Below are 57,671 nucleotides of genomic sequence, written 5' to 3'. Positions count from 1 at the left end.
CGACGATCTCAAGGTCATCGAGGCGAAGAAGTTTCTGCTTGCCCATATCGGAGCAGATTCCGCACATGCCGACGTCCATGACGCGTTGGCGGCCAATAGGGTCGTCTACGCAGGTGAGCAAGCTATCGCCGACGAGAACTGGCAGTCTGTCGAGCAGGTCGAAGGTACCTCGGCGGCCGTGAAGCAGGGATGGGCAACTTCGGAGACGGCGGTGACCCATGACTGAGACGATGACCGTCGTCGGCCTGGGGCCGGTCCCGAGCGATGTTGTCGCACCCGTGCTCGGACCGGGAGTGCGATTCGTTCCGACCCCCGACGATGCCGAACTCCGGCGAGCTGCAGGAGCCATCGTCCGGGCCGCAGTCAGGGTGGGGCCAGCCGAACTCGATGACATGCCCGAACTCAGAGTCATCGCCCGCACCGGGGTCGGGGTCGACGACATCGATATCGCTGCCGCCAGTCACAGGGGCATCCCGGTAGCCGTGACGCCGGGTGTGAACTCCACCGCCGTCGCTGAGGGAGCGCTCGCCCACATCCTCCATCTGGTGAAGTCGCTCGGGCAGCTGACCGACCTTGTGCGCTCCGACCAATGGTCGGCCCGCACGGAGGTGCCCGTCGGTGATCTCGATGGGGCGAGCCTGGGTCTTGTCGGCTTCGGGAATATCGGGAAGCGCGTGAAGGCACTCGCCGAGGCTTTCGGAATGACCGTGAGCATCTACGATCCGATCGCCGAGGTTCCTTCCGCCAATCGTGTGGACACGTTCGAGGAGATCGTTCGGGGCTCCGATGTCATCTCCCTGCATGTGCCATTGACCGAGAGCACTCGGCACATGGTCAATGCCCGAATGATCGAACAGATGAAGCCGGGCACGATTCTCGTCAACACCAGCCGCGGCGGACTCGTGGACGAAGACGCGGCGCTGGAGGGTCTCGAATCGGGGAGACTCGCCGGAGTCGGCTTGGACTCGTTCGACCCGGAGCCGCCCCGACCGCATCCCCTCTACCAGCATCCCCGAACGGTGCTCACCCCACATGTCATGGGGTTGACGACAAAATCGAGTCGCGCGACCTTCGTCGCTGCGGCACAGGCAGTGAGGAACGTGCTCGAGGGTGGACGTCCAACTGCAGTGGTCAACGCCGCCGACCTCAGCTTCGGCGGTCCCCTCACACAGAACGGAGTCCGATGATGGCCGATGTCAGGATTGCAGCTGCCCCGATCTCCTGGGGAGTCTGCGAGGTCCCCGGGTGGGGCTATCAACTCGCGCCCGACAGGGTGCTCACGGAGATGCAGGAGCTCGGATTCGACGCCACTGAGTTCGGGCCGGAGGGCTTCCTGCCAGTCGATCCCGAGACCAGAGCAGAGCTCCTGAATCGTCATTCCATGCGTTCGGTCGGAGGCTTCGTCCCGGCAGTCATCCACGACCCGGAGGTTGATCCTCTCCCGCAGATCGAAGCGGAACTGCGTTCGTTCGTCGCTGCCGGAGCGGATACCCTCGTCCTCGCGGCGGCCACCGGAATCGACGGCTACGATCACGTCAGGCCGCCCCTTGATGACGACGGGTGGCAGACCCTGTGCGCAAACATCGACAGAATCGTCTCGCGAGCGGCCGCAGATGGCGTCAGGGTTGCACTTCATCCTCACGTAGGGACGATGGTGGAGACTGCGGACGATGTCGATCACGTCCTCAACGGCAGCGCCGTCGACATCTGCTTCGACACCGGACACATGTTCATTGGGGGCATCGACCCGCTGGCCTTCGTCAAGGACCATCCCGAACGGATCTCCCACGTTCACCTCAAGGACGTCTCGCTCTCCCACGCCCGACAGGTGCGCGCCGGGGACTCGACATACTACGACGCGGTCGTCGGTGGAATGTACAGGCCGCTGGGCCAAGGAGATATCGACATTCGTGCGATCGTGACCACTCTGGTCAAAGCCGGCTTCGACGGGTGGTTCACTCTCGAACAGGACACCGTCGTCGTTGCCGACCCAGAAGCGGGCGACGGGCCGATGACGCAGGCGCGGGAGAGCCTTGACTATCTTCGATCGATCGTGAGGGAAGTCCGATGAGCATGCGCATCGGGGTCGTCGGACTCGGTCGGATCGGACAGCTCCACGCGCGCAACGTCGTCCTGGAAGCCCCCGACGCTGAGCTGGTGCTCATCGGCCGCAGCGTGGACCGGCTCGACGCAACGCGGAAGTCGCTCACCGTCTCGCTCTCGGCTGAAAGCGAGGTCGAAGCGGAACCGAAGATCTCCATGCGGACGCTGTCAGACGCGTGGGCCGATGGTCTTGACGGAGTGATCATCTCGACCTCGACCGGTACGCATCCGGACCTGACTCGGTATGCCGTCGAGCATGGCGTACCCTGCCTCGTCGAGAAGCCTCTGAGTCTCGACCTGGCTGAGATCCCCCAGCTGTCTGAACAGCTCGAGTCGCACGGAGTGCCGATCATGGTCGCGTTCCACCGGCGATACGACGAGGGTCATCAGAGGCTGCGGCAGCGCATCCGCAGCGGCTCCATGGGCCCGATCCGCCTGATTCACGCCGTAAACCATGACCACCGACACGTTGATCCCGACTACATCCCGCATTCAGGGGGCATATGGCGTGACCTCCTCATCCATGACTTCGACACCATTCCCTGGCTTCTCGACGACCGGCCTGTGTCCGTCTACGCCACCGGGGGCGTCCTCGATGCCGAGGTCTACTCAGATTGCGACGATTTCGACACCGCATCGGCGGTGATCACGTTCGCCTCAGGAAGCCAGGCGCTTGTCAGCGGCGGGCGCAATGTGGCGTCAGGACAGGACGTCGCCACATCGGTCTACGGCAGCGACGCGGCGTTCTCCGCTGGTGTCGATGACCATACACCGGTTGAACCTCTCGAATCCGGCACAGCACCCGCGGTGACCACGTACGAAGACTTCATGGATCGCTTCGCGGCGACATTCCGTGGTGAGATCAGGCACTTCCTCGCCATGGTGCGAGGGGAAACGGACTCGCTCACTCCGCCATCGGCGGGAATCGTCGCCGCTCGACTGGCCATGGCGGCAGAGGAGTCCGCGCGCACGGGACGACCGACCCGAATCGAGTGGTGACGAATCCACTGTGCCTCCCTCTCCGTCCATGCAACCCTTTTCCACCACAAGGAGAACCCACCAATGTCCAGCGAACAGCTTCGCTTCGGCCTGATCGGAACCGGACGCATCGGCAAGGTCCACGCCGCCAGCATCGCAGCACTGCCGGAAACCGTCCTGACCTGGGTCGTCGACCCCCACCTCGCAGGTGCCGAGCGGATCGCCGCCGAGCACGGGGCCTCCGCCTCGGCGGAGCCCCGCCGGGCGTTCGATTCAGGCGAAATCGACGCCGTGATCGTCGCCTCCCCCACTTCGACTCATGCCGGCCTCATCGCCGAGGCCATCAAGGCGAAGATCCCCATCCTGTGTGAGAAGCCCATCGATCTCGACATCGAGCGAGTCGACGAGTTGGCTCCGATGGTCGAGGAATCCGACGTCCCCTTCGCCGTGGGCTTCAACCGGCGATTCGATCGCAGCTTCGCCGCCGCAAGGGAGCGCCTTCTGGCCGGTGACGTCGGCGACCTCGAACAGCTCATGATCATCAGTCGTGACCCGGCCCCACCGACGATCGAGAACCTTCGGACGACCGGAGGAATGTTTCGCGATCAGACCATCCACGACTTCGACATGGCGCGGTTCTTCGCGCCCGACATCGTCGAGGTGTTCGCCACCGGGTCTCAGATGTTCGACGAAGGAGCAGCCGAGCTCAGCGACTTCGACACCGCTACGGTGCTCATGCGCACGGCTGGGGGCGCCCAGATCACGATTGCGAACTCGCGGCACAGCGCGATCGGCTACGACCAGCGCATCGAGGTCTTCGGCGGCCGGGGAATGCTCGAAGTCGGCAACGCCGGAACGAGCCTCCTCAGGTACTCGAACTCCTCGGCGGTACAGGCGGGAGCCCCGTTCCAACACTTCTTCCTCGAACGCTATGCCGAGGCCTACGTCGACGAGCTTCGCGAGTTCTGCAAGCTGGTTCGTGGAGAAGCCTCGAGATGTTCGACGTTCGCCGACGGCCGGGAGGCGCTCGTCCTCGCCAATGCCGCAGAACTTTCAGCGAGGGAAGGACGTGCAGTCAAGATCGACCGCGGCGCCTGAGCGCCGACCCGGGTCAGCGCTCAGGCGCAACCCGCAGTGCAAAGAAGCACCCAGCATAGGAGACCACCATGGTTGCCAACTCAGTAATATCGAACGACTCGGCGCTGCCGACAATGCCCAAGACCGGTCCTCACCGGAAGCGGATCGGTCTGATTTCGATCATCGCGTGTTTCGGAGGATTGCTCTTCGGTTATGACACCGGTGTCATCAACGGTGCTCTCCGCCCGATGTCCCAGGAACTGGGTCTGACAGCGGTCAGCGAGGGAGTGGTGACGAGCTCCCTCGTCTTCGCTGCCGCTGTCGGCGCGGTGTCGTGCGGAAAGATCTGTGACATGATCGGGCGCCGGCGGACTATCCTCATGCTGTCGGGTCTGTTCTTCTTCGGAACACTTGTCGTTGTCTTCGCGCCGAACCTGGAGGTGCTCGTCGCCGGGCGAATCATGCTCGGTCTGGCAGTCGGCGGTGCGTCGATCGTGGTTCCCGTCTACCTCTCCGAACTTGCACCCTACGAGATCCGTGGCTCGATCAGCGGACGCAACGAAGTCGCGATTGTCTCCGGCCAGCTGGCAGCCTTCGTCGTCAACGCCATCATCGGCAATGTTTGGGGACACATCGACGGCATCTGGCGCGTGATGTTCGCCGTCTGCGCGCTGCCGGCGATCTGCCTGTTCATCGGAATGCTGCGGATGCCGGAGTCGCCGCGATGGCTTGTCGAACACGACCGACACGAAGAGGCGTTGGCTGTGCTGCGAACCGTGCGTACCGAAGAGCGTGCCGTCGCGGAACTCGGTGCTGTGGAGCAGGTTGCCGAAGCCACCACCGGTGACCAACGAGTCGGTTACCGGAAATTCGTCTTCAACAAGTGGCTGATCAGGATCGTTCTCGTCGGCATCGGTGTCGCCGTGTGCCAGCAGCTGACCGGCATCAACTCGATCATGTACTACGGACAGATCGTCCTCATCGAGTCCGGTTTCGCGGCGAATGCGGCCCTCATCGCGAACATCGCCCCCGGAGTCGTGGCAGTGATCGGAGGATTCGTCGCGCTGTACATGATGGACCGAGTCGACCGCCGCACGACCTTCCTCATCGGACTCACGCTCACGACGACCTTCCATCTGCTCATCGGACTGTGCTCGATGTACATGTCTGAAGACAACCCCCTCCGTGCTTGGGTGATCCTCGCCCTCATCGTCGGCTTCGTCGCTTCGATGCAGACTTTCCTGAACGTTGCGGTCTGGGTATGGCTGGCCGAGGTGTTCCCTCTGCCCATGAGAGGCGTCGGCATCGGCATCTCGCAGCTCTTCGGGTGGGGGATGAACGGGGTTATCGCTCTGGTCTTTCCCTCTATGGTCGCTGCGATCGGCATTTCAGGAGTGTTCTTCGTGTTCGCCGGGGTCGGTGTCATTGCCCTGATCTTCGTCGCCACCCAGGTTCCCGAAACACGGGGCATCTCATTGGAGACGATGGAAGAGGGGATCGAGTCGGGAATGGCCTATGACTTCCGGGGTTGGAAGAAGCTGAGAGACGAGTCATGACCGAACCTGCGTTGATCGCCTCGTGTTGGACCAGCGCCGGAGACACTGCACCGCTGCGCGCATCCGAACTGAGCCCATACGATGCCCAGACGCGTGTCCGTGAGGTGTCGGCATCTGGATGGGCGGGCCTGGGCTTCGTTCTCGACGATCTGCGCCGTGTGCGGGCTTCCATCGGCTACGACCGTTTGGCTGACGACATCAGATCGTCGGAGCTGACGCACGTCGAAGTCGAGTTGTGCTCCGGATGGTGGACCGACGATGGGGCTTGGCGGCGGGACTGGGATGATCTGCTCGACGCTGCGCAGTCTCTCGGTGCGTCGTTCATCAAAATCGCGACCGCGATAGCACCGCAGGTCGATGACCTCGAACCGTTCGTCAAGGCCCTCCGGCGTCTGGCGATCGAAGCCGAAGCGCACGGAACACGCGTGGCATTGGAGCCCTTCCCGTTCGGAATGATCGCAACGGTCCCGCAGGGTGCTCAGCTCATCGATCAAGTCGCGCACCCGGCCGCTGGTCTCATCATCGATTTCTGGCATGTGTTCCGTGCGGGAACGTCGTTTGCCGAGTTGTCTGAGAGTGTGAACGCTGACGTTGTGTTCGGTGTCGAACTCTGCGACGCAGACGCCGAGGTGGTCGGCACACTCTTCGAAGACACCCGGGACAACCGCAGACTCATCGGGGAGGGGGTGCAGGACGTGGCCGGCTTTGTCGAGACGATGCGTGCCATCGGCTTCGCTGGCCCGTGGGGAGTGGAGATCCTCTCAGCGGAGCATCGACAGCGACCCTTGCGCGAAGGGCTGGAACTGGCACGGACCACGACACTGTCAGCTTTCCGATGACCCGGACACCGGCCGACCTCGCTGAGTGGCCGGGGATGCTCGCCGCCGATGTCGCGCGCACAGACCCGTGACGTCAGGGGCGACCGGGACTAGGCTGGTGGCCGTGAGCGGAACTCGCGTCATGAGTGGGCTCCGAGCCGACTGTGGAGGAGATCGACGATGATCGACACACGTATGAGGGACTGGCTGCTCGACTCCGATCCGGCGCTGCGCTGGCAGGTCGAGCGCGACCTCCTCGGGGCCGACGAGGACACCTGGCAGGCCACCCGGGCCACGGTCGCCACCGAGGGGTTCGGGCGCGACCTGCTCGCGCGGCAGGACCCCGACGGCCAGTGGGCCGGGGGTCCGTTCTTCCCCGCCGACTTCAGCTGGGAGGGTGAGCAGCCGTGGACGGCGACGACGTGGGCGCTCAAGGACCTGCGCGAATGGGGCATCGACGCCGAGGTGCTCGCCGGGACCGCGGAGAAGCTCGCGCCCGTGCGGTGGGAGTTCAAGGACCTGCCCTACTGGGGTGGGGAGGTCGACGTGTGCATCAATGCGTGGACCCTGTCGAACGGCCTGTGGCTCGGCGCCGACGTCGACGGGATCGCCCAGTGGTTCCTCGACCACCAGCTCGACGACGGCGGCTGGAACTGCGAATGGGTCGAAGGCTCGACCCGGTCGTCCTTCCACTCGACCCTCAACGCCCTCGGCGCTCTTCTCGACTATCAGCAGCGCACCGGCGACGGCGCTCGGGTCGCGCTGGCGCGTGCCGCGGGGGAGGAGTATCTGCTGACGCGGGGGCTCTATCGGCGCCTGAGCACCGGCGAGCCATTCTCGATGAACGCGTTCAGTTTCGCGCACCCCAGGCGCTGGCACTACAGCATCCTCGCCGCCGCGGACTACTTCCGCGACGCCGCGCTCACCGACGGGAGGCGGCCGGATCCGCGTCTGGCCGACGCGATCGAACGCATCCGGGATCAGCGCCAGGCCGACGGCGCATGGCTGATGGGACACCGGCTGGCCGGCGACGTCTGGTTCCACGTCGACGTCCCCGCGGGCGAACCGTCGAAGTGGGTGACCCTCCAGGCCCTGCGCGTCCTCGACTGGTGGGACGCCGCGAACCCTCCGGGATCCGCTGACACTGCGGACGCCGCGACTCCCTCCTGAGTCGGGCAGCGATCCCCTGCCGAACCCACGCCGCCTCCACCTCTCATGAGAATATTCGAAAAAATCTTGAGGCTTCGAAAGTTCTCGTGTAGAACTGATGTCACGCGACAACGCAGTCGACTCAGGAGGGCATCATGCCGGAGAGCACCACCAATGAGCACATCGTCGTCATCGGCGGCACCCGCGGCCTCGGACTCGAGATCGCCCGCGCCGCCGTGGCCCGCGGGGACCGGGTCACGGTGACCGGCCGGGACCCGCAGCGCAACGCGGAACGCGCGGCCGAACTCGGGGAGAACGCGAGCCACGGTGTCTGCGACCTCACCGACTGGGCGTCGCTCCAGGCCTTCTTCGACTCCGTCGACGGGCCGATCGACCACCTCGTCCTCGTCGCCCTCGACCGCGACAACAACGACATCAGGGACTTCCGCCCCGACGACAGCGCCCACACCTCGCTGATGAAGAACGTCGGCTATGCGACGAGCGTCCACTACGCGCTGCCGAAGCTCGCCGCCGACGGATCCGTCCTCATGTTCAGCGGCCTGTCGATGTGGCGGCCGTTCCCGGGTTCGACGACGATCTCCATGGCCAACGCCGGCGTCGTCGGCCTCGCCACCTCCCTGGCCGTGCAGATCGCACCGGTGCGCGTCAACGTCATCACCCCCGGGGTCGTCGGCGGCACGGACGCCGTCGACAACGCGGACCCCGTGCGCGCCGAAGCCTATGAGGCCGCGCGCCAGCGCACCCCCGGCAAGCGCCTGCCCACCCCGGACAACATCGTCGACGCGTCCTTCGCGCTCATGGACAACCGCGGCATCAACGCCGCCAACCTCGTCGTCGACTCCGCGATGCACACGATCTGAGCGGCAGGAGACGACCACTATGCGAATCGAGACCACCGACGTCCTCGTCGTCGGCGCCGGCCCTGCCGGACTCAGCGCCGCTGCGTGCCTGGCCAGGGACGGCATCGACGCCATCACCGTGAGCAAGTTCCCGAGCACCGCGCACACCCCGCGGGCCCACATCACCAATCAGCGGGCGATGGAGATCTTCCGCGACCTCGGCATCGAGGACGAGGTGCTCGCCGCCTCCCTCCCCGGCGACGGCATGGGCACGAACGTCTTCGCCACGAGCGTCGCCGGCCGCGAGCTCGCCCGGATGGACGCATGGGGGAGCGGACCGGCACGTCGCGCCGACTATGCCAACGCCAGCCCGAGCTCGATGTGCAACATCGGCCAGCACGACCTCGAGCCGATCCTGCGCCGGCGTGCCGAGGACCTCGGCGGCGACCTGCGGTTCTCCACCGAACTCGTCGCGATCAGCCAGACCGCCGACCACGTCGAGGCCGAGATGCTCGATCGTGCGACCGGTGAGCACTACCTCGTGCGGGCACAGTACGTCGTCGCCGCCGACGGCGGTCGCAGCCTCATCGCCGAGGAGCTCGGCTTCCCCTTCGACGGGGAGACCGGTCTCGGCTCGGCGATCAACATCTGGATCGAAGCCGACCTCGAGAAGTATCGCGCACACCGCCCCGGAGCGCTCTTCTTCACGATCCAGCCCGGCCGCGACTTCTGGCTCGGGGCCGGCACCTTCGTCACCGTGCGGCCGTGGACCGAATGGGTGCTCATCGTCGTCTACGACCCCGAAACGGAGACGATCGACACGAGCGAGGACGGACTGCAGGAGCGCATCGGCAAGGTCATCGGCGATCCCAGCGTCGACGTGCGGATCAAAGGGGTGAGCGAATGGCAGATGAACCACCTCGTCGCATCGACCTACCGCCAAGGGCGCGTCTTCCTCGCCGGGGACGCCGCCCACCGGCACCCGCCGGCCAACGGCCTCGGAAGCAACACCTCGGTGCAGGACGGGTACAACATCGCCTGGAAGCTCGCGCACGTCGTCACCGGCCTCGCCGGACCGGACCTGCTCGACACGTATGACGCCGAACGCCGGCCCGTCGGGCGCCAGGTCGTCGACCGGGCCCTGGCCAGTGTGCAGGCCTTCGGGCAGGTGCCCTCGGCCTTCGGCTGCCGGATCGGGCAGACCGATGCCGAAGGGCAGGCCGCGCTCGACGAGTTCTTCAGCGACACCCCGGCCGGGGCGGCGAGCCGCAGTCACCTCGACGATGTGCTCGCGCAGAACGAGTACCACTTCAACGCCCACGGTGTGGAGCTCGGTCAGCGCTACGTGTCGACGGCGGCCGTCACCGATGGTGAGCCGATGCCCGCCTACACCCGCGATGCCGAGCTCTACTACCAGCCGACGACGTGGCCGGGTGCCTACCTGCCGCACGTGTGGGTCGTGGCGGACGGGCGGAAGGTCTCGACCCTCGACCTCACCGGCGGCGGGGAGTTCACCCTGCTCACCGGGATCGGCGGCAAGGCATGGGAGGACGCCGCCGAGGCGGTGTCCGCCGAGCTCGGCATCCCGCTGCGCACCCGGTCGATCGGTCGCGGTGAGGACATCGACGACGCCTACGGCGCCTGGGCGAAGGCGCGCGAGGTCGGCGACGGCGGCGCCGTGCTCGTCCGGCCCGACCGCTACATCGGGTGGCGGGCTCCGGACATGGTCGCCGATCCCGAGGCCGCCCTGCGGGAGGCCGCCGCCGCGATCCTCTCCCGCTGACCGCACCACCTGTCCACCAGCAGCTCAACCGTTAGGAGACACCATGAACACAGGACTGCTGCTCTTGCGCGGCGTCGTCGGCGGACTCATCCTCGGGCACGCCTCGCAGAAGGCCTTCGGGCTCTTCGGCGGGGGCGGACCCGAGGGCACCGCCCCGATGTTCGAGAAGTGGGGCTTCGTCCCCGGCAAGTCGATGGTCAAGCTCGCCGCGACCACGGAGTCCGTCGGCTCCGGGATGCTCCTCCTCGGGGCCGGCACGCCGCTCGGTGCGGCGATGGTCAGCGGCACCCTCGCCGTGGCCGCCTCGGTGAATGCGAAGAACGGCCTGTGGGCGATGAAGGGCCGATACGAGCTGCCGCTGCTCTACGCCGCCGGTGCCGGGGTCCTCGGATTCACCGGCCCCGGCGAGTACTCCGTCGACGGTGCGCTCGGGCTGACGAAGAAGTACGGCGTCGCCAGCGGACTCGCCTCCCTCGCCCTCGCCGCGGTGCCGGCGACCGCGTTCATCGTGTGGTCGCAGCGCAATCGCGCCGAGGCGGAGGCCGCGGAGGCCGCAGAGGCACGGGCCGCTGACGGCGAATCCGTCGTCGTCACCGAGACGGAGACCGTCCCCGCGAACTGACGAGCGGGCGCGTCGCGGATCCGGCGACGCGCCCGTTCCTGTGCCCGAAAAGTTTGCGCCTGACACCGTGCACCGAACCAGCAGTGCCTCTCACCCCTGGGTGCGGGGGAGGGGCGATGACAGTCCCTCGGAGAGGATCTCCGCCGTCGTCGCATAGTGCGCGCGCAGCGCCTCGGTCGCGGCGTCGACGTCGCCGGCCAGCGCCGCCTCGAGGATCGCGCGGTGCTCGTCGATGCCGTCGCGCTTCGGCTCCCGCTGCACCGCCCAGCGGCGGTAGAGGGCGGTGGCGTCGCGCAGCGACTCGGTCATCGCGAGCAGTCGGGGGCGCCGGCATCCGGCCAGCAGGGCCGCGTGGAAGGCCGTGTGCGCCTGCTCCCACTCATCGGACATCGTCCGCGGCGCGTCGGGAGCCGTCATCGGTGTGCGCTCGAGGCGGTGATGGGCGGCGACGAGATCGGATTCCCAGTCGACTCCGCCGTGCTCGATCGCCCCGCGCAGAGCGAGGACTTCGAGGTCGATGCGGGTGTCGGTGAGATCGCAGAGATCCTCGGCGGTCAGCGGCATGACGCGGAAGCCGACCATGGGCTCGGCGACGACGAGTCGCTGCTCCGTCAGCCGCGTCAGACACTCCCTGATCGCGCTCACGCTCGCACCGTAGCGCTGCCCGAGATCGGCGAACTTGAGCTTCTGTCCGGGCGCGAAGACGCCGCCGAGGATGTCGGCGCGGATCTGTCCGTGCACCTTGTCGGTGCTCGCCCGTTGACGTGACATGGAGCCACTCTAGCCTATATTCGCAAATGCCGGTGTTGTTCGAACAAACTCCGTGCGCGACCCACTCCCAGCTTAGAAGCTCACGTCGTCCTTGTTGAGTCCCGGGAACAGCACCTCGTACTTCACCATCGCATCCTTGTGGTCGATGAGCTCGACCGTGCCGAAGTACGTCATGTCCTTGACGACGACATCGCAGGGCTCGAAGCCGCTCCACGCCGTGACCTCCATGTCCGTGTCGCATGTGGCCTTCTCGACCTCGAGGTCGAACTTGTTCCTGAAGAGATCGACGAGATCGGCTTCGAGCGAGGCGGCGGGGATCGTGCCGTTGCCGTCGGCGTCGATGTCCATCCCCTCGTCGCTCGCCCATGACTGGGCGCGGGCGGAGTCGGCGAAGGGATCCTCCGACGGTGCCGCCTCCGTCGACGCCTCCTCGGATGACCCCGCCTCGGACGAACTCGGCGCGGTCGACCCCGCCCCAGTCGACTCCGCCGAGGACGGTGCGCCATCGGCGGGCGCGTCCTGATCCCCGCCGGCTCCGCAGCCGGTCAGGCCGAGGCTGAGCGCGAGCATGGACGCGGCGACGACGGCGCGCATCCCGGGGGCGGTGAGCATGGGGGACATCGGGACTCCTCGGGTGGGATGACGGGGTGGGACTGATGCCATTCTCTCCGCGGAACCCCGCGCCCGCGGGCCCGACGATGTGCGCATTCTGCGACATCGGTGTCCGACCCGACGCAACAACCGCACGGCACTGTGCGCCGACGGCACTGTGCGCCGACGACGCCGTGTGACGTCGGCGTTGACCGCGCGAGTCCCCGCTTGGCACGATGAGGCGATGCCCACCCCTGCGCTCGGTCTCATCTCCCACGGCACCTCGTCCCCCGAAGGGCAGGCCGTCATCACCGCGCTCGCCGAGGCGGTCGCCGCCGACGTGCGGCAGCGCGGGATCACTGACACCGTCATCCTCGGGCACGTCGACGTGCAGGCCCCGGATGTCGCCGAGGTGCTCCGCCGTCTGCCCGCCGACCGACCGAGCGTGCTCGTCCCCCTTCTCCTCTCCCCGGGGTATCACGTCCACGTCGACCTCGCCGAGGCGGTCACCGCCGCCGGCGGCCCCGCCCCGGACAGTGCCGGCTCCGCCCCCGAGGCGGTGCGCGACATCCGCGTCGCCGGCACCCTCGGGCCCGACGCGCGGCTCGCGGAACTCCTCGCACAGCGCTTGGGGGCCCTGACCGCCGACGACGAAGTCGTCCTCGTCGCGGCCGGCTCGAGCGACGAGCGCGCCAACGACGCGAGTCGCGCGGTCGGACACCTCCTCGCCGACCGCCTCGGCCGGCCCGTGCAGACGGCGTTCCTCGCCGGTGAACGCGACAATCTCCGCGACATTGTTGAGCAGAAGCGCCACCTCGGTGAGCGCCTCGTCGTCGCCAACCTCCTCCTCGCCCCCGGCTACTTCGACGACCTCGCCGCGCGCCTCGTCGACGGCGTCGGCGGACGCCTCGCCGCCCCCCTGCTGCACGGCACGTCACCAGCGTCGCCGCTGCTCGTCGACATCGTGCGCGAGCGCATGATGGCAGTCCTCTGAGGCTGCGTCAAGCCCGCCCTGCGGAAACGTCTTCCGCTGTCGCGGATCGTCATATGTCGAAACATGACAGGCTTTGGCCATCCTAATTTGTTGAGCAATTCTGTTAGCCTGTAGCGTGACTGACCAAGCAATCGCACCAGCATGGGGAGTTGGCTATGTCCACAGATGTGGAGCAGCGCGGCGCGAAGCCCGCAGGCAAGGCCGCAGCGCGACCGAAGAAGTCCAACGGACAGTGGAAGATCGACGGTCACGAACCGCTCAACAAGAACGAAGTCGACAAGGCCGAGGACAACGGCCTCAACGTCCGCGCGCGGATCGAGGAGATCTACGCCAAGGGCGGGTTCGCCTCGATCGACCCCGATGACCTGCACGGTCGCTTCCGCTGGTGGGGTCTCTACACCCAGCGCAAACCCGGCATCGACGGCGGTCGCACCGCCACCCTCGAACCCCACGAGCTCGAGGACGAGTACTTCATGCTCCGGGTCCGCATCGACGGCGGCAAGCTCACGACCGAGCAGCTGCGGACGATCGCCGACATCTCGAACGACTTCGCCCGCGGGTCGGCCGACCTCACCGACCGGCAGAACATCCAGCTCCACTGGGTGGCCATCGAGGACGTCCCGGAGATCTGGCGCCGCCTCGAAGCGGTCGGTCTGCAGACGACCGAGGCCTGCGGGGACGTCCCGCGCGTCATCCTCGGCTCGCCGGTGGCCGGCATCGCCGCCGACGAGCTCATCGACCCGACCCCGGCGATCGAGGAGATCTCCCGCCGCTACATCGGGGATCCGAGCCTCGCGAACCTGCCGCGCAAGTACAAGACCGCGATCACCGGTCACCCCAGCCAGGACGTCGTCCACGAGATCAACGACTGCTCGTTCGTCGCCGTCGAACATCCCGAGCACGGCATCGGCTACGACCTCTGGGTCGGCGGTGCCCTGTCGACCGTGCCCCGCTTCGCCGAGCGCCTCGGCGCCTGGGTCGCCCCCGACCAGGTCGTCGAGACCTGGCTGGGCGTCACGGAGATCTTCCGCGACTACGGGTACCGCCGGCTGCGGAACAAGGCGCGCCTGAAGTTCCTCATGGCCGAATGGGGTCCGGAGAAGTTCCGCGAGGTCCTCGAGACCGAGTACCTCGGCTACGCACTCGCCGACGGTCCCGCCCCGGACAAGCCGCTGACGGCCGGTGACCACGTCGGCGTGCACCGGCAGGCCGACGGGAAGTACTACATCGGGGTGAGCCTCATCGCCGGTCGGGCGTCGGGCACCCTGCTCGGTCAGATCGTCGACCTCGCGGAGAAGTACGGCTCGACCCGGCTGCGGACGACCCCGCACCAGAAGATCCTCCTCCTCGACATCGCCGAGGACGACATCGACGACGTCGTCGCCGGTCTTGACGCCCTCGGGCTCTCGAGCCGGAAGGACCTCTTCCGCCGCTCGACGATGGCCTGCACCGGCATCGAGTTCTGCAAGCTCGCGATCGTCGAGACGAAGCAGACCGCCGCCGATGCCGTCGCGCAGCTCGAGGCCCGTCTTGCGGGCATCGACCTGCCCCACCCGATCAGCCTCCACCTCAACGGCTGCCCGAACTCGTGCGCCCGGATCCAGACTGCCGACATCGGCCTCAAGGGTCAGCTCGTCACCACCGAGGACGGCACCCAGCAGCCCGGCTTCCAGGTCCACGTCGGCGGGGGACTGGCCTCGCAGGACCGCGACGAGGCCGGCCTCGGCCGCACCGTGCGCGGCCTCAAGGTCACCGCGGAGAACTTGAGCGACTACGTCGAGAAGCTCGTGCGCCGCTTCCTCGACGGCCGCGGCGAATCCGAGACCTTCTCCGAATGGGCGCACCGCGTCGACGATGAGGAGCTGGTATGAGCACGCGCACCCTCGATGATCTCCGTGCCCTCGCCGAGGCGGGGAACCGGGAGCTCGCCGGTGACCCGGACAACGGGGTGGCCGAAGCCGCCCCCGCCGACGTCATCCGCTGGGTCTCGCGGAACGTCGACACCCGGGCCGCGGCCGTCGCGTGCTCGATGGCCGATGCCGCGCTGCCGCACTTCGTCGCCCAGTACATGCCCGGCGTCGATGTCCTCTTCCTCGACACCGGCTACCACTTCGCCCAGACCTATGAGACCCGCGACGAGGTGGCCCGGACGATGGATGTGCGCATCGTCGACGTCCTCCCCGAGCAGACCGTGGCCGAGCAGGACGCCGAATTCGGGGCCGAGCTCTTCGCCCGCGACCCGGGCCTGTGCTGCGCCCGCCGCAAGGTCGCGCCCCTGAAGAAGTCCCTGTCCGGCTACGAACTCTGGTTCACCGGGGTGCGCCGTGACGAGGCGCCGACGCGGGCGAACACCCCGCTCATCACGTTCGACGAGAAGAACGGCCTCATCAAGGTCAACCCCGTCGCCGCGTGGTCCTTCGACGACCTCCTCGACTACGCCGGCGCCTTCGGCGTGCCGGTCAATCCACTCATGTCCCAGGGCTACCCGTCGATCGGGTGCGAGCCTTGCACGCGTCCCGTCGCCCCGGGGGAGGACCCCCGGGCCGGACGCTGGGCAGGTTTCTCCAAGACAGAATGCGGGCTGCACGTATGAGCATCGACCACCAGGCACCGACGACCCTCGACGTCCTCGAATCCGAGGCCATCCACATCATCCGTGAGGTCGCCGCGGAGTTCGAGAAGCCGGTCCTCCTCTTCTCCGGCGGCAAGGACTCCGTGACCGTCCTCCACCTCGCCCAGAAGGCGTTCTGGCCGGCGAAGATCCCCTTCGGCCTCCTCCACGTCGACACCGGGCACAACTTCCCGGAGATCCTCGACTACCGCGACCGCACGGCCGAGCGCTTCGGCCTCGAACTCACCGTCGCGAAGGTCCAGGACTACATCGACGACGGACGGCTGCGGGAACGCCCCGACGGCACCCGCAACACCCTGCAGACCCAGCCGCTCATCGACGCGATCGCCGCCGGCGGCTACGACGCGGTGTTCGGCGGGGCCCGCCGGGACGAGGACAAGGCCCGGGCGAAGGAGCGCATCATCTCCCTGCGCGACGCGTTCGGCCAGTGGGACCCGAGCAACCAGCGCCCCGAGCTGTGGAACCTCTACAACGGCCGTCACGTGCCCGGCGAACACGTCCGCGTGTTCCCGATCTCGAACTTCACCGAACTCGACGTGTGGAACTACATCGCCCGCGAGGGCATCGACCTTCCGCCCCTCTACTACGCCGCCGACCGCGAGGTCTTCCACCGTGACGGCATGTGGTGGGCGACGGGAGAGTTCTCCGCCCCGCGCGCGGACGAACCCGTCGTGACCAAGTCCGTGCGCTACCGCACGGTCGGGGACATGAGCTGCACGGGCGCCGTCGAATCCGACGCCGCCGACATCGCCGCTGTCGTCGCCGAGGTGGCCGTGACCACCGTGACCGAACGCGGCGCCACACGCGCCGACGACAGGATCTCTGCCGCCGCCATGGAGGACCGGAAGAAGGACGGATACTTCTGATGACGACCATCGCCCCCACCACCACGAAGACCCTGCTGCGCTTCGCGACCGCCGGGTCCGTCGACGACGGGAAGTCGACGCTCGTCGGCCGCCTCCTCCACGACGCGAAGGCGATCCTCGCCGACCAGCTCGCGCAGGTCACGGCCACGAGCGCCGAACGCGGCTTCGTCGGCGGCGAATTCGACTTCGCCCTGCTGACCGACGGGCTGCGCGCCGAACGCGAACAGGGCATCACGATCGACGTCGCCTACCGGTACTTCGCGACCGACCGCCGCTCGTTCATCCTCGCCGACTGCCCGGGACACGTCCAGTACACCCGCAACATGGTCACGGGCGCGACGACCGCTGATGCCGTCGTCGTCCTCATCGACGCCCGCAACGGCGCGACCGAGCAGACCCGGCGCCACCTCACCGTCGTCCACCGGCTCGGCATCCGCCACGTCATCGTCGCGATCAACAAGATCGACCTCCTCGGCTACGATGCGGACGCCTTCGCCGAGGTGGCCCGTGAGGTCGAGGAGATCACCGACCAGATCGGCCTCGACACCGCGCACCTCATCCCGGTCTCTGCGCTCGCCGGGGACAACGTCGCGACCACCTCGGCGAACACCCCCTGGTACTCCGGTCCCTCCCTGCTCGAGCTGCTCGAGACCCTGCCGAGCATCGAGGAGGACACCGCCGACCTCGAGCCCTTCCGGCTCGACGTCCAGTCGGTGCTGCGCCCCCAGGGCGGACTGGCCCCGGGACTCGACGCCGAAGCCTACCGCGACTACCGGGCCGTGACCGGGCAGATCACCTCGGGGCGGATCAGCGTCGGCGATGAGATCGACGTCCACCCCGCCGGGATGCGCACCCGCGTCGTCGGCATCGACACCGCCGACGGTTCCCGCGAGACCGCCGGGGCACCCCTGTCGGTGGCGCTGCGACTCGCCGACGACATCGACACCGCCCGCGGCAGCGTGCTCGCCGCCGCCGGGTCCCTGCCGCCGGCGCGCACGACCCTGCGCGCCGAGGTCTTCCCCTTCACCGCGGCGGGCCTGCGCACCGGTGACCGCGTGCTCGTCAAAGCGGGCACGTCGACGGTCAAGGGGATCGTGACGATCGACTCCCGACGCAACCTCACGACGAACGACTCCGAACCCGCCGAGGTGCTCGCCGGCAACGACATCGGCACAGCCACGGTGCGCCTGAGCACCGCGCTGCCGCTGCCGGACTTCCGCGAGCAGGGCCGGGCCGGGGGCTTCCTCGTCATCGACCCGCAGACCGGGGCGACCGTCGCCGCCGGCATCCACACCCCCGCGGAGCAGACCCCGACGGAGGCAGGAGCATGAGGACGACCGACTTCGCTCCCGGCAGCGTCCTCCTCATCGGCGCCGGACCGGGCACGCTCGACCTCCTCACCGTCCGCGGGCTGCGCGCCCTCGAGGCCGCCGACGTCATCGTCGCCGACCGCCTCGGCGCGCGCACCGTCATCGACGAGCTCACCGCGGAGAGGGGAGCACCCCTGGAGGCCGAGATCATCGACGTCGGCAAGAACCCGGGACACCACCCGGTGCCGCAGGAGCGGATCAACGAGATCCTCGTCGAGCAGGCCCGCGCCGGGCGTCGCGTCGTCCGTCTCAAGGGCGGCGACCCGTTCGTCTTCGGCCGCGGCGGCGAAGAGCTCGCCCACCTGCACGCGGCGGGCATCGACGCCCGTGTCGTGCCCGGGGTGACGAGCGCGAACTCCGTGCCCGCCGTCGCCGGCATCCCGCTCACCCACCGCCACCTCGCGACCGCGTACACGGTCATCACCGGCCACGATCAGCTCACCGGCCTCGGCGGGGGACGCGACCACACCGTCGTCGTCCTCATGGGCATCGGCACCCTCGCGCACTCGGCGATGGTGCTCGCCGGCGGGGAGCGCGGCGGCGACTGCCCGGTCGCCATCATCGAAGACGGCTACGGTGCCGGGCAGCGCGTCACCGTCGGCACCCTGGAGACCATCGCCTTCCAAGCCGCCCGGCGCGGAGTCCGCAACCCCGCGGTCGTCGTCGTCGGCGACGTCGTGCGCCTGAGCCCGTACGCCGCCGGGGCCTTCACCGAGGTCAACCCGGCCGACTTCCTCTCCGCCCTGACCATGACAAGGACCCCATGACGTACATCATCGCGCAGCCCTGCGTCGACGTGAAGGACAAGGCCTGCATCGAGGAGTGCCCCGTCGACTGCATCTACGAGGGCGAACGCAGCCTCTACATCCAACCCGACGAATGCGTCGACTGCGGCGCCTGCGAACCCGTGTGCCCCGTCGAGGCGATCTACTACGAAGACGACGTCCCCGAGGAATGGGAGTCCTACTACACGGCGAACGTCGAATTCTTCGCCGACATCGGCTCACCCGGAGGTGCGGCCGGCTTCGGACCGAGCAGCTTCGACCATCCCCTCATCGCGGCGCTCCCGCCGCAGGACACCGACGACTGAAACGACAACGAAAGACCTGAGGTGAACCATGACTCGTCCGTTCCGTGTGGCCATTGTGGGTGCCGGTCCTGCCGGAATCTATGCGGCTGATCTGCTGACGAAGGCTGAGCGTGATTTCGACGTCAGCATTGATCTCTTCGAGCGTCTGCCGACGCCGTTCGGTCTGGTCCGCTATGGGGTGGCGCCGGATCATCCGCGGATCAAGGGCATCATCAATGCCCTGATCAAGGTGCTGGATCGGGGCGACATCCGGTTGTTCTCCAACGTCGACTACGGCACCGACATCACTCTCGATGAGCTCACGGATCGCTACGATGCGGTGATCTTCTCCACCGGCTGCATCACGGATGCGGCGTTGACGATCCCCGGTGTGGATCTTGAGGGGTCGTTCGGTGCGGCGGATTTCGTCAACTGGTATGACTCGCATCCGGATGTGGCCCAGGACTGGCCGCTCGACGCGGAACGGGTCGCGGTGATCGGCAATGGCAACGTCGCACTCGATGTCGCGCGCGTGCTCGCCAAGCAGGCCGATGACATGCATGTCACGGAGATCCCCGATCATGTGTACGAGGGTCTGAAGTCCTCGAAGGTCACCGACGTCCATGTCTTCGGGCGCAGGGGCCCGGCGCAGGCGAAGTTCACGCCGCTCGAGCTGCGTGAGCTCGGGCATGTGCCGGATGTCGACATCATCGTCTATCCGGAGGACTTCGAGTTCGATGACGGCTCGCTGGAGGCGATCGAATCGTCCAACCAGGTCAAGCAGGTCGCGAAGACTCTGACGGACTTCACGCTGCGTGAACCGGCGGGAGCTGCTCGCCGTCTGCATCTGCACTTCCTCCATGCCCCGGTCGAGATCCTCGGCGAGGGTCGGGTGACTGGTCTGCGGACGGAGCGACAGGAACTCGATGGGACGGGCAATGTTCGCGGCACCGGGGTGGTGACGGACTGGGAGTTCGATGCCGTCTACCGTGCTGTCGGATATGCGGGTACGGCGTTGCCGCAGCTGCCGTTCGACCCGCGCAAGGGCGTCATCCCCAACCATGAGGGGCGCGTCGTCGACACCTTGGATCAGGCGGAGGCGGCGGGCGCTGATGTGGTGCCCGGCGTGTACGCGACGGGGTGGATCAAGCGCGGCCCGGTGGGTCTGATCGGGCACACGAAGGGTGACGCCCTGGAGACGATCGGCCAAATCCTCGGGGACCGGAATGCCGGAGTGTTGGCGGAGCCGGTGTTCCCCGAGGAGTCGGCGATCGTCGATCTCCTCGAATCCAAGGGTGTGGATTTCGTCGATTGGCAGGGGTACCACCGGGTCGAGGCTGCCGAGAAGGCGGCTGGGGAGGCTGAGGGTCGTGAGCGGGTGAAGATCGCCACCCGTGAGGGCATGCTCGCCGCAGCCCGCGATGAGGCCCGCGCCCAGTCCGTGAGCTGAACACACCCCGGATACCCGAGAACGCGCCAGGGCCGGTCGGAGTCACGACCCCGACCGGCCCAGGCGCGTTCTCCCGCCGTCAGCTGAAGTAGCCGTTGCGGTAGCCGTATTCGACGGCGTCGCGACGGTTGCGCACCCCGAGCTTCCGGTAGATCGCGGAGAGACGGTTCTTCACCGTGCCCTCGGCCAGGGAGAGGTCGGCGGCGATCCGTGCGAGCGGGGTCGCCTTCTCGAGCCGGAAGAGCAGATCGAGCTCCTGCGAATCGAGCAGACGATTCTCGACCTGCGCCTCGAAGAAGGTCTGCGGCAGCGCGAGCAGACGCGCACGCAGCTCCTCGCCGGTGACCGGGACGAGTTCGAACGTCGCGGCGATGAGATCCCACTGCCGGGAGGACGCGGTGGCCCGGACGAACGCCTCCCTGATGTCCGAGGGCAGCAGGGCCAGGGGCAGCACGGAGCCCGCGACGATGCAGTAGTCGAGGGCGTTGTCGACATCGGCCAGCGCCGCCGTCTCCCGGCCCCGGCGGTGCATCGACGCCGCCCGCAGCGCGAGCGCCGACCCCTTCTTCTTCGGGTCGGTGCCCGTGATGAGCACATGCGAGGTCGAGGAGTCGACGACGTCGTACTGCCCGAGCGCGAAGCCGACCCGAGCCCGGGAGAGCCCGTGCTTGCGGTCGACGAGGGGCGCCTGCGCCGCGAGCGCCTGCGCCTCCCGCAGGGCCCCGGTGGCGACGGTGAGGATCGTCATGAGGGAGTACGCGGACCCGACGATCTGCAGATCGGTGTTCGTCACCTGGTTCTCCGGCGCGAGCGAATGCTCCTTGAGATAGAGGCCCGCCGTTCCGGAGTAGACGTTGTGGAGGACCTCCCCGTAGCGGTACACCCGCGACCCCAGCTGGTCCGGGGCCAGGCGCTTGGAGATCGCGATCGCCGCAGCGGAGGCCTCGAGGTCGAGCTGGTCGAGAGCCCGGTGCAGGCGCGGGGTGTTGGCGATGAAGTCCGTCTGCAGCGTGTGGAAGTCGAACCGCGACCGCAGCTCGTCATACCGGCGCAGACAGCCCTCGCTCTTCGGGCCGAACCCGGCGGCGACATGGCCGAGCGCCGCGATCGCGAGCCCCGGCACGAGCGGGTACGGGTCGAACGGGAGGATCGTCTCGGAGATCGTCACCGCCCGGTCGACGAGGTCCTGGCCGCGCCGGACATCACCGGACCGCGCGAGATCGAGCCCGCGCTCCATGAGCAGACGGGCATCGTAGAGACGCGACAGGGGTGCGGCCTGGGACTGTCGGGCGAAGAGGTACTGGTTGCCCTCCTCGGCCGCCCGCACCCCGCCGTCGAGGTCGCCGTGCTGCCGGCGGTCGCGCATCGAGCGCAACGTCATCACGGCCACCTCGTTGGCGGTGAAGTCGCCGTTGTCGAGGCGCACCCGCTCCTGCTCGAGGGTCGGCACATCGAGGCGGTCGAAGGTGACGAGCGCAAGGACCTCGCGCGGATCCGTCGACCCGGTGCGCGTGGAGATGTTCGCGATCTCCCGGGCAGCGCTCTGGGCCTCGGCGAGGACGAGGGAGCCGCGCGCCGCCGAGGCAGGGGCGGAGAGGATCGCGCGGACGGCGGTGAGGAACTCGGGGTAGAAGACGTTGAAGCCGCGCTCGGCCCACACCTCGGCGAGCAGGGACCACGCCTCGAGGTCGGCGATGAGACCGAAGATCGCCTCGAGACGGAACGTGCCGATGTCGAGCAGCGAGCGGAACGACTCCTCGAGCTCGCAGCTGAGCGCCCGCCGGGCCGTCAGCCCGCTCGGGGCCGGCGTCTGGTCGAAGCGGCGGGCCACGGAGCGGACGAGGCCGGGCATCGCGTAGGTGCCCGGACGGTCCGTGTCGATGCGCAGCAGACCGGCGAAGACGAGCTGGGAGGTCATCTCGTCGATGCTCGGCAGACCGGTGGCATCGACCGCTTCGAGCCGGGGGATCGCCTGTCGGGCCAGCGCCACGGTCGGCTGGTCGATGACGCTGACATGGGCGAGCACCTGGAGGAGGCGCACGGCGGGAGGGACCTCGCCGAGGTGGCCGGTGAGCTCCGAATCCTCGCCGAGGGGGACGAGGAGGGTGCTGAACCGATCGGATTCGAGGGCGTCGAGGTCGACCTGGGCGCGGTCGGCGCCGACGATGACGTCGCGGGCGATGCGGATCCGACCGGCGGTGAGGTCGAAGAGGGAGGTGACCGTCGCCACGGCGAGGTCGGTGTCGGGGAATTCAGTGGCCACCCGGCACGCGAACCGCTTCTCCTCGATGATGCGGGGGCCGAGGAAGAGGTCGAAAGCGCCGGGCTCGGGGGAGGGGGTGGATGTCGAATGGGGATTCACATGGGTGCCTTCAGTTGTCTCTGCGCCGCGGCCCGGCATCCGATGCGGTGGATGTCGGGCCGCGGTGGCAGCGAACGCGCGCTGCAGCTCCTTTGGGAAGGAACGTGCCCAAAGATTACAGTCCCGGCCAGTGGAAATCAGGCCCGGTTACGGCCCCGTGACTTTCAGTGACCCGTGAATGACTTCGTTGTGCGCGCGTCGGTGGGAGGGGAGAGCGCAGGGTGTCAGTTGACGGCTTTGGCGAGGGCGTCGAAGGCGCGGATCGTGGGGAAGAGCTTCTTCGCGTCCTGCGGCAGGCCCCAGCTCGAGAGCTTGACGCCGACGAACGAGGCCCCCGGGTTGATGTAGACCATCTGCCCGTGGATGCCGAGGGCGAGGAACGCATGCGAGTCGGGGAAGGGGAACCAGAACTGGTTCCGATACATCCCGCCCGGCATGCGGTTGTCTCCGGGACTGTCGGCGAACGCCTGCCGGGTGTCCTCGCTGCCGGTCAGGGTGTCGCCGATCCATGAGGTCGGCACCACCTGTTCGCCGGTCAGCGACAGCCCCCGATTCGAGTAGAGGTACCCGAAGCGGGCGAGGTCGCGCAGGGTCGCGTTGATCCCGCCGTCGAACATCCCCACCCCGAACTGATCGGTGGCGATGAGGGCGTCGCGTTCGGCGCCGATGCGCGACCACAGGACACGGGACATGAGCGTCTGCATGCTCTGCCCGGCGACCTTCTCGCACACCCAGCCGAGGACGTCGGTCTCACACGAGCGGTACTCGAACGGGCCGCCGTGCTCGGACTTCGCCTCGAGCGTGCGCAGGTAGGCGTACATGCCCTTGGCATCGCCGGGGTCGGTCTCCGACCAGCCGATGGACCGCTCGATCTGGCGCACCTCGGAGTCGGGGTCGAGATAGTCCTCGGAGAACCTGATGCCCGAGCGCATGTCGAGGATGTCGCGCACCGTCGCCCCCGCATAGCCGGAGTCGGCGAGCTCGGGCACGTAGTCCGTGACGAGCCTGCCGGTGTCGATCTCCCCTGCCCCGACGAGGACGCCGGCGACGGTGCCGACGAGCGACTTGCTCACCGACATGAGGAGGTGCTCGGTCTCCGGCTGCATGCCGCCGAAGTACTCCTCGGTCAGCACGGTGCCGTGGTGGACGACCATCCAGCCGTCGGTGTCGGAGTCGTCGATGACGCTGCGGACGGTGCGGGCCTCGGAGAACTCCGTCTCGGGGATCTCGACCTCGCCGAGGTCCTGGAGGTCGGCGGCGAACTCGGCGACCGGGCCGTCCCCGCGGGAGATCGGCGTCGTCGGCAGCACCTCGTCGACGTGCTGGAAGGACCAGTGGACCTTGTCGGCGTCCTGCCAGTTGTCGCGGTCGACCTCGACCGCCTCGGCGGGCAGAGCTGCCTCAGCAGGTGCCACCGCCTCGGCGGATGCGGGGTCGACGAACTCCGCGGGGTCGGTCAGGGTCGGATCCGATGATGTCTCGGACACACTTCACCTCTTCGATCTGTGCTGGGGGTCGGACTGAGACTATCAGTCGCCCTTGGCCCCGGGTCCGCCGATCGTCGGCGCAGGATCCTCTGCGGCGACGGGGACACCGGCGTACATCGCACGGATCGAATCGATGAAGTGCTTGGCGCGGATGCTCAGCGACTTCTTGCCGCTGGCATCGACCTGCAGCGGGTTCTTCGTCACGAGCACGCCGAGGTCGGCGCCCTTCCAGCGGTATTCGCCGGCCCCGTAGATGCGGAGGAAGAAGACCTCGCTGCCGTTCTGGAGGGGGTGCCAGTCGAGGGCGGCACGCTTGTAGGTGAGCGTGCCGTACTGGTCGAGGTAGTACTGGCCGGTCAGCGGCGAGTGGGTGATGTACTCGGTGATCGGCGCGGTCTCCTTGATGACCATCTGGCTCCACTCGTCCGCACCGGAGAGCTCCTCCCACCGCTCGTTGATCTCATCGACGTCGAGGTCGAATTCGACGTCGAGGTACTCGAGGAGGTGGAAGAGGAACAGCGGCACGTCGGCGTACGCTCCCGCGGTGACGTTCGTGATCGCCGAGGCGCCGGAGATCCGGGGATTGAGCTCGCCGAGGTAGACGTCGTTGGTGTCGAGATCGACGAGGACGTCGACCTCGAAGAACCCGCGGTAGCCGCGCTTGCGCAGTCCCTCGCCCATCCGGCGGACGAGTTCGCGGGCCCGCCCGCGCTGGTCGGCGGTGAGGACGTCGGGGGTCATCTCGTTGCCGCACCAGCCGCCCTTGTACGGGGTGAGCTCGGGGAAGCCGGCGAGTTCGGTGAGGAACGGGCCGACGACGACGCCGCTGCTCGTGATCACGGCCTCAACGGCGACCGGGGTGTTGTTGATGCGCTTCATCACCTTGAGCTGTTCGCCGATGATGTCGTCCTTGTGCTTGTCCCATTCCTCCTCGGAGGCGATGAAGAACGTCGTCTTGCCCGAATCCCCGTAGGGGGTCTGGACGACGAGGTCGGTGCCGAGTCCCTCGGCGACCGAGGCCTTCGTCAGCTCCTCATAGGTGTCGGCCGTGGTGAGGACGTTCGGCACCGAGTAGGCGCCCGCCTCGTTGCCGAGCTTCGTCGTCTCGATCTTCGAGTCGAGCTGATTGCGCAGCTTCGCCGAGGGGAGGATGAGGTCGTAGCCGAGCTCGCGGCAGATCCGCTCGGTCTCCTCGTCGAAGAAGACCATGGCGACCTTGGGGCGCTCGCCGTGGGGGACGTTGCGCGTCATGTGGGCGCGGACCTCGGCGTTGAGCAGCAGCCAGTTGTTGATGGCCTCGCCGGATTCGAACTCGACGAACGGCTTGTAGCGGGGCGAGAACACGCGGGGGTGGGCGCCGTCCCAGCCGTCGTAGTACGTGATGTAGGAGAAGTTGCGGACCCAGCGGTCGAGGCCGAGCAGGTTGAACGGAGTGGCGCCGATGAAGTAGATCGGCGTCTGGTTCGTGCGGAAGAAGTGACGGACCTCGGAGATGTTGCGCAGCGGGCGACGCAACTGGACGTTGTCGGCTTCCTTGCCCGCATAGGCGGCGTCGGTGCCGACATGGACCTCGGCGTCGGCGGGATCACCGGCGGAGGGATCGGCGGGCACAGCCGGGGCAGGAGCGGCGGGAGCCGCCGGGGCCGCCGGGGCGGCCGGAGTGCCTGGGGCTGCCGGCGGGGCGACAGGAGCCGCGGCCGGTGCTGCGGTGGTCGCGGCAGGGGCGGCCATTGCAGCTGCGGGGGCAGCGGCTGCGGGAGCCGGGGGGACAGGTGCCGCGGCGGGGGCCGCCGCTGGCGCACCGGGGGCGGCGGCGCCGACGGGAGCTGCGCCGACGGGAGCAGCACCCGCGAGCGCCGGTTCCGGAGGCGCCGGAGGAAGTTCGAGTTCCTCGGGGGCCGGGGGCAGAGCGGGCTCAGCCGCCGCCGGGGCGCTCACCGCAGCCGCGGGCGGAACAGCGGCGTTCGCGGCCGCCGTCGCCGCTGCGACGGTCTGCTCGTCGGCGGAGCGGGGGCCGGGCACGGCGACACCGTCCTTGACGGCGCGCTTCTTCTCCGCACTCGGGGTCGCGGTCGTCGCTGCTGCCTTCGCCGTCGAGGCCTTTGCGCTCGAGCCGGCGGTCTTCGCAGCAGCGGGCTTCTTTCCCGCAGCGGCTGCGGACTTCGACGCGGTGGACTTGGACGCGGCGGGCGCCGACGCAGCGGACTTCGATGCTGGTGACGTCGACGCGGTGGGCTTCGACGCGGTGGAATTGGACGCGGCGGGCGCCGACGCAGCAGGCTTCGACGCGGTGGAGGTCGCAGCGGTCTTCGCGGAGGACGAGGACTTCGCGGCGCCCGCAGGCGACTTCGCTGCTGACGTCTTCGTGGAAGCAGTGGAAGTCTTCGTCGTCGAGGGTGTCGACGTCGACGCGGCCGAGGGGGATGACCCGGTCGCTGTCGTCGCTGCCGCGGATCCGGACTTCGGTGCGGCCGACTTGGCGGGAGCCGCCTGTGCCGAGCCCTTTTCCGCGACCGTGCGGGCCGCCGATTTCGCGGCCGTCGTCTTCGCCGCCGCACCCGCCGACATCGACGACGTCGTGGGTGCGGACGCTGCCGAGTTCGCTCCGGTCGTCGCAGCCGCAGGCTTCTTCTCCGCTGACGTCGAGGCCGACGCCTTGGTGGCAGCCGCGGGCTTCTTCGTCCCCGACGTCGAGGTCGACGCCGTGGTCGCCGACGTCGACGCGGATGTCTTGGTCGCCGAGGACTTCGCCGCCGACTTCGACGCCGCCGACTTCGACGCCGTTGCCTTCGCCGCGGGCTTCTTCGCTGCCGACGCCTTCGAGGTCGACGCCTTCGTCGCCGAGGACTTCGAGGTCGAGGACTTCGCTGCCGACTTCGAGTCAGACGCCTTCGCGGTCGACGTCGAGTTCGTCGACTTCGACGACGTCGACTTCGATGCTGTCTTCGAGGCAGCCGGCTTCGTCTTCGCCGCAGAGCCCGCAGTGCTCGTCGAGGTGGACGACCCCGCGCTCTTCGTCGCAGCGGTCCTGCGCGTCGAACCCGCCCCGCCTCCGCTCGCCTTGTCGTTCTTCGTGGTGGGGGTGGTGCTGCTCGAGGGGTGGTTCGTCATGGCAGTGCTCCTTACGGGAAACCGTCGGGCGCCATGGCGACGACCGAGGTCTCGTCGGCTCCGCTGTCGGCCCGGGAGACGTGCCTACAGCAAATGTGATGGGGACAACCTATCTCAGTTTTCAGCGTCTGTGGCTGATGGTTCAGCAAATGTGTGAATGGGAGGCGAAATCGTGACCACCGGGCGGTGCCCGGCAGTGGAAGCATCGGCGCTCGCCGATTCCCGCTGCCCGCATTCCGGAAGCTAGGCTTGAGCCGACCGATGCCTCTTTCGAAAGTGAGCTGATATGCCGGTGAACGCGGAGAAGCAGGGGGCGACCTACTCCCTGCCGCGCCCCTACGATGTCTCCCGGGAGGAGATCGCGGAGTTCGCTCGCGCGACGAACGCGGGGGCCGACTACCATTTCGACGCCGAGGCGGCTCAGGCCCTCGGATACCGCGACGTCATCGCCCCGACGACGTTCGCCGTGATCATCGCGCAGAAGTCCGAGGCGGCCTACATCACCGACCCGGACTCCGGCATCGACTTCTCGAAGGTCGTCCACGGCTCCGAGCAGTTCAGCTTCAACCGGCCCATCGTCGCCGGTGACAGCCTCAAGGCGACGACCCATGTCGACGGCGTCCGCGCCGCCGGCAGCAACGCGATGATCACCACCCGCACGGAGATCATCGACATCGCCGACCAGCCCGTGGTCACGGTGACCTCGACCATCGTCGTGAGAGGAGACGGAGAATGAGCCTCATCGATCTGTCCGAGCTGACGATCGGCGACGTCGTCGTCGAGACGGAGATCCCGCTGTCCCGGGCCTCGCTCATCGACTATGCCGCGGCCTCCGGCGACCACAACCCGATCCACTGGTCCGAGCGCTTCGCCGAGGAGGTCGGCCTCGAGGGCGTCATCGCCCACGGCATGCTCTCGATGGCCGTCGTCATCGCCCCGATCGTCGAGTGGCTCGGCGATCCCGGTGCCGTCGTCGACTACCGCACCCGCTTCTCCGCCCCGGTCCTCGTGCCCGACGCCGAGTCGGGACCGCCTTCGACCCCGACGACCTCGCTGCACCTCACGGCCACCGTCGGCGCCGTCGACGCGGCCGTGGGCACCCTGCGCATCGATGCCGCCGTCACCGCCGGTGATGCCGACGTGCTCAGCCGCACGCAGATCCGAGTCGGACGGTGAACCTCTCCGAGTTCACGACGTTCCACCTCGGCGGGCCCGCCCCGGATCTCACCGTCGCCCGGTCCCGGGACGACCTCATCGCCTTCGCCGAGGCGAACGGACTCGCACCCGGCGACCGGTCGATGCCGGACATCCTCCTCATCGGGGGCGGGTCGAACCTGCTCGTCTCCGATGCCGGATTCGCCGGGCCCGTCGGCGTCGTCGCGACGACCGGTGTGACGTTCACGGAGATCTCGGACACGGAGATGCAGGTGACCGCCGAGGCGGGGGAGAGCTGGGATGACTTCGTCGCCGCCACGCTCTCCTCCGGTCTCTCCGGACTCGAGGCCCTCTCCGGGATCCCCGGCTCCGTCGGCGCCACTCCGATCCAGAACGTCGGGGCCTACGGCACCGAGGTGGCCGAACTCATCACCTCCGTCGAGGTCTACGACCGGCTCTCCGGGCAGGTGCGGCGACTGACCGCCGCGGAACTCGAGTTCGGCTACCGCACCTCGGCGCTCAAACGCGCGGCACGAGCGGCGGGCACGCCCGCGCACATCGTCCTCTCGGTGACGTTCGCCCTGCCCCGCGGCACGGATTCCCTGCCGGTGCGCTACGCGCAGCTCGCCGGCGCCCTCGACGTCGCGATCGGAACCCGCGTGCCGGCCCTGCGGGTGCGCGAGGCCGTGCTCGACCTGCGCCGGTCGAAGGGAATGGTCCTCGACGAGGACGACCACGACACCTGGTCGGCGGGATCGTTCTTCACCAATCCGATCGTGGAGAGCCCCGAGGCACTGGCGGCGCTGCCGGCCGAGGCGCCGCGGTTCCCCGTCACCGATCCGCTCAGCGGGGCGACGATCCCCGGGCTGACGAAGACCTCGGCGGCGTGGCTCATCGAACGCGCGGGTTTCGGGAAGGGCTACGGCTTCAACGACCGGGCGAGCCTGTCGACGAAGCACACCCTGGCCCTGACGAACCGGGGAGGGGCGACGACGTCCGATGTCGTCGACCTCGCGCGCACGATCGTCGCCGGCGTCAATGAGCGGTTCGGGATCGTCCTCGAACCCGAACCGACCTTCATCGGCACCGAACTCTGACACGACGCCGCGCTTGACGCCGCGCCGGGCCCGCTGCGGCCCGCGCGCTAGTCGCTGCGGTCGGACTCGGCTTCTCCCCGCTCGGCATCGCCCCGCCCGGCCGCCCATGCATCGATGTCGGCTTCGGCCCGGGCGACCACCTCGGCGGGGGCCGCGGAGATCGCGAACGAGGACTTCGCCAGACCCGCGAGCTCGCCGTCGGTGAGACCGAGCTCAGCGGCGAACCGGTACTGGTCGGCCAGTCGGGTGTGGAAGATCAGGGGGTCGTCGGCGCCGAGGGCGATGTCCGCGCCGGCGTCGAGGAGCCGGCGCAGCGGGACGTGCTCGATGTCGGGATAGACGCCGAGGGCGACGTTCGATCCCGGGCAGACCTCGAGGCCGATGCCGGCCGCGACGATCTCGTCGAGCAGGCGCGGGTCCTCACCGGCGCGGATGCCGTGGCCCAGCCGGTTCGGCGCCAGCTCGGTGACGACGGCGCGGATGTGATCGGGCCCGAGCAGCTCCCCGCCGTGCGGGACGGAGAGCAGTCCGGCCCGCCGCGCGATGTCGAAGGCCCGGCCGAAGTCCGCCGTGGTGCCGCGGCGCTCATCGTTCGACAGGCCGAAGCCGACGACCTTGCCGGGGCCGGTGCCGGCATGGTGGGCCGCGAGCCGCGCGAGCATCCGCGCGTCGAGGGGGTGGCGGGTGCGCGAGGCCGCGACGACGATCGCCATCCCGAAGTCCTCATCGCTGGCCGCTGCCGCCTCGTCGAGGATGATCTCAAGCGCCGGGGTGATGCCGCCGACGTACGGGGCATACGAGGTCGGGTCGACCTGGAGTTCGAGCCACCGGGACCCCTCGGCACGGTCGGCGGCGGCCGCCTCGCGGACGAGCCGCCGCATGACCTCCTCCCCGCGGACGACGCCGCGGGCCATGTCGTAGAGGCGCTGGAAGCGGAACCAGCCGCGCTCATCGGGGCTCAGCCCGGTCACCCTGTCGCCGAGCAGCTGCTCGGACATCGGCATCCCCGCCTCGGCGGCGAGGTCTTCGAGGGTGTCGGCCGACATCGAACCGGTGAAGTGGAGATGGAGGTGTGCCTTCGGCAGGGACACGAGCGGGTCCGTCATCTTCTCAAGGATAGCCGTGTTCGCCTGACGGACACCTGGGTGCCGCCTCCCTAGAATGGGTCCGTGTCACCCCGCCGCAAGACCTCAGCTCTCATCGTCCTCCTTGCCGTCATCGCCGCCCTCACGCTGCCCTGGGCGATCTTCTCGGCGCGGGCCGACCTCAGCTTCGGCCCCCATGAGGCGCAGTACCGGGTGACGGCGGATGCGCGGCTGACGCTCGACTTCGGGCCCTTGGGCTCCCTGCTCGTGCCCGCGGACGAGTTCCTCCCGCTCGGTCTCGGCCTGTCCGTCGACGTCGGGGAGATCCCGGTCTCCGGGGAGACTGAGGATGCCGCCTCGGCGCTGGGCACCGATGCCGCCGGCGGGGTCGGCGGGGGAGTCGTCGACGCCCTCGGCGGGGACATCGCCTCCTATGCCTCCCTCTTCTCGGCCCCGCAGACGCAGATCGATGAGATCGTCACCGGCCTGACCCGGGACATCCTCATCCGCTGGGCGCTCGCCGTCTGCCTCACCACAGGCATCCTCGTCGGGGTGACGGCGCTGCTCGGACCCGCCCGGATCGCCGCCCTCGGTCGGGCCCTGGCCGGGCGTGAGCTCATCGCCATCGGCTCCGTCGTCGTCCTCGTCCTCGGCGGTCTCAGCGCCCTCGTCCTCACCCGTCCCGCCCCGCCGCAGCCCGATCCGGCGTTCGCGGGCACTCCGCTCGCCGGCGCCGAGGTGACCGGCCGCCTCGGCGGCATCATCGATGAGGCGTTCACCGCGGTCAAGGAGTTCTCCGACGAGAACGACGCGTTCTACGACGCGGTCATCGCCGGTCTCCACGCCGGCTGGACGAACCGCCCGCTCAGCGGCGACTGGTCGGCTGCGGGCATGGTCCCACCGGCGTCGGGCAGCGCCGATGTCTCGACGTTCGTGCTCAGCTCCGACGTCCACTGCAACTACGGGATGGCGCGCGTCGTCGGCGACGTCGCACGGCTGACCGGGGCCGACGGGATCATCGACGCCGGCGATGTGACGATGACGGGCACCTCGGCGGAGAACTACTGCTTCGACGTCCTCGACGACGAACTGCCGCAGGACGTGCCGAAGATGTTCGTCAAGGGCAACCACGACTCGCAGGAGACCGCGAAGCACGCCCGCAGCCGGGGCTGGGCGGTGCTCGACGATTCGACCGCGCAGCTGGCCGGGGTGCGCTTCCTCGGCGGCCCCGACCCGCGGCGCACCGTGTTCGGCTCGGGCCCGGAGCTCGAGACGGAGCTGACCGCCGACGAGTACGCGGCGAAGCTGCGCGACGAGGCGTGCCGGACCGACTTCGACATCATGCTCGTCCACGACCCGCGCATCGCCCAGCCCGCCCTCGAGTCCGGGTGCGCCCCCTACGCCCTGAGCGGACACTGGCACCGGCAGGTGGGTCCCGAGCAGTTCGGCAGGGGAGTGCGCTACGTGAGTTCCACCACCGGCGGGGCGCTGGCGAACGCGCTGACGCCGGGTCCGCTGAAGATGGACGCCGAAGTGAGCGTCATCCGCGTCGACACTGTGACGAAGACGCCGATCGACGTCCAGACGATCACCGTCACCCCTGGTGAGGACGTGTCGATCGGCCCGTGGGTGCGCTTCCCCGCACCGCTGCCGCTCGTTGCGAGACCCGTGGCACCCGCGCCGTGAGGCGGGTGTCGGGGTGCGTGTCGGGCTCGGTTCGACGGAACCCGGTGGGAGACGGTATGCTCGTTTCTCGTGGTTGGGCACACCCTCGGATGGGGGCGTCGCCGAATCGAAGGGGTGTGGCGCAATTGGTAGCGCAACGGTCTCCAAAACCGTAGGTTGCAGGTTCGAGTCCTGTCACCCCTGCGCAGTTGACATCTGCCGCGGCTCTCAATCGCCGGGCAGGGCGCAGTCCTCGATTGGCTGAAGCAATTGTGCGATCCCCTGAAGATTCCGACCGAGTGAGGATGTGTGAGCGACACACCGGCAAAGAAGACTGGACAGGCTCCCGAGGCCACGTCCCGTCGCAAGAAGCTCGGATTCTTCGGACGAATCATCCAGTTCCTCCGCGAGGTCGTGGCGGAGCTGAAGAAGGTCGTCACCCCGACGCGCAAGCAGCTGGTCAACTACACACTCGTCGTGCTGGGATTCATCCTCGTCATGATGGTCATCGTCACGGTCCTCGACCTCGTCTTCGGCAAGCTCGTCGGGTTCGTGTTCGGCGGAACTCCGCTCTGGCCGCTGTGGTGACTCGCCGGCAGCGGCGATAACCTGGATACGATAGAACTTCTCACAATCCCCGTGCAGGGGACCACTACACGCGAAGCGAGGAATTGATCGGTGTCGGATACCAGTTCACCTGAAGAGGTCGACGCACCTGAGACCCCGGACGTCGCCGGTGAGGCGTCGACGGAGGATGTCGCCGAGGTGACCGCCGACGACGCGACGACCGCAGAGACCGACGCGACGGCTGCCGATGAGGGCGCGTCCGCCGACGAGGCTGCTTCCGCGGACGATGCCGCCGACGACTCGGCTGCCGACGACACGGACACCGCGGATGCGGACGAGTCCGCCGAGGCTGACGAGACCACCGAGGCTGCGGCCGGCGACGACGTCGACCCCGCCGAGGAGTTCAAGTCGGAGCTGCGCATGCAGGAGGGTGACTGGTACGTCATCCACTCGTACGCCGGCTACGAGAACCGCGTCAAGCAGAACCTCGAGAACCGTGCGGTGAGCCTCAACCTCGAAGACTTCATCTTCGAGTCGCAGGTGCCGATGGAAGACGTCGTCGAGATCAAGAACGGCCAGCGCAAGCAGGTCCGCCGTGTGCGCGTGCCCGGTTACGTGCTCGTCCGCATGGAGCTCACCGATGAGTCGTGGGGCGCCGTGCGCCACACCCCGGGCGTCACCGGCTTCGTCGGCAACGCCTACGATCCGGTGCCGCTGTCGATCGACGAGGTCTTCACGATGCTCGCCCCCGTCTTCGAGGAGCGTCAGGCCGAGGCCGCCGCTGCTGAGGGCCACGCCGCCGAGCAGGCCGCGAAGTCCGCTCCGATCACCGAGGTCGAGTTCGAGGTCGGCGAGTCCGTCCTCGTCAAGGAGGGCTCCTTCGAGGGTCACCCGGCGACGATCCAGGAGATCCGCCCCGACTCGCAGAAGCTCACCGTGCTGCTCTCGATCTTCGAGCGCGACGTTCCCGTCGAGCTCGGCTTCGATCAGGTCTCGAAGCTCTGACCTGAGAAACGCACTTCAGTCGCGACGGGGCCCGGTGAGAACCGGGCCCCGTCGCGTTCTGCGTCCACCCGCCCACGGTGCTGTGTTCCCGCTCACGACCATTTGCCTGGGGGAGAGCGGACATGGAATACTGGTGTGGTTTGATTGTCGTCTCTGTATCGGCGGAGGCGGCAGCGAATGATGCGCCGCTCGGCGCATGGAAACTCTCAAGATTAAGGACCGCATATGCCTCCCAAGAAAAAGGTAGCCGGCCTCGTCAAGCTCCAGATTCAGGCAGGTGCCGCCAACCCGGCGCCTCCGATCGGTCCGGCGCTTGCCCAGCACGGCGTCAACATCATGGAATTCACCAAGGCGTACAACGCTGCGACTGAATCCCAGCGCGGGAACATCGTTCCCGTCGAGATCACCGTGTACGAAGACCGTTCGTTCACCTTCGTTCTCAAGACCCCGCCCGCCGCTGAGCTCATCAAGAAGGCTGCAGGCGTGAAGTCCGGTTCGGCGACCCCGCACACCGTCAAGGTCGCTCACCTGAGCGCCGACCAGGTGCGTGAGATCTCGACGACCAAGATGCCCGACCTCAACGCCAACGACCTCGACATGGCTGACCGCATCATCGCGGGCACCGCGCGGTCGATGGGCATCACCACCGACATCGAGGTCTGAGGCTCCCCCTCGCACGGGTGAGTCACCAGACATTCCACTGTGGCAGGGCGGATGCGCCGCCCACACCACGACTGCAAGGAGAGAAGCAGATGGCAAAGCGCTCAAAGGCCTACCAGGCCGCGGCTGAGAAGATCGCCGCTGATGTGAAGTACGAACCGGCTCAGGCGATCGACCTGGCCAAGGAGACCTCGGTGTCGAAGTACGACGCCACCGTCGAGGTCGCCCTCCGCCTCGGGGTCGACCCCCGCAAGGCGGACCAGATGGTGCGCGGCACCGTCAACCTTCCGCACGGTACCGGCAAGACCGCCCGGGTCCTGGTGTTCGCCGCCGGCGACCGTGCAGAGGCAGCCCGCGAAGCAGGTGCCGACTACGTCGGTTCCGATGACCTGCTGGAGAAGGTGGCCAACGGCTTCACCGACTTCGACGCCGCGGTTGCCACCCCCGACATGATGGGCAAGGTCGGACGTCTCGGCAAGGTGCTCGGTCCCCGTGGCCTCATGCCGAACCCGAAGACCGGCACCGTGACCATGGATGTCGCCAAGGCCGTCACGGACATCAAGGGCGGAAAGATCGAGTTCCGCGTCGACAAGCACTCGAACCTCCACTTCGTCATCGGGAAGGCCTCCTTCTCCGAGCAGGCGCTGCAGGAGAACTTCGATGCCGCGATCGAGGAGATCCTCCGCCTCAAGCCGTCCTCGTCGAAGGGCCGCTACATCACCAAGGCGACGATCACCACGTCGAACGGTCCCGGCGTTCCGGTCGACGCAGCCGCGCTGCGCGCCTGATGCCGGCCGCGGACTGATCCGCGACCGACGCCTGAGTGGGGCGGGAAGTGAGACTCTCACTTCCCGCCCTTCGTCGTTCCCGCGCTTCGTCTTTCGCGCGCCGAGGCGGTGCACCGGCTGTACTCCACAGGTCATCTCGCCCCGCCCTGACCGCAGGGCCCCTCCCGCACCTTGCTCCCGGGACGGTTCGCGATAGGATTGTCCGTATCCTGGTCAACTGACTGACACCCGCCGATGGAGGTGGCACGGATCGCGATGCACTCGACACCGCTGCTGCGCGACGACTATCAGCTGATCGTGCGTCGGGCCCATGACAACCTCGCGAGTCCGGCACTGGCACCGCAGCCGGGCCTCGGCGTGCGCTCGACCGTCCTCGAATCCTGGACCCGCAGCCTCGACCGACTCCGCGATCCGGCGGGTGTGCATCCGACGGTCGCCTACGATGAGGCACAGCTGACCGAGGTCCGCCGCCGGCACCCGTTCCACTCGATCATGCCGCTGCTGCGGTCCCATCTCATCGAACCCGCCACCGAGGCGGGACTCCTCGTCGCACTCGGCGACGAACAGGGCTGCCTCCTCTGGGTCGAGGGGGAGAAGCCGGTCCGCAATCGTGCGGAGTCCATGGGCTTCGTTCCCGGGTCCGATTGGTCCGAGGACGCCATGGGCACCTCGGCGCCGGGCCTGGCGCTCCGCTCACGTTCAGCGGTGCAGATCAGCCGGGCCGAGCACTTCGCTAGCGAAGTCCACCCGTGGAGCTGCAGCGCCGTGCCGGTCACCCATCCCGTCACCGGCGAGGTCATCGGGATCATCGACGTCACCGGGGGAGACGATGCGGTCTCCGCGATCGTCCTGCCGCTGCTCAGCTCGACGGCGCAGGCCGCCTCGGCGGGACTCTCGCAGCTCTACGCCTCCGGCGACGGGACGACCGGGCCGGCTCCCGAGGCGACGACGGATGCGTTCCTCGAGGTGAGCGGTCCGACTCCGGTGATCAGCGGGACCGGCGGGCAGCGCATCGACCTGTCGAAGCGCCACGCGGAGATCCTCCTCCTGCTCCACCGCCACCCCACCGGCCTGACGAACGCGGAGCTCGCCGATCGGCTGTGGCCCCTCGGCGGCAGCGACGTCACGGTGCGGGCGGAGATCGCACGGCTGCGCAAGACGATCAGCCGCCTCGGCGACATCGAGGTCCTGGGTCGGCCCTACCGGATCCGGGGACGACTCGACAGCGACGTCGAGCGCACTCATCGGGCGCTGGCCGCCGGCGACGCCGAGACCGCGCTGTGCGCGTACCGGGGCGCGGTGCTGCCGGAGTCGGAGGCACCGGGGGTGCGGGAGATCAGTGCCGAACTCGATGTCCTGCTGCGGGAGACGCTGCTGACCGACGGGACCTGGCAGCAGCTGTGGCGCTACGCTGCGATGCCGCACGCCCAGGCCGACACCGAGGTGCTCATGGCCGTCCTCCGACTTGCGCCGCCCGATGCGCCTGAGCGCACGGCGGCTGTCGTCAGGCTCGAATCCCTCGGGCACTGACCGGCCGGACGACGATGCAACTGTGATGCAACGTTGCCGCCGGTAGCGTGAAGTCCAATCGGAGAGACCTCTCCCGAGGACATCGCAGCAAAGGAGTTGCCATGACTGTGTACGCCCGGCCCGGCGAGGACGGATCCCTCGTCACCTTCAAGCCCCGTTACGAGAACTTCATCGGCGGGGAGTGGGTGGCCCCGACGAACGGAAACTACTTCGAGAACCCCACCCCGGTGACGGGCCAGCCCTTCACCGAGGTGCCGGCGAGCACCGCCGAGGACATCGAACTCGCCCTCGACGCCGCCCACGCCGCCGCACCGGCCTGGGGGAAGACCTCGCCGACGGAGCGGTCGAACATCCTGCTGAAGATCGCCGATCGGATGGAGGAGAACCTCGAGATGCTCGCGGTCGCGGAGACCTGGGACAACGGCAAGGCCGTGCGGGAGACGCTCAACGCCGACCTGCCGCTGGCCGTCGATCACTTCCGCTACTTCGCGGCGGCCATCCGGGCGCAGGAGGGCGGGATCTCCGAGATCGACGAGGACACCGTCGCCTACCACTACCATGAGCCGCTCGGCGTCGTCGGCCAGATCATTCCGTGGAACTTCCCCATCCTCATGGGCACGTGGAAGCTCGCCCCGGCGCTTGCGGCCGGCAACGCCGTCGTCCTCAAGCCGGCCGAGCAGACTCCCGCGTCGATCCTCGTGCTCATGGAGCTCATCGGCGATCTGCTGCCGCCCGGCGTCGTCAACGTCGTCAACGGCTTCGGGCTGGAGGCGGGCAAGCCGCTGGCGTCGAACAAGCGGATCTCGAAGATCGCGTTCACCGGTGAGACGACGACCGGTCGCCTCATCATGCAGTACGCCTCGCAGAACATCATCCCCGTCACCCTCGAACTCGGCGGCAAGAGCCCGAACATCTTCTTCGCCGACGTCATGAGCTCCGACGACGCGTACTGGAACAAGGTGCAGGAGGGCTTCACGATGTTCGCCCTCAACCAGGGCGAGGTCTGCACGTGCCCGTCGCGCGCGCTCGTCCAGGAGTCGATCGCGCCGGAGTTCCTCGAAGCCGTCGTCAAGCGGACCGAGAAGATCATCCAGGGCAACCCGCTCGACACCGACACGATGATGGGCGCGCAAGCGTCGAACGATCAGCTCGAGAAGATCGTGTCCTACCTCGACATCGGCAAGCAGGAGGGCGCCGAGGTGCTCATCGGCGGAGAGCGGGCCGAACTCGACGGCGACCTCTCCGGCGGGTACTACGTGCAGCCGACGATCTTCAAGGGCGACAACGGCATGCGGATCTTCCAGGAGGAGATCTTCGGACCGGTCGTGTCGGTGACGACGTTCAGCGACTACGACGATGCGATCAGCATCGCCAACGACACGCTCTACGGCCTCGGCGCGGGCGTGTGGAGTCGCTACGGCAACACGACCTACCGGGCCGGACGGGACATCCAGGCCGGCCGCGTGTGGGTGAACAACTACCACGCGTATCCCGCGCATGCGGCGTTCGGCGGGTACAAGGCCTCGGGCATCGGGCGTGAGAACCACAAGATGATGCTCGACCACTACCAGCAGACGAAGAACCTGCTCGTCAGCTACTCGGACGAGGCCCTCGGCTTCTTCTGAGGGCTCGCCTCGAGCACCCGAACCCGTCCCGCGCGCAGCGCACCGACCCAGCTGCGCGCGGGGCACCCAAACCCCCTCGAGTCCCGGCGCTCACCCCAGCCGGAGGCGGCACCTGAACCGGACGATCCCTGCGATCCCGATGGTCTCTGCTATCACGGTGATCTCAGCGATCGACCCGCGAGGCCACCCCCACCTCGGCGCGATCTGTTCCCACCCGCCCCGGCTCCGGCAGCACGAGCACACCTTGTCACTTCGAACAGCACGGCGAGCCCAGGGCTGCCCACCCTGCTGCCCCCAGCCCCGGACGGTCCCGGCCACCCAGACCACGGCCCTCCGGACCATCCCGACCACGTTGCCCTCGGCCTCGAACACACCCGCCCCTCTGCCCGACCATCCCTCCGGCCCCGACCACCCAGGCCACGCCCTCCCAGATCACCCCGGCCTCACGCCCCTCTCACCCGGACGACCCCGACCACCCAGGCCACGCGATTCGCTCCGTGGCCCCAGCCTCACACCCCACCCCTCGCTGACGTGCTCCACGCCAGCCCCGCCTCGGCGATGCCCCTGTGCTCCCGCGGCGCCTCAAGCCAAACCCCGGCACCACCTATCACCGCATGACCATCACAACGAAGGAGTCGATGATGTCGGAAATGAAAGCAGCAGTCGTCGAAGGATTCGGCGAGGATCTCGTCGTCGGAGACAACACGATCCCCGAGCCCGGGCCCGGCCAGGCGCTCGTCAAGCTCATCGCCTCGGGCGTGTGCCATACCGACCTCCACGCCGCACATGGCGACTGGCCGATCAAGCCGCAGCTCCCGCTCATCCCCGGCCACGAAGGGGTCGGGATCGTTGAGAAGGTCGGCGAGGGCGTCACCGAGGTCGAGGTCGGCCAGATGGTCGGCAACGCCTGGCTGTGGAGTGCGTGCGGCGTCTGCGAGTTCTGCCGGCAGGGCTGGGAGACGCTGTGCGAGTCCCAGGTCAACGGCGGGTACGGCATCGACGGGTCGTTCGGGGAGTACATGCTCGTCGACGAGAAGTTCGCCGCGGTCATCCCCGACGGCGCCGACCCCTATGAGATCGCCCCGGTCCTCTGCGCCGGCGTCACCGTCTACAAAGGACTCAAGCGCACCGAGGTCAAGCCCGGTCAGTGGGTCGTCATCTCCGGCATCGGCGGACTCGGGCACATCGCCGTGCAGTACGCCGTCGCCATGGGCATGCGCGTCGTCGCCGTCGACGTCGCCGACGACAAGCTCGCACTGGCGAAGAAGCACGGTGCGGAGATCACCGTCAACGCGTTCGCCGAGGACCCTGCCGAGGTGATCCAGGAGAAGATCGGCGGCAGCCACGGAGTGCTCGTCACCGCCGTCCATCCGGCGGCGTTCGGCCAGGCGATCGGGATGACCCGCCGAGGCGGCACGATCGTCTTCAACGGCCTGCCGCCCGGCGACTTCCCGGCCCCGATCTTCGACATCGTGCTCAAGGGCCTGACGATCCGCGGCTCGATCGTCGGTACTCGCCAGGACATGGTCGAAGCTCTCGAGTTCTATGCCGCCGGGAAGATCCACCCGACGTACACGAAGCGCCCGCTCGAGGACATCAACGCGATCTTCGACGAGATGATCCACGCGAAGATCGACGGTCGCGTCGTCATCGAGTTCTGACCCGCCGAGGCGGTTCCGCCGCGGCGACGTTCGCGTTCGGTGGGCGAACGCTCGTGCTCGGTGAGGCGGGCATTTCGTCCGCCGAGGCGTGAGTCCCGCGTGCCGGAGCGCGAGTCCGCTCGTGGAGGCGTCGGTGCCGCGGGCCGGAGCGTTGATTTCTCCCGCCGCGGTGTCCCCAATCAGCCGTGGCCCCGTTGTCAGTGACGGGGCCACGGTTCTTCTGCGCATTTCTTCCTGCAGGCGGCTGCACTTCGCGCGGCCGACTGCGCAGCGGCCCGACACCAAGCGGGTCCTCGCTCCACCGGGCCGGCAGCCCCACGCGCCGGGCAGTTTGCGCCAGTTGGGTCTGAGATGGCCAAGGCAGCCTTGGCCATCTCAGACCCAACTGGCGCAAACCACTGGTCAGTCTGATCGGTGCGCGGTGCCTGCCACTGGTTGGGCTCACTTCGGTATCCAGGGCTCAGGTATTGAACTGAGCCCTCCGGCCCAGGGTGAGCCGGTTCACGGGCAAGAGCCGGTCGACTGCCTCGAGTGGGCACACGGTGACAGAGCACCACCTCGGCGAGAGCACATCTTGACCGAGCACCACCTCGGCGAGGACCGCGGTGCCCACCCACCACCTCGGCGAGGGCCGCGGGGCCCACCCGCCACCTCGGCGACCGACGCAATCCGGAACCGCGTAATGCAGTACTGGCCCGGGCAGCACTCCGCGGAACCGGACAGCGCCGCGCGGCCCTGGCGCGCAGTGCGGGGGAGGGAGCGGAACTGTGACCAGGCTCTCCGCGGTGGCGAACGATCTCGATTGGACGGGGCGCGGTCGACCTCGGTAAGCTGGAACCACCGAAGACCGTCGGTCTCTGTGGGAAATCAAGAATCCGCCATCGGATGATTGTGCTCGCAGACGAAGACTCCGCAAGGAGTGACCCTCGCAGGTGAGCCAGAGATCCTTCTGAAGTGAGAACCCCGTTCTCAGCCTCGAAGCGTTTCGCGCCTATCTGCGTGGAGCGCTTTTTTCGTTGTCAGGACCAGACCGGCGCCTGTACGAAAGGAATACCATGGCGAGGCCAGACAAGGCAGCCGCAGTCGAGGAGCTCAAGCAGCAGTTTGAGAACTCCGACGCTGTATTGCTGACCGAGTACCGCGGTCTCACCGTCGCGCAGATGAAAGAACTGCGCGTCTCTCTTGGTGAGAACGTCAGCTACGCCGTGGTAAAGAATACGCTGACCAAGATTGCAGCCAAGGAAGCCGGCATCGCCGGTCTCGATGAGCTCCTCAACGGGCCCACCGCGATCGCGTTCGTCAACGGCGAACCGCCTGAGGCTGCCAAGGCTCTGCGTAACTTTGCCAAGGCGAATTCTCAGCTCGTCATCAAGGGTGGCTACTTCGACGGTGCCGCCCTGACCGCTGAGAATGTCAACCAGCTCGCCGACCTCGAATCCCGCGAAGTGCTGCTTGCAAAGGCAGCCGGTGCCATGAAGGCAAGCCTCCACCAGGCGGCTTACCTCTTCACCGCTCCGCTGGTCAAGGCCGCGCGCACCGTCGATGCTCTCCGCGAGAAGCAGGACTCCGCTCCTGCCGAAGACGCCTGAGCACCACCCCACAAACCCGGTCACCGCAGGTGACCACCACAGGAAGGATTGGCCACCATGGCTAAGCTCACCGCAGACGAGCTCATCGAAGCTTTCAAGGAGCTCACCCTCATCGAGCTCTCCGACTTCGTCAAGAAGTTCGAAGAGGAATTCGACGTCGAGGCTGCTGCCCCGGCCGCTGTCGCCGTTGCCGCTCCGGCAGCCGGTGGCGGAGAAGCCGCTGCTGAAGAGAAGACCGAATTCGACGTCATCCTCGAATCGGCCGGCGAGAAGAAGGTCCCCGTCATCAAGGAAGTTCGCGGGATCACCTCCCTCGGACTGAAGGAAGCCAAGGACCTCGTCGACAGCGCTCCCAAGGCTGTCCTCGAAGGCGCTTCGAAGGAAGACGCCGACAAGGCCAAGGAAGTCCTCGAGGCTGCCGGCGCCACCGTCACCATCAAGTGACTTCTCTCGCGGCAGTCTGACTGACCGCGGATCGCAGAACCCCGCAACCGGCAACGGCTGCGGGGTTCTTCGCGTCCTCTCAGCCGTCGCGCACGCCCGCCGCACCGCAGCCGCCCGGGTCGCAGCCGCGGACGCAGAGTGTCGATGTCGAGAACGCAAATCGACATTCTCCGACCGGAAGTCGCCCGGCCCGGCCCTCGCACCGAGGCGATGGTGCCGATCCGCTACAACCCGACCGGCCCATTGCGGTCGGCCAGACCATAGAGTTGAGACCATGACGACGACCGACCGCCTTGCGAGGCAGCTGCGCGACCGGATCCGCACAGCCTGGGAAGCCGGTCCGCTGTTCATCGACCCCATCGTCGTTCCCGGCCTCACCGCCCGCCAGCGCGCATCCCTCGAAGCCGCCGTCGCCACCGCCGAGGAGTCGGGCATCCCGGTCTACGTCGCCGTCACTCCTCCGGCCTGGCTCGGAGCAGAGGAGGCCTGGTCGCGCTTCACCGCCGATCTCGCGTACTCGATGTTCGAGGGTTCGAACGCGGAGCAGGCCATCGTCGTCTTCGCAGAGACCGACGGCGGCGCGCGGCTGCTGTCCTACCTCGTCGACGACAACGGTCCGGCCGTCCCGCCCGGCATCGACGAGCTGCCCCGCTCGACCACCGACGATTTCCTGCCCCTCGAGCTTGCGGTGCCGTACCACCTCGAGATCCTCGTCGCTGCGGCCACCGGCGCACCTCCGCCTCCGCCTCTCGACTTCGATCCGGCGGACGCCGGGGAAGGCGGCAGCCGCGACTACATCGAGGCCACGGGACTCGACGATGCCAGTCCCGACACTCTGGTCCTCGCCGCTTCGGGTCTCGCCGCCCTGGGGCTGACCGCGTGGGTGCTCTCGCGGCGGGAGAAGTACGCATGGAAATCGCAGCGGACCACCGGACCTGAACTCGTGCGCCGACACAATCTCGTCACGGCCGTCGAGAAGTCGCAGGCGGAACTCCCCGTCCCGAAGTCCACCGGTGATGAGGTCTGGGCCCTGCGTGATCGCGGTCTCCGCATCCAGGAGGCGATCGCCGCGATCGTCGCCGCGCATCCCGACTGGGCTGCGCACCCCGACCATTCCCATCGGCAGGCAATCTTCGCCCTCACCCGCTCGGACAAGTGGGTGCGTTCGATGCTCGGTCGCTCCACGCTGCCGGACCCAGGAGAAGCTGACGAGAGGAAGTCCTGTTACTTCTTCCCGGCCCATGCCAAACCGGTGAGCAGCTATGCGATGAGGCAGGCCGGCACCGTGCTCACGGTCAATGCGTGCGCGACCTGCATCGCCGACCTCGAGGCCGGACACGATCCCGTCTGCCTCATGGTGCCGAAGGACCCGAAGTCATCGCGGTCCCGCGCAGTGCCGTATTTCCAGCGCGACGACGCCTATGCGACCTCCGGCTTCGGCAGCTTCGTCGACCTCGAGGTCGCGGTCCTCGATTACGGGGTGCCGGGAGCTGCGAAGCGGGCGACGGCGGAGGACCGGACATGATGTCGAAGAGCGCACCCCGGAACCACTCCCGGACGAAGGGCCGGACGCCCCTCACCGTGCGGCTGGCCGCGGCGATCGTCGTCTTCGCCGCCGTGACCGTCGGCGCCGCACTCGTCAGCGCTTCCCTCTTCGACGATGCGAAGCAGGAGCGCATCGCCGTCGAGGACAGCGGGGAGATCGTCGTCGACTCCGTCTATTCCGACCGCATCGCCAGCGGTCTCGACGCCGACTACGATCGCACCCCCTACCAGCAGATCGCGTCCGGATTCGCCGAGGATCCCGTCTATGTCGACGACTACGCGGCTTGGTCAGTCGCCGATGCGAACCTCGAGGCGATCCGCTCCGAGGTCGACGGCCTCGACGATCCGATCTTCGTCGCGTTCCTCACGACCTCCGACCTCGACGCCACCGACGGTGACCTCGATCTCGCCGCCGCCAGGATCAGCCGTGAGCTGCCGACGCAGACGGGCACGGTGCTCACCTTCGACGGCATCCTCGAGGGCAGCGCGGAGAAGGGCATCGATCGGGAGGCCTACTGGAACCGGCCGGACATCTCCTCCGACGAGACCGTCTCCGGCGCCGCCCTCGCATGGGTGCGCGAGCTCAAGACCGTCACCCCCGAGGAGCCGTACACCGACACGGAGTACGTCGCCGACCCCGGGGACGAGCAGGACCCCCGTGACCTCGCCTACCACCCCGGGTCCGCGATCGCCGGAGCGACCATCGGTCTGGTCCTCGGCGCGGGAGTGGCCGCCGTCGCCGTGCCGCTCATCGTCTGGACCCGACGTCGCTGGGAAGGCGGTCCGTCGTCGGGGCCGACGAAACGCAACGGCGACCGGTCGCGAGCCAAAGAAGGGAGCAGGCGATGAGCACCCCACCCCAGCAGATCGCCGAGGCGCTCAAGTCCGATCCGTTCTGGATCGATCCGGCCCTCGCCGATACCCTCAACCCGACGCTCATCGACAAGGCGAAGGCGACCGTCGACGGACTCGACTTCCCCGTCTACGTCATCGCCGTCGATGTCCACCGCGTCGATCGCGAGCTGCTCGAGCAGATCAAGGTGTTCCACGGCGGTGAAGGAGCATACGTGATGATCAACGGCACCGACGATCTCGCCGTCGACGAGACGTTCGCCGACACGGGGGAGAAGCTCGAGGTCATGGACCAGAACCTCAACGCCTCCGACGACTGGAACGTCTCCACCCCGTCGACGACGAAGCTCAACGTCCTCCTCGGCTACTATGCCGACCCGCAGGAGCGCCCCGACACCGAGGCGGGCACCGGGCAGGACGTGCCCGGAACCGAGGTCATCGACGACAGCGGATCCGGGTCGTTCGCGCCGCTCTTCCTCGGCGCGGCGATCCTCGTCCTCGCGCTCGTCATCGCCGGTGTGTGGCTGGCGAAGTCAGCGCGAGAGCGCAAGCAGGACCGCGAGCGGGAGCATGCCTTCACACTGCCGTCCCGGCTCCTCAACCGCGTCGATTCCCTCCAGCGCAGCTCGCTGCGGGACTCCATCGGCGGCGAGACTGCTGAGCTCGCCGAGTCGCTCGGCCGCCTGCAGACCGCCGACCTCGATGCAGCTGGCGCCGACCGGGTCGAGCGGGCCCTCGACGCCTACCAGATGGCCCGCCGCATCGTCGATGACGAGGCTGCGACGCGTCTCGACCTCGCCGGTGCGATGGTCCTCATCCGGCAGGCCGGACATGAGATCGCCGAGGCGAGTCGCAGTCCGAGAAAGCGCGGGGCCCGCAGGTCGACCGTGCCGCAGAGCCTGTGCACGATCAATCCGCTCCACGGCGAAGCGCAGACGACGTCGCGCGTCGACGCCGACGGGCAGAGCGTGCGGGTTCCCGTGTGCCGGGCGTGCGGTGACGACCTGCGCGCCGGCCGCGAACTCCGCTGGATCTTCGACGGCGACACACCCTACGTCGAGGGGAACAGCGTGTGGGCGCGCACGCTCTTCGGTGCGATCGGCGGCGATCTCGTCACCGCCCTCCACCGCGAGCGCCCCGACCTCGACGGGGGCTAGCTTCCCCGAAGTTCCGGACGCGGAGTGTCGATTCGAGCGAGCAACATCGACACTCTGCGTCCGGAAATCGCTGTGGCTCCGCCGCCTCGCCGCGGCTCAGGTCTGGGGGAGCGTCGTCTCCCTGGGGATCGTGCGGTCATGGTCACCGGGCATCGCACGGGAGGGCAGGGTCACCTCGGCGTCGGGTCCGTGCTCATGCTCACGCTCCTGGGCCCCATCCCAGGCGTCCTCATCGTCGGCGCCGAAGCCTCCGGTCGCCAGATCGGCACCCTCGGCCGGCTCATCGGCTCCTGGGCTCTGATTCGGCACCGACGCGAGCCGGAAGCCGTCGAGGTCGGCGACCTGCCGCTCGACGAACGCCCGGTCGACCGGAACCCCGTGTCCGGGGACGAAGACCGTCGCCTGCGGGAACGCGAGGAGGGCGTGGAGGCTCTCGACCCAGTGGCTCAGCGACGCGTCGCTGCCGGCCTGTGGGGGAGCGCCCTCCTCGATGAGGTCGCCGGTGAAGACGACGCCGGCCTCGGGGAGGCTGACGACGACGTCGGCCGTGGAGTGTCCGCCGAGCACGGAGAGTTCGACGGGGGCATCGCCGAGGTCGAGCGTCGTGGGCGTCTCACCCGCCTCGGCGATGGGGGTGACCTCGACGAGGAGGTCGCCGGGATCCTCGGGCAGCTCCCGGGCGAACGCGGCGGTGTCGGGATTCGACCGCAGCGCGTCGAGGGCGATCCACGTGCTCGCGGCCTGGTCCGCGGCGAACGCGGGGGAGGCGAAGACCCGGTCGATGCCGGCGTCGACGAGGGCCGCCGCACCGAGGTAGTGGTCCCAGTGATCGTGGGTGATGACGAGGTCGATGGGATTGGCGACGCCGTTGGCCTCGCGGCTGATCTCGGCCGCACGCGCGGCAAGCGCACCTGCCGCAGTGGGGCCGGGGCCGGCGTCGACGATGAGACTGCGATCGGTGCCGGTGATGATCCCGCAGTTGACGGCGGCCGGGTCGAACGTGAGCACGGTGATGGTCGTCATGGGCACAGTCTAGGACCGGTCGGACGCCGCGGACGGGAGGCGGTGGAATAGGATCGCTGATGCGGGGCAGCGTCCCCGCTCACCGACCACGGACAAGGAGATCGATGGAGATCACCCGCATCCTCGCAGGAACCCTGCCCGCTGAGCGGATCGACGCGACCGTCGCCGAGGTGGTCGCCTTCGACCGGATCATCAACGCCGACTCCGGGATGGGTGAGGATTTCAATCCGCTGCCCGCCGAGGTGCGGAAGCGACTGACCCAGCCGACCGACTACACGACGAACGAGTTCTGGCTCGGCCGCCTCGGCGGGCGGATCGTCGCGAAGGGCATCGCCTACCTCGATCTCAAGGACAACCTCAACGGCGCGGAGATCCATGTCTCCGTCCACCCCGAGCACCGGCGGCGGGGACTCGGCGGCGAGCTCCTCGCCGTCATCGAGGCGGATCTGCGCGCGGACGGGCGGACCCGCCTGACGAGCTTCAACGAGGTTCCCGCGACCGTGGTCGCAGCGGATCTTCGGGGTGCGCGGGTCGCCGCGGCCTCCGGGACCGGAGCGCTTCCGTCGGACCTGGCCGATGTCGCCTTCGCCCGCGCTCATGGATACTCGCTGCGGCAGATCGAGAGGTGCGCGATCGCCCGACTCCGGCCACCGGAGCATGACGCCGCCGAACCCGACGACGGCTATGAGATCCTCACCTGGTCGGGGCCGGTGCCCGAGGAGCACCTCGACGCGCTCGCCGTCGTCCATCGCGCGATGTCGACGGACACTCCGGGGGCCGCCGACCTCGAAGAGGAGGAGTTCTGGGACGCCGAGCGCGTCCGTGCACTCGATCGGCAGCGCGCGGACGCGGGCGAGCGGATCCACACCGCACTCGCCGTGCGTCGCCCCGGCCGGCACGACGGCGGCCCCACCGGCCACGGGGAGTCCCCGGAGTACGAGGTCGCAGGCTACACCGAGGCGGCCCACTTCGACGACCGCCCCGCCGTCGCCTCGCAGGGCGGGACCCTCGTGCTGCGCGACCACCGCGGGCACGGGCTCGGGGCGAGGCTCAAGCGGGCCAACCATGGACAGCTGCTGCGGTCGAGTCCGGTCGAGCGCGTCTACACGTGGAATGCCGTGGAGAACGCCTGGATGCTCGCGATCAATGACCTCGCCGGCTTCGAGACCTTCGCGTGGACCGGAGTGTGGAAGAAGGAGCCGCCGGCGACCGCCTCGGCGGGGGAGTGAGGCCGTCACCGGCCGAGCGCGATGACGAGGACGGCCACAGTGAGCACCGCTCCGGTCGGCACCATCGTCGAGCGTTCGGCCCGGCTGCCGGAGACCACGTTGGCCACCGTGCTCAGGGCGAGCACTCCGACGAGCACCCACGTCGCAACGATGACGACAGCGGAGTCCCGGCCGGGCAGCACGCCCGTGCGGCTGAGCAGCAGGGCGGCGAAGACCGCGTAGGCGGCGAGAGTCGCGAGACTCGAGAGCCGCAACCGGGTCGGCAGCACGCGTTCTCGCCCGCCCCACAGCAGACTGCCGACGGGCAGCCCCGCCGCCCCGAGGATCTGGAGGACTGCGAGGGCGGCGAGCAGCACCAGGGCGGTGATCAGGGCGAGGGTCACGATTGCCCCAGGTCGTCGAGCCACTGCACTGCCAGGGCGTGGGAGCGCAGTCCGTAGTCGAGGGTGGCCCTTTCGAAGCGATGGTTCTCCCGCGCCGCATCCGTCACCTCGGCGACATCGAGGTCAGCGGCGAGGACTGTCAGCGCCGCCGCATCGGCGTCGAGCCGCGTGCGGATCTCCCCGAGGCATGCCGCGCGCTCGGTCTCCGGCAGCCGGCCGAGCAGGTAGACCTTCGCGAGCATGGTCTGCTCCGGATTCGACCCGGTGGGTGGTTCGCCCATCCATTCCCGCCAGCGTGTCCGCCCGGCGGCCGTGAGCGAGTAGAGCCGACGCCCGCGCGCCGAATCGGGGACGTCGTCGACCGTGACCCAACCGCTGTCGCGAGCGCGGTCGAGGGCCCGCTGGATGCCGCCGAAGCTCGCGGCGTAGAACAGCGAGATTCCGCGGGAGAACCTCCTGTGGAGGTCGTAGAGGGTGCGCGGTCCGTCGTGGAGGAGTCCGAGAAGGAGGAACACCATGACCCGAATGTACCCTTGAGGGATATCGATGTCACGGGTGGGGGAAGGAGTTCGGAAACGGACCTTGCGTGACTTGACCGAATGCTATAAGCTTGATATTTGCGTTGCTGTGCCTGTGGCGTGCCTTCATATAGCGGGGGGCAGGTCAGTTCCACTCCAGTGAACCACGTTGTCGCCCGGTGTCGAAATCGACACACCCGGGGATCGGCAGCCGGTGAGCGAGTGGGGTAGCGACGTATCAATTGGTGAAGCACTCGGAAGGATCCCATTGGCCGCCGCCAACGATAACACCAGGACCGCTAATCCCCCCAAGAGAATCTCATTCGCGAAGATCCGCGAACCGCTTGAGGTTCCCGACCTGCTCGGACTCCAGACCGACAGCTTCGACTGGCTCATCGGATCGGAAGCGTGGCAGGACCGCGTCGCCGAAGCCATCGAAATCGGAGACGACTCCGTCGCGACCACGTCCGGTCTCGAGGACATCTTCGAAGAGATCTCACCGATCGAGGACTTCGGTGGATCGATGTCGCTGTCGTTCCGTGAGCACAGGTTCGAAGCTCCCAAGTACTCGATCGACGAGTGCAAGGAACGCGACATGACCTACTCGGCGCCGCTCTACGTGACCGCTGAGTTCATGAACAACAACACCGGCGAGATCAAGAGCCAGACAGTCTTCATGGGCGACTTCCCGCTCATGACCGACAAGGGCACGTTCATCGTCAACGGCACCGAGCGCGTCGTCGTCTCGCAGCTCGTCCGCTCGCCCGGCGCCTACTTCGAGTCGAGCGTCGACAAGACCACGGACAAGGACATCTTCTCCGCGAAGATCATCCCCTCCCGCGGTGCCTGGCTCGAGTTCGAGGTCGACAAGCGCGACCAGGTCGGCGTCCGCCTCGACCGCAAGCGCAAGCAGTCGGTCACCGTCCTGCTCAAGGCCCTCGGCTGGACCGAGTCGAAGATCCTCGAGGAGTTCGGCGAGTTCGAGTCGATCCGCGAGACCCTCGCCAAGGACACCGTCTCGACGCAGGAAGAGGCCCTGCTCGACATCTACAAGAAGCTGCGTCCGGCAGAGCCGGCGACCGCCGAGGCCGCCCGCAACCTGCTCAACAACCTCTACTTCAACCCGAAGCGCTACGACCTGGCCAAGGTCGGCCGCTACAAGGTCAACCGCAAGCTCGGCGTCGACGCTCCGCTGTCGGACTCCGTGCTCTCCGTCGACGACGTCGTCGCCACCATCCGCTACCTCGTCTCGCTCCACGCCGGAGTCGAGACGACGAAGGGTGTGCGCGACGGCGAGGAGATCGAGCTGCGCGTCAAGCTCGACGACATCGACCACTTCGGCAACCGCCGCATCCGCGCGGTCGGCGAGCTCATCGAGAACCAGGTCCGCACGGGTCTGTCCCGCATGGAGCGCGTCGTGCGCGAGCGCATGACGACCCAGGACGTCGAGGCGATCACGCCGCAGACGCTCATCAACATCCGTCCCGTCGTGGCCGCGATCAAGGAGTTCTTCGGAACCTCGCAGCTCTCGCAGTTCATGGATCAGAACAACCCGCTCGCGGGTCTGACCCACAAGCGTCGCCTGTCTGCGCTGGGCCCCGGTGGTCTCTCCCGCGACCGCGCCGCCATGGAGGTCCGTGACGTCCACCCGTCGCACTACGGCCGCATGTGCCCGATCGAGACCCCCGAGGGTCCGAACATCGGTCTCATCGGTTCGCTCGCCTCGTACGCGCGGATCAACCCGTTCGGCTTCATCGAGACCCCGTACCGCAAGGTCGTCGACGGTGTCGTCACCGACGAGACCGAGTACCTCACCGCCGATGACGAGCTCGACTACAACATCGCGCAGGCGAACGCTCCGCTGACCGACGATCAGCGCTTCGCGGAAGAGGAAGTCCTCGCCCGTCCGAAGGGCGGCGGCGGCGAAGCCGAGCTCGTGCTCCGCGACCAGATCGACTTCATGGACGTCTCCGCGCGTCAGATGGTGTCGGTCGCCTCGGCGCTCATCCCGTTCCTCGAGCACGACGACGCCAACCGCGCCCTCATGGGTGCGAACATGCAGCGTCAGGCCGTGCCGCTGGTCATGTCCGAGGCCCCCGTCGTGGGCACCGGCATGGAGTACCGCGCCGCGGTCGACGCCGGTGACGTCATCGTCGCCGAGAAGTCGGGCGTCGTCACCGAGGTGTCGGCTGACTTCGTCACCGTCCTCGCCGACGACGGCACCCAGCAGACCTACCGGGCCTCGAAGTTCAAGCGCTCGAACCACGGCACGTCGTACAACCAGCGCATCATCGTCGACGAGGGAGACCGCGTCGAGGTCGGTGCGGTGCTCGCCGACGGACCCTCGACCGAGGGCGGCGAGATGGCTCTCGGCAAGAACCTCCTCGTCGCGTTCATGTCGTGGGAGGGCTACAACTTCGAGGATGCGATCATCCTCTCGCAGCGCCTGGTCCAGGACGACGTCCTCTCCTCGATCCACATCGAGGAGCACGAGGTCGACGCCCGCGACACCAAGCTCGGTGCCGAGGAGATCACCCGGGACATCCCGAACATCTCGCCCGACGCGCTGGCCGACCTCGACGATCGCGGCATCATCCGCATCGGCGCCGAGGTCACCGACGGCGACATCCTCGTCGGCAAGGTCACCCCGAAGGGTGAGACCGAGCTGACCCCGGAGGAGCGTCTGCTCCGGGCGATCTTCGGTGAGAAGTCCCGTGAGGTCCGCGACACCTCGCTGCGCGTGCCCCACGGCGAGATCGGCACCGTCATCGGTGTGCGCGTCTTCGACCGTGAGGACGACGACGAGCTCTCGCCCGGCGTCAACCAGATGGTCCGCGTCTACGTCGCCCAGCGACGCAAGATCACGATCGGCGACAAGATGGCCGGCCGCCACGGCAACAAGGGCGTCATCTCGACGATCCTGCCGGTCGAGGACATGCCGTTCCTCGCCGACGGAACCCCCGTCGACGTCATCCTCAACCCGCACGGTGTTCCGCGACGCATGAACATCGGACAGGTCTTCGAGATCCACCTCGGATGGATCTCCAAGCAGGGATGGAAGATCGAGGGCAGCCCCGAGTGGGCCGAGGAGCTTCCGCAGCTCGCCCGCGAAGCCGAGCCGGGCACCAACCTGGCCACCCCGGTCTTCGACGGTGCGCACGAGCAGGAGCTGCGCGGACTGCTCGACGCGACGACCCCGAACCGCGACGGAGATCGACTCATCGACTCCTCGGGCAAGGCCCAGCTGTTCGACGGTCGCTCCGGTGAGCCGTTCCCGTACCCGATCTCCGTCGGATACATGTACATGCTCAAGCTCCACCACCTCGTCGACGACAAGATCCACGCGCGCTCGACCGGTCCGTACTCGATGATCACCCAGCAGCCGCTCGGCGGTAAGGCGCAGTTCGGCGGTCAGCGCTTCGGTGAGATGGAAGTGTGGGCCCTCGAGGCCTACGGTGCGGCGTACACGCTGCAGGAGCTGCTGACGATCAAGTCCGATGACATCCCGGGCCGTGTCAAGGTCTACGAAGCCATCGTCAAGGGTGAGAACCTGCCCGATCCGGGAATCCCCGAGTCGTTCAAGGTCCTCATCAAGGAGATGCAGTCGCTGTGCCTCAACGTCGAAGTCCTGTCGTCCGACGGCGGCCAGGTCGAGATGCGCGACTCGGAGGACGAGGTCTACCGGGCGGCTGAAGAGCTCGGCATCGACCTGTCCTACCGCGAAGCCCAGACCGTAGAAGAAGTCTGAGCACTTCCACTTCAACCGACACAGATTTTCGATGAGCCCTGAGCTCATCACCAGGAAAGAGGATTTACGTGCCTGACGTCAATTACTTCGATGAGCTGCGGATCGGTCTCGCCACCGCCGATGACATCCGCGGTTGGTCGCACGGTGAGGTCAAGAAGCCGGAGACCATCAACTACCGCACCCTGAAGCCGGAGAAGGACGGACTCTTCTGCGAGAAGATCTTCGGCCCCACCCGTGACTGGGAGTGCGCCTGCGGCAAGTACAAGCGCGTGCGCTTCAAGGGGATCATCTGCGAGCGCTGCGGCGTCGAGGTGACCCGTGCCAAGGTGCGCCGTGAGCGCATGGGCCACATCGAGCTCGCCGCTCCCGTCACCCACATCTGGTACTTCAAGGGCGTTCCCTCGCGCTTGGGCTACCTGCTCGATCTCGCGCCGAAGGACCTCGAGAAGGTCATCTACTTCGCCGCGTACATGATCACCTCTGTCGACGAGGAGTCCCGTCACCGGGATCTGCCGAGCCTGCAGAACAAGATCGATGTCGAGAAGCAGCAGATCGGCGACCGCCGTGACGCCGACATCGACCGTCGTGCCAAGAAGCTCGAAGAGGACCTCGCGGCCCTCGAAGCCGACGGCGGAACCGCGCAGGCCAAGAAGAAGCTGCGCGACGTCGCCGACAAGGAGATGGACAAGCTGCGCAAGAACGCCGATCGCGAGATCGACCGCCTTGAGCAGGTGTGGGACCGGTTCAAGAACCTCAAGGTCAACGACCTCGAGGGCGACGAGAGCCTCTACCGCGAGATGTTCGCCCGCTTCGGCCTCTACTTCACGGGTGCCATGGGCGCCGAGGCGATCCAGAAGCGCCTGCTCGACTTCGACCTCGAGGCCGAGTCCGAGAAGCTGCGCGAGCTCATCAACACCGGCAAGGGACAGCGCAAGACCCGCGCGCTCAAGCGCCTCAAGGTCGTCAACGCGTTCCTCACCACGGATAACAACCCCGAGGGCATGGTCCTCGACGTCGTCCCGGTGATCCCGCCGGAGCTGCGTCCGATGGTCCAGCTCGACGGTGGCCGCTTCGCGACCTCGGATCTCAACGATCTCTACCGTCGCGTCATCAACCGCAACAACCGCCTCAAGCGCCTGCTCGACCTCGGTGCTCCCGAGATCATCGTCAACAACGAGAAGCGGATGCTCCAGGAAGCCGTCGACTCGCTGTTCGACAACGGTCGTCGCGGTCGTCCCGTGACCGGACCGGGCAACCGCCCGCTCAAGTCGCTGTCGGACATGCTCAAGGGCAAGCAGGGCCGGTTCCGTCAGAACCTGCTCGGCAAGCGCGTCGACTACTCGGGGCGTTCGGTCATCGTCGTCGGTCCGCAGCTCAGCCTCCACCAGGCGGGTCTGCCGAAGACGATGGCGCTCGAGCTGTTCAAGCCGTTCGTCATGAAGCGCCTGGTCGATCTCAACCACGCGCAGAACATCAAGTCGGCCAAGCGCATGGTCGAGCGTCAGCACCCGCAGGTGTGGGACGTGCTCGAAGAGGTCATCACCGAACACCCGGTGCTCCTCAACCGCGCACCGACCCTGCACCGTCTGGGCATCCAGGCTTTCGAACCGCAGCTCATCGAGGGCAAGGCCATCCAGCTGCACCCGCTCGTGTGCTCGGCGTTCAACGCCGACTTCGACGGTGACCAGATGGCCGTCCACCTGCCGCTGAGCCCCGAGGCGCAGGCCGAGGCCCGCATCCTCATGCTCTCGGCCAACAACATCCTCAAGCCCTCCGACGGCAAGCCCGTGACCATGCCCTCGCAGGACATGATCATCGGTCTCTACCACCTCACCTCGGAGCGCAGGGGACTCGCCGGTGAGGGCCGGTCGTTCTCCAGCCTCGGCGAAGCCATCATGGCCTTCGATCACGGCGAGCTCGACCTCGGTTCGGCCGTGACGATCCGTCTCGAGAACGTCGTTCCCGGGACCGATCTCGATGTTCCCGAGGGCTGGGAGCTGGGCACGCCGCTCGACGTGGAGACCACGCTGGGCCGCGCGCTGTTCAACGACTACCTGCCTGCGGACTACACCTACGTGAACTCGACGATCGACAAGAAGGCGCTGAGCCGGATCGTCAACCACCTCGCGGAGGAGTACCCGAAGGTCGAGGTCGCGCACACGCTCGACAACTTCAAGTCCGGCGGCTTCCACTGGGCGACGCGCTCGGGCATCACCGTGGCGATGTCCGATGTCGTCTCGCCTGAGGCGAAGACGGAGATCCTCGAGAACGCCGAGGCGCTCGACACGAAGGTGCAGCAGCAGTACGAACTCGGTGCGCTCACCGATGACGAGCGCCGCAACGAGCTCGTCAAGCTGTGGACCGAGACCACCGAGAAGGTCGACCAGGTCATGCGGACGAACTTCCCGGAGGAGAACTCGGTGCTCCGCCTCGTCGAGTCCGGTGCATCCGGTAACTGGATGCAGGTCCGTCAGCTCGCCGGTATGCGCGGTCTGGTGACGAACCCGAAGGGTGAGATCATCCCGCGTCCGATCACCTCGAACTACCGCGAGGGCCTGTCGGTGCTCGAGTACTTCATCGCCTCCCACGGCGCCCGCAAGGGCCTCGCGGACACGGCGCTGCGCACCGCTGACTCCGGCTACCTGACCCGTCGCCTCGTCGACGTGTCGCAGGACGTCATCATCCGCACCCAGGACACGGATTCGACCAAGGGCATCACCCTGCCCGTGGCCGAGCGTGACCACGAAGGCAACCTCGTGCCCCACGAGTACGTCGAGACGAGCCTCTACGGCCGCCTCACCGTCTCCGATGTCACGGATGCCGACGGCAACGTCATCGTTCCGGCGAAGACCGACGTCACGGCGGATGTCATCGACACCCTGGTGGCCGCCGGCGTCGAAGAGCTCAAGGTCTACTCCGTGCTCACCGCGGATTCGGACACGCAGATCTCGGCGATGCACTACGGTCGGTCGATGGCCACCGGCAAGCTCGTCGACATCGGCGAGGCGATCGGCACCGTCGCGGCTCAGTCGATCGGCGAGCCCGGCACCCAGCTGACGATGCGCACCTTCCACACCGGTGGTGTGGCGGCGTCCTCGGGTGACATCACCCAGGGTCTGCCCCGTGTCACGGAGCTCTTCGAGGCTCGTACCCCGAAGGGCTTCGCCCCGATCGCCGAGGCGACCGGTCGTGCGAAGATCGACGACAGCCGCAAGACCCGCTTCGTCGTCATCACCCCCGATGACGGCAGCGACGAGATCGAGCACGCAGTCTCCAAGCGTGCCCGCCTCCTCGTCGAAGACGGTCAGCACGTCAAGGCGGGTGAACAGCTCGTCGTCGGCGCGGTCGACCCGAAGCAGGTGCTGCGCATCCGCGGTCGCCGTGAGGCCGAGCGCTTCCTCGTCGAGCAGGTGCAGAAGGTGTACCGCTCGCAGGGCGTGGGCATCCACGACAAGCACATCGAGGTCATCGTGCGGCAGATGCTGCGTCGCGTCACCGTCATCGAGTCGGGCGACACGAACCTGCTGCCCGGCGAGCTCGTCGACCGTGGGCGCTACCAGGCGGAGAACCGTCGCGTGGTCGCCGAAGGCGGTCAGCCCGCCTCGGCGCGTGATGAGCTCATGGGCATCACGAAGGCCTCGCTGGCGACCGAGTCGTGGCTCTCGGCTGCGTCCTTCCAGGAGACGACGCGCGTCCTCACCGAGGCCGCGATGGAAGGAAAGTCGGACACGCTCATGGGTCTGAAGGAGAACGTCATCCTCGGTAAGCTCATCCCGGCCGGCACCGGTCTCCAGACGCACCGCAACATCGTTGTGGAGCCGACGGAGGAGGCGAAGGCGGAGATGTTCACCAACAGCTACGGTGACTTCTACGCGGGCATCGGATCCGATTCCGGCTCCGCCATCCCGCTCGAGGACTACGACTACGGCGCCTTCAGCTGAGTCGGCACTTGAGCTGCCGCAGTCCGGTCCGCTGATCGGCTGAGGCGACTCGGCCGCCTCCGAGTGCACGCAAGGGGCACCCACCGATTCGGTGGGTGCCCCTTCTGCATGCCCGCGACACGCTTGTGCCGATTGTGACTGTCGGCCAAAAGTCGTTCTGCATGCAACCAGTCGATGGGCAGAATGACTTTTCGCCGACACAGCGTGCGTGTCGCAAACTTCTCGCCGGCAGAACCACTTTTGCCCAGCGCAACCGCTTCCGGCGCGGACACACTTCCAGCAGGCTGACTCACTTCCAGCCGGCGCACACTCTTCCAGCAGGCAGACACACTTCTGGCCGGCGTACGCGCTTCTTGCGGGCACTCGCCCGCGACACGCTTGTGCCGATTGTGACTGTCGGCCAAAAGTCGTTCTGCGGGCAACCAGTCGATGGGCAGAACGACTTTTCGCAGGCGCAACGTGCGTGTCGCAAACTTCTCGCCGGCAGAAACACTTCTGCCCAGCGCAACCGCTTCCAGCGCGGACACGCTTCCCGCCCGCAGCTGCACCGCAGACTCTCAGCCGAAGAGGACCTGCGCCTCTTCCCACCGGTCGAGCGGCACGGTCTTGAGGCTGTCGACGGCCGAGGCCATCTCGACGGCGACGATGTCGGTGCCCTTGAGGCTCGCCATCTTGCCCCACTGCTCACCGTGGGCGAGGTCGGCCGCGGCCATGCCCAGACGCGTCGAGAGAACCCGGTCGTAGGCGGTGGGGGA

The 57,671-nt window shown here is 67.8% G+C and carries 49 protein-coding genes and 1 tRNA gene (2 of these 50 only partly in view); 40 read left to right on the top strand and 10 right to left on the bottom strand.

Annotated elements, in window-relative coordinates; translation table 11 throughout:
* The 11 genes from J9315_RS12675 to J9315_RS12625 form a co-directional block, all read left to right on the top strand.
* Positions 1–226, top strand: partial view of a Gfo/Idh/MocA family oxidoreductase gene (locus J9315_RS12675; RefSeq protein ID WP_211979314.1) — the 3' portion only. The gene continues 1,025 nt to the left of window position 1, outside the view; 226 of the gene's 1,251 nt are visible here — the last part of the coding sequence; the start codon falls outside the window, past its left edge; its stop codon occupies positions 224–226.
* A complete protein-coding gene (locus J9315_RS12670; RefSeq protein ID WP_211978002.1) occupies positions 219–1,187 on the top strand; it encodes an NAD(P)-dependent oxidoreductase in 969 nt (322 codons plus the stop codon). Before J9315_RS12675 ends, J9315_RS12670 begins: the two co-directional genes overlap by 8 nt.
* Positions 1,184–2,071 (top strand): TIM barrel protein, encoded by an 888-nt coding sequence (locus J9315_RS12665; protein WP_344251519.1) that lies wholly within the window; start codon positions 1,184–1,186, stop codon positions 2,069–2,071. The genes J9315_RS12670 and J9315_RS12665 overlap by 4 nt, the downstream gene beginning before the upstream one ends.
* Positions 2,068–3,102, top strand: coding sequence for a Gfo/Idh/MocA family oxidoreductase (locus tag J9315_RS12660; protein WP_211978001.1), 1,035 nt, complete (start codon positions 2,068–2,070; stop codon positions 3,100–3,102). The genes J9315_RS12665 and J9315_RS12660 overlap by 4 nt, the downstream gene beginning before the upstream one ends.
* Positions 3,103–3,165: 63 nt before the next feature.
* A complete protein-coding gene (iolG, locus tag J9315_RS12655) occupies positions 3,166–4,179 on the top strand; it encodes an inositol 2-dehydrogenase (RefSeq protein WP_211978000.1) in 1,014 nt (337 codons plus the stop codon).
* A gap of 68 nt (positions 4,180–4,247) precedes the next feature.
* Positions 4,248–5,714 carry a sugar porter family MFS transporter gene (locus J9315_RS12650; protein WP_211977999.1) on the top strand — a complete coding sequence of 489 codons (1,467 nt, stop codon included), beginning with the start codon at positions 4,248–4,250 and terminating at the stop codon, positions 5,712–5,714.
* Positions 5,711–6,553, top strand: coding sequence for a sugar phosphate isomerase/epimerase family protein (locus J9315_RS12645; protein ID WP_211977998.1), 843 nt, complete (start codon positions 5,711–5,713; stop codon positions 6,551–6,553). The genes J9315_RS12650 and J9315_RS12645 overlap by 4 nt, the downstream gene beginning before the upstream one ends.
* Before the next feature lie 159 nt (positions 6,554–6,712).
* On the top strand, positions 6,713–7,702 hold the full coding sequence (locus J9315_RS12640; RefSeq protein WP_211977997.1) for a squalene cyclase: 990 nt from the start codon (positions 6,713–6,715) through the stop codon (positions 7,700–7,702).
* 134 nt (positions 7,703–7,836) lie between these two features.
* Entirely contained in the window at positions 7,837–8,562 is a 726-nt protein-coding gene (locus J9315_RS12635) for an SDR family oxidoreductase (protein WP_211977996.1), read from the top strand.
* A 19-nt stretch (positions 8,563–8,581) separates the two neighbouring features.
* Positions 8,582–10,324 carry an FAD-dependent monooxygenase gene (locus J9315_RS12630; protein ID WP_211977995.1) on the top strand — a complete coding sequence of 581 codons (1,743 nt, stop codon included), beginning with the start codon at positions 8,582–8,584 and terminating at the stop codon, positions 10,322–10,324.
* A 43-nt stretch (positions 10,325–10,367) separates the two neighbouring features.
* A complete protein-coding gene (locus tag J9315_RS12625) occupies positions 10,368–10,946 on the top strand; it encodes a DoxX family protein (RefSeq protein WP_211977994.1) in 579 nt (192 codons plus the stop codon).
* A gap of 90 nt (positions 10,947–11,036) precedes the next feature.
* Here the strand turns inward: J9315_RS12625 and J9315_RS12620 are convergent, their stop codons facing one another.
* Positions 11,037–11,717, bottom strand: coding sequence for an FCD domain-containing protein (locus J9315_RS12620; RefSeq protein WP_140955532.1), 681 nt, complete (start codon positions 11,715–11,717; stop codon positions 11,037–11,039).
* Positions 11,718–11,789: 72 nt separating this feature from the next.
* On the bottom strand, positions 11,790–12,338 hold the full coding sequence (locus J9315_RS12615) for a hypothetical protein (protein ID WP_211977993.1): 549 nt from the start codon (positions 12,336–12,338) through the stop codon (positions 11,790–11,792).
* A 214-nt stretch (positions 12,339–12,552) separates the two neighbouring features.
* Between J9315_RS12615 and J9315_RS12610 the strand changes: the two genes are divergently transcribed.
* The 8 genes from J9315_RS12610 to J9315_RS12575 all read left to right on the top strand — a co-directional run bounded on the left by J9315_RS12610 (position 12,553) and on the right by J9315_RS12575 (position 20,689).
* On the top strand, positions 12,553–13,302 hold the full coding sequence (locus J9315_RS12610) for a CbiX/SirB N-terminal domain-containing protein (RefSeq protein ID WP_211977992.1): 750 nt from the start codon (positions 12,553–12,555) through the stop codon (positions 13,300–13,302).
* Positions 13,303–13,457: 155 nt separating this feature from the next.
* The gene (locus J9315_RS12605) at positions 13,458–15,173 is read left to right on the top strand and encodes a nitrite/sulfite reductase (protein ID WP_140955534.1); all 1,716 of its coding nucleotides are present in this window, start codon (positions 13,458–13,460) and stop codon (positions 15,171–15,173) included.
* Positions 15,170–15,895 carry a phosphoadenylyl-sulfate reductase gene (locus J9315_RS12600; RefSeq protein ID WP_137825464.1) on the top strand — a complete coding sequence of 242 codons (726 nt, stop codon included), beginning with the start codon at positions 15,170–15,172 and terminating at the stop codon, positions 15,893–15,895. Before J9315_RS12605 ends, J9315_RS12600 begins: the two co-directional genes overlap by 4 nt.
* Positions 15,892–16,800: a sulfate adenylyltransferase subunit CysD gene (gene cysD, locus J9315_RS12595; protein WP_181365659.1), complete on the top strand. Its 909-nt coding sequence runs from the start codon at positions 15,892–15,894 to the stop codon at positions 16,798–16,800. The genes J9315_RS12600 and cysD overlap by 4 nt, the downstream gene beginning before the upstream one ends.
* Positions 16,800–18,131, top strand: coding sequence for a GTP-binding protein (locus J9315_RS12590; protein WP_211977991.1), 1,332 nt, complete (start codon positions 16,800–16,802; stop codon positions 18,129–18,131). The genes cysD and J9315_RS12590 overlap by 1 nt, the downstream gene beginning before the upstream one ends.
* Positions 18,128–18,937, top strand: coding sequence for a uroporphyrinogen-III C-methyltransferase (gene cobA, locus J9315_RS12585; RefSeq protein WP_211977990.1), 810 nt, complete (start codon positions 18,128–18,130; stop codon positions 18,935–18,937). Before J9315_RS12590 ends, cobA begins: the two co-directional genes overlap by 4 nt.
* Positions 18,934–19,260 (top strand): ferredoxin, encoded by a 327-nt coding sequence (gene fdxA, locus J9315_RS12580; RefSeq protein WP_137825468.1) that lies wholly within the window; start codon positions 18,934–18,936, stop codon positions 19,258–19,260. The genes cobA and fdxA overlap by 4 nt, the downstream gene beginning before the upstream one ends.
* A gap of 28 nt (positions 19,261–19,288) precedes the next feature.
* Positions 19,289–20,689, top strand: coding sequence for an FAD-dependent oxidoreductase (locus J9315_RS12575; RefSeq protein ID WP_211977989.1), 1,401 nt, complete (start codon positions 19,289–19,291; stop codon positions 20,687–20,689).
* Positions 20,690–20,768: 79 nt separating this feature from the next.
* On the opposite strand, the gene J9315_RS17475 is transcribed toward J9315_RS12575, so the two are convergent.
* The 3 genes from J9315_RS17475 to J9315_RS12560 form a co-directional block, all read right to left on the bottom strand.
* Entirely contained in the window at positions 20,769–23,051 is a 2,283-nt protein-coding gene (locus J9315_RS17475) for a LuxR C-terminal-related transcriptional regulator (protein ID WP_249120898.1), read from the bottom strand.
* Between the two features lie 224 nt (positions 23,052–23,275).
* Positions 23,276–24,538 (bottom strand): serine hydrolase, encoded by a 1,263-nt coding sequence (locus tag J9315_RS12565; protein WP_198500770.1) that lies wholly within the window; start codon positions 24,536–24,538, stop codon positions 23,276–23,278.
* A 42-nt stretch (positions 24,539–24,580) separates the two neighbouring features.
* On the bottom strand, positions 24,581–26,560 hold the full coding sequence (locus J9315_RS12560; protein WP_249120897.1) for a biotin carboxylase: 1,980 nt from the start codon (positions 26,558–26,560) through the stop codon (positions 24,581–24,583).
* A 13-nt stretch (positions 26,561–26,573) separates the two neighbouring features.
* On the opposite strand from J9315_RS12560, the gene J9315_RS12555 reads away from it, so the two are divergent.
* The 4 genes from J9315_RS12555 to J9315_RS12540 all read left to right on the top strand — a co-directional run bounded on the left by J9315_RS12555 (position 26,574) and on the right by J9315_RS12540 (position 29,901).
* Positions 26,574–27,806, top strand: a complete 1,233-nt coding sequence (locus J9315_RS12555) for a hypothetical protein (RefSeq protein ID WP_198498190.1) — start codon at positions 26,574–26,576, stop codon at positions 27,804–27,806.
* A gap of 129 nt (positions 27,807–27,935) precedes the next feature.
* On the top strand, positions 27,936–28,385 hold the full coding sequence (locus tag J9315_RS12550) for a MaoC family dehydratase N-terminal domain-containing protein (RefSeq protein ID WP_137826935.1): 450 nt from the start codon (positions 27,936–27,938) through the stop codon (positions 28,383–28,385).
* Positions 28,382–28,825, top strand: a complete 444-nt coding sequence (locus tag J9315_RS12545) for a MaoC/PaaZ C-terminal domain-containing protein (protein WP_211977988.1) — start codon at positions 28,382–28,384, stop codon at positions 28,823–28,825. Before J9315_RS12550 ends, J9315_RS12545 begins: the two co-directional genes overlap by 4 nt.
* The gene (locus J9315_RS12540) at positions 28,822–29,901 is read left to right on the top strand and encodes a UDP-N-acetylmuramate dehydrogenase (protein WP_211977987.1); all 1,080 of its coding nucleotides are present in this window, start codon (positions 28,822–28,824) and stop codon (positions 29,899–29,901) included. Before J9315_RS12545 ends, J9315_RS12540 begins: the two co-directional genes overlap by 4 nt.
* Positions 29,902–29,948: 47 nt before the next feature.
* On the opposite strand, the gene J9315_RS12535 is transcribed toward J9315_RS12540, so the two are convergent.
* Positions 29,949–31,007, bottom strand: a complete 1,059-nt coding sequence (locus tag J9315_RS12535; RefSeq protein ID WP_211977986.1) for an adenosine deaminase — start codon at positions 31,005–31,007, stop codon at positions 29,949–29,951.
* 63 nt (positions 31,008–31,070) lie between these two features.
* On the opposite strand from J9315_RS12535, the gene J9315_RS12530 reads away from it, so the two are divergent.
* The 14 genes from J9315_RS12530 (at position 31,071) to J9315_RS12465 (ending at position 46,074) form a co-directional block, all read left to right on the top strand.
* The gene (locus J9315_RS12530) at positions 31,071–32,672 is read left to right on the top strand and encodes a metallophosphoesterase (RefSeq protein ID WP_211977985.1); all 1,602 of its coding nucleotides are present in this window, start codon (positions 31,071–31,073) and stop codon (positions 32,670–32,672) included.
* 110 nt (positions 32,673–32,782) lie between these two features.
* A tRNA-Trp gene (locus J9315_RS12525) sits at positions 32,783–32,855 on the top strand.
* A gap of 105 nt (positions 32,856–32,960) precedes the next feature.
* Complete coding sequence (gene secE, locus J9315_RS12520; RefSeq protein WP_140955542.1) at positions 32,961–33,239, top strand: preprotein translocase subunit SecE; 279 nt, start codon at positions 32,961–32,963, stop codon at positions 33,237–33,239.
* Positions 33,240–33,329: 90 nt separating this feature from the next.
* Positions 33,330–34,223, top strand: coding sequence for a transcription termination/antitermination protein NusG (gene nusG, locus J9315_RS12515; protein WP_211977984.1), 894 nt, complete (start codon positions 33,330–33,332; stop codon positions 34,221–34,223).
* A gap of 225 nt (positions 34,224–34,448) precedes the next feature.
* Positions 34,449–34,886, top strand: a complete 438-nt coding sequence (gene rplK / locus J9315_RS12510; protein WP_009379129.1) for a 50S ribosomal protein L11 — start codon at positions 34,449–34,451, stop codon at positions 34,884–34,886.
* Positions 34,887–34,975: 89 nt separating this feature from the next.
* Complete coding sequence (gene rplA, locus J9315_RS12505; RefSeq protein ID WP_137826928.1) at positions 34,976–35,671, top strand: 50S ribosomal protein L1; 696 nt, start codon at positions 34,976–34,978, stop codon at positions 35,669–35,671.
* A 255-nt stretch (positions 35,672–35,926) separates the two neighbouring features.
* Positions 35,927–37,201 (top strand): helix-turn-helix domain-containing protein, encoded by a 1,275-nt coding sequence (locus J9315_RS12500; protein WP_211977983.1) that lies wholly within the window; start codon positions 35,927–35,929, stop codon positions 37,199–37,201.
* Positions 37,202–37,302: 101 nt separating this feature from the next.
* A complete protein-coding gene (adh, locus tag J9315_RS12495; RefSeq protein WP_137826927.1) occupies positions 37,303–38,826 on the top strand; it encodes an aldehyde dehydrogenase in 1,524 nt (507 codons plus the stop codon).
* A 641-nt stretch (positions 38,827–39,467) separates the two neighbouring features.
* A complete protein-coding gene (gene adhP / locus J9315_RS12490) occupies positions 39,468–40,487 on the top strand; it encodes an alcohol dehydrogenase AdhP (RefSeq protein WP_198500913.1) in 1,020 nt (339 codons plus the stop codon).
* 1,055 nt (positions 40,488–41,542) lie between these two features.
* Positions 41,543–42,076 (top strand): 50S ribosomal protein L10, encoded by a 534-nt coding sequence (gene rplJ / locus J9315_RS12485; RefSeq protein ID WP_137826094.1) that lies wholly within the window; start codon positions 41,543–41,545, stop codon positions 42,074–42,076.
* A gap of 57 nt (positions 42,077–42,133) precedes the next feature.
* Positions 42,134–42,520 (top strand): 50S ribosomal protein L7/L12, encoded by a 387-nt coding sequence (gene rplL / locus J9315_RS12480; protein WP_137826095.1) that lies wholly within the window; start codon positions 42,134–42,136, stop codon positions 42,518–42,520.
* Positions 42,521–42,794: 274 nt separating this feature from the next.
* On the top strand, positions 42,795–44,045 hold the full coding sequence (locus J9315_RS12475; protein WP_211977982.1) for a hypothetical protein: 1,251 nt from the start codon (positions 42,795–42,797) through the stop codon (positions 44,043–44,045).
* A complete protein-coding gene (locus tag J9315_RS12470) occupies positions 44,042–44,914 on the top strand; it encodes a hypothetical protein (protein ID WP_211977981.1) in 873 nt (290 codons plus the stop codon). The genes J9315_RS12475 and J9315_RS12470 overlap by 4 nt, the downstream gene beginning before the upstream one ends.
* On the top strand, positions 44,911–46,074 hold the full coding sequence (locus J9315_RS12465; protein ID WP_211977980.1) for a hypothetical protein: 1,164 nt from the start codon (positions 44,911–44,913) through the stop codon (positions 46,072–46,074). Before J9315_RS12470 ends, J9315_RS12465 begins: the two co-directional genes overlap by 4 nt.
* 96 nt (positions 46,075–46,170) lie before the next feature.
* On the opposite strand, the gene J9315_RS12460 is transcribed toward J9315_RS12465, so the two are convergent.
* Positions 46,171–47,097, bottom strand: a complete 927-nt coding sequence (locus J9315_RS12460) for an MBL fold metallo-hydrolase (RefSeq protein WP_211977979.1) — start codon at positions 47,095–47,097, stop codon at positions 46,171–46,173.
* Between the two features lie 104 nt (positions 47,098–47,201).
* Here J9315_RS12460 and J9315_RS12455 point away from each other — a divergent pair, with 104 nt between their 5' ends.
* The gene (locus J9315_RS12455; protein WP_211977978.1) at positions 47,202–48,326 is read left to right on the top strand and encodes a GNAT family N-acetyltransferase; all 1,125 of its coding nucleotides are present in this window, start codon (positions 47,202–47,204) and stop codon (positions 48,324–48,326) included.
* 5 nt (positions 48,327–48,331) lie between these two features.
* Here J9315_RS12455 and J9315_RS12450 read toward each other — a convergent pair whose 3' ends face one another.
* Complete coding sequence (locus J9315_RS12450; protein ID WP_211977977.1) at positions 48,332–48,709, bottom strand: hypothetical protein; 378 nt, start codon at positions 48,707–48,709, stop codon at positions 48,332–48,334.
* Positions 48,706–49,227: a PadR family transcriptional regulator gene (locus J9315_RS12445; RefSeq protein ID WP_211977976.1), complete on the bottom strand. Its 522-nt coding sequence runs from the start codon at positions 49,225–49,227 to the stop codon at positions 48,706–48,708. Before J9315_RS12445 ends, J9315_RS12450 begins: the two co-directional genes overlap by 4 nt.
* A 268-nt stretch (positions 49,228–49,495) precedes the next feature.
* On the opposite strand from J9315_RS12445, the gene rpoB reads away from it, so the two are divergent.
* Both rpoB and J9315_RS12435 read left to right on the top strand, forming a co-directional pair.
* Positions 49,496–52,975, top strand: a complete 3,480-nt coding sequence (gene rpoB, locus J9315_RS12440) for a DNA-directed RNA polymerase subunit beta (protein ID WP_137826101.1) — start codon at positions 49,496–49,498, stop codon at positions 52,973–52,975.
* 68 nt (positions 52,976–53,043) lie between these two features.
* Entirely contained in the window at positions 53,044–56,916 is a 3,873-nt protein-coding gene (locus tag J9315_RS12435) for a DNA-directed RNA polymerase subunit beta' (RefSeq protein ID WP_211977975.1), read from the top strand.
* A 557-nt stretch (positions 56,917–57,473) separates the two neighbouring features.
* On the opposite strand, the gene J9315_RS12430 is transcribed toward J9315_RS12435, so the two are convergent.
* Positions 57,474–57,671, bottom strand: partial view of an ATP-dependent 6-phosphofructokinase gene (locus tag J9315_RS12430; RefSeq protein WP_198498198.1) — the end only. The gene runs 828 nt beyond the window's last position; 198 of the gene's 1,026 nt are visible here — the last part of the coding sequence; its start codon lies off the right edge, out of view; the stop codon is at positions 57,474–57,476.

Source organism: Brevibacterium sp. W7.2 (assembly GCF_018137945.1).
Taxonomy (GTDB): domain Bacteria; phylum Actinomycetota; class Actinomycetes; order Actinomycetales; family Brevibacteriaceae; genus Brevibacterium; species Brevibacterium sanguinis.
Note: the sequence above shows the minus strand (reverse complement) of the source record. Positions and strands in the feature narration are given on the sequence as shown.

Bases quoted from the DNA above. Each gene is read 5' to 3' on its own strand.
- J9315_RS12460 (WP_211977979.1), bottom strand. From the start codon at position 47,097: ATGACGACCATCACCGTGCTCACGTTCGACCCGGCCGCCGTCAACTGC.
- J9315_RS12550 (WP_137826935.1), top strand. From the start codon at position 27,936: ATGCCGGTGAACGCGGAGAAGCAGGGGGCGACCTACTCCCTGCCGCGC.
- cobA (WP_211977990.1), top strand. From the start codon at position 18,128: ATGAGGACGACCGACTTCGCTCCCGGCAGCGTCCTCCTCATCGGCGCC.
- J9315_RS12475 (WP_211977982.1), top strand. From the start codon at position 42,795: ATGACGACGACCGACCGCCTTGCGAGGCAGCTGCGCGACCGGATCCGC.
- J9315_RS12600 (WP_137825464.1), top strand. From the start codon at position 15,170: ATGAGCACGCGCACCCTCGATGATCTCCGTGCCCTCGCCGAGGCGGGG.
- rplA (WP_137826928.1), top strand. From the start codon at position 34,976: ATGGCAAAGCGCTCAAAGGCCTACCAGGCCGCGGCTGAGAAGATCGCC.
- J9315_RS12445 (WP_211977976.1), bottom strand. From the start codon at position 49,227: ATGGTGTTCCTCCTTCTCGGACTCCTCCACGACGGACCGCGCACCCTC.
- J9315_RS12455 (WP_211977978.1), top strand. From the start codon at position 47,202: ATGGAGATCACCCGCATCCTCGCAGGAACCCTGCCCGCTGAGCGGATC.
- J9315_RS12635 (WP_211977996.1), top strand. From the start codon at position 7,837: ATGCCGGAGAGCACCACCAATGAGCACATCGTCGTCATCGGCGGCACC.
- J9315_RS12625 (WP_211977994.1), top strand. From the start codon at position 10,368: ATGAACACAGGACTGCTGCTCTTGCGCGGCGTCGTCGGCGGACTCATC.
- J9315_RS12470 (WP_211977981.1), top strand. From the start codon at position 44,042: ATGATGTCGAAGAGCGCACCCCGGAACCACTCCCGGACGAAGGGCCGG.
- cysD (WP_181365659.1), top strand. From the start codon at position 15,892: ATGAGCATCGACCACCAGGCACCGACGACCCTCGACGTCCTCGAATCC.
- J9315_RS12615 (WP_211977993.1), bottom strand. From the start codon at position 12,338: ATGTCCCCCATGCTCACCGCCCCCGGGATGCGCGCCGTCGTCGCCGCG.
- adhP (WP_198500913.1), top strand. From the start codon at position 39,468: ATGTCGGAAATGAAAGCAGCAGTCGTCGAAGGATTCGGCGAGGATCTC.
- J9315_RS12630 (WP_211977995.1), top strand. From the start codon at position 8,582: ATGCGAATCGAGACCACCGACGTCCTCGTCGTCGGCGCCGGCCCTGCC.
- J9315_RS12650 (WP_211977999.1), top strand. From the start codon at position 4,248: ATGGTTGCCAACTCAGTAATATCGAACGACTCGGCGCTGCCGACAATG.
- J9315_RS12465 (WP_211977980.1), top strand. From the start codon at position 44,911: ATGAGCACCCCACCCCAGCAGATCGCCGAGGCGCTCAAGTCCGATCCG.
- J9315_RS12665 (WP_344251519.1), top strand. From the start codon at position 1,184: ATGATGGCCGATGTCAGGATTGCAGCTGCCCCGATCTCCTGGGGAGTC.
- J9315_RS12645 (WP_211977998.1), top strand. From the start codon at position 5,711: ATGACCGAACCTGCGTTGATCGCCTCGTGTTGGACCAGCGCCGGAGAC.
- J9315_RS12500 (WP_211977983.1), top strand. From the start codon at position 35,927: ATGCACTCGACACCGCTGCTGCGCGACGACTATCAGCTGATCGTGCGT.
- J9315_RS12590 (WP_211977991.1), top strand. From the start codon at position 16,800: ATGACGACCATCGCCCCCACCACCACGAAGACCCTGCTGCGCTTCGCG.
- J9315_RS12575 (WP_211977989.1), top strand. From the start codon at position 19,289: ATGACTCGTCCGTTCCGTGTGGCCATTGTGGGTGCCGGTCCTGCCGGA.
- rplJ (WP_137826094.1), top strand. From the start codon at position 41,543: ATGGCGAGGCCAGACAAGGCAGCCGCAGTCGAGGAGCTCAAGCAGCAG.
- adh (WP_137826927.1), top strand. From the start codon at position 37,303: ATGACTGTGTACGCCCGGCCCGGCGAGGACGGATCCCTCGTCACCTTC.
- J9315_RS12535 (WP_211977986.1), bottom strand. From the start codon at position 31,007: ATGACGGACCCGCTCGTGTCCCTGCCGAAGGCACACCTCCATCTCCAC.
- rplL (WP_137826095.1), top strand. From the start codon at position 42,134: ATGGCTAAGCTCACCGCAGACGAGCTCATCGAAGCTTTCAAGGAGCTC.
- rplK (WP_009379129.1), top strand. From the start codon at position 34,449: ATGCCTCCCAAGAAAAAGGTAGCCGGCCTCGTCAAGCTCCAGATTCAG.
- J9315_RS12670 (WP_211978002.1), top strand. From the start codon at position 219: ATGACTGAGACGATGACCGTCGTCGGCCTGGGGCCGGTCCCGAGCGAT.
- J9315_RS12605 (WP_140955534.1), top strand. From the start codon at position 13,458: ATGTCCACAGATGTGGAGCAGCGCGGCGCGAAGCCCGCAGGCAAGGCC.
- J9315_RS12545 (WP_211977988.1), top strand. From the start codon at position 28,382: ATGAGCCTCATCGATCTGTCCGAGCTGACGATCGGCGACGTCGTCGTC.
- iolG (WP_211978000.1), top strand. From the start codon at position 3,166: ATGTCCAGCGAACAGCTTCGCTTCGGCCTGATCGGAACCGGACGCATC.
- J9315_RS12660 (WP_211978001.1), top strand. From the start codon at position 2,068: ATGAGCATGCGCATCGGGGTCGTCGGACTCGGTCGGATCGGACAGCTC.
- J9315_RS12640 (WP_211977997.1), top strand. From the start codon at position 6,713: ATGATCGACACACGTATGAGGGACTGGCTGCTCGACTCCGATCCGGCG.
- J9315_RS12620 (WP_140955532.1), bottom strand. From the start codon at position 11,717: ATGTCACGTCAACGGGCGAGCACCGACAAGGTGCACGGACAGATCCGC.
- J9315_RS12610 (WP_211977992.1), top strand. From the start codon at position 12,553: ATGCCCACCCCTGCGCTCGGTCTCATCTCCCACGGCACCTCGTCCCCC.
- fdxA (WP_137825468.1), top strand. From the start codon at position 18,934: ATGACGTACATCATCGCGCAGCCCTGCGTCGACGTGAAGGACAAGGCC.